Origin of the sequence: Fibrobacter sp. UWH5 (genome assembly GCF_900142505.1) — a bacterium.
GTDB lineage: Bacteria > Fibrobacterota > Fibrobacteria > Fibrobacterales > Fibrobacteraceae > Fibrobacter.
The window spans coordinates 1-57,298 of record NZ_FRBB01000015.1 but is presented as its reverse complement, the minus strand read 5'-3'; the positions used below and the strand labels follow the sequence as shown (position 1 = coordinate 57,298).

Below are 57,298 nucleotides of genomic sequence, written 5' to 3'. Positions count from 1 at the left end.
CCGAACCTTTATTACGGAGTTGGATGTTCTTAATCCATAATTTCGGCTTCGGTCGAATCCAAAACTGGGACATTGTTTAATGCGGGTTGCGCCGGGTGGCGTGACTCGTATCCTTTCACACTAAAAAAGGAAATAAACAATGTCTATTAATTCTGAATACACTATCCGACAGGAACAGCCTGCCGATTTCTCTGCTGTTGAAAACTTGACCCGTGAAGCTTTCTGGAACGTCTATCGTCCCGGATGCTCGGAACATTACGTGCTTCATTGCTACAGGAACCATCCGGACTTTATTCCCGAATTGAGCCTGGTGCTGGAAGGCCCTGGGAACTGCGGGCTTTCCGCAGGTGAAAACTGTCGCGAGGCAGTGGGTCGCGAAATTCTCGCCCATGTCATGTTCGCCTGGAGCGAAATTCTGGTGGACCCGCAGGCCGGTTCCGCTCAGGCTGGGGAGACCGCGCAGGAACCGCAGCGCCTGCGCATGATGACCTTCGGGCCTATCAGCGTCCGACCCGACATGCAGCGTAAGGGTTTAGGCAAGATGCTGCTGGACTATGCCCTGGAACGTGCCCGCCAAATGGGTGCCGGATGTATCGCCATGTGCGGTAACATCCAGTTCTACGGCAAGTGCGGTTTTGCAGTTGCAACGTCCAAGGGTATCCGCTACGCGGACGATCCTGATGGCGACGCGCCCTACTTCCTGATTCGGGAGTTGACGCCTGGTTTTCTGGATGGCATCCGCGGAAGTTATCGCGATCCTTCGCCCTACTTCGTCGACGATAAAGACGTGGAGGAATTCGATAAGCAGTTCCCGCCTAAGGAAAAGAAGGTGTTGCCCGGGCAACTAGGGTAGTATCAAAAAAGCCTCCTCGGTTTTTTCCCGGGGAGGTTTTTATATCCGTTTAATAAATTAAGTATTTGCCACGATCGCTATGAGCTTGCCCGTACTCCTCCATCAGCGCATTCAGTGCCTTGGAGCGTTCTCTACATTCGTCATCAAAATCGCGCTTCTGCGGACGATCCGCTGGTTTTAAGGAGTTTACAAGTTGAAATATTTCCAAGGCTTTGGGAACAGATTCGTCAGGGTTGCCCAAGAATAATTTTCGAACTTTTTTCTGCCCATAATCGTTTAAAGTTAAATACAGATAAGAACCATCAAGGTAATGATTTGCTGAATATTCCTGTTGGTAGCGATCAATGTCTTTTTTCAGCTTTTGGATTTTTGCGGTCTCCTCTCTGTTAATCAGTTTAGGTATGCAAGGTTCCATTTCCGTAGCTTCAATAGAAAATGTCGTATCCTGTTTATTTTCGAGTGCCACGCGCCAGGTAATTCCATCGCATTTACGATAACGGTAACAAAAATAGACGGAATCTCCCTTGGCGTAGTAGCTTGGAAAATAGGCATTGTCGCCGTGGCTATTGAAGTGTTCTTGGGTTGAATCGTCAGAATCAAAAATTACTTCACCTCCAAATTCTTCGTAAATTATTTCATAATCGTAACAGCTCGTTTCTGTTAGAACTTTGTCGTCAATATGGGCGACAGGTTCACGAAAATCAATCCAGTAAATATAAGAGAAGCCGACATACGAGAGTATGGATAACAGCACTACATATAACCATGACCAAATTTTTCTAGGCTTAAAGAAGTAGCTTACAACGCAGGATATAGAAAACGCAACTAGAACAAGGGCGATGATTGCAATGTCCGTGGGTCTGGCATCTACTCTAGAGGGTGATATAAAACTCGTTTGCCTCAAGAGCAGTTCATAAATTATGTAGACAAGATCAATCGCCCACAGAACGAGAAAGGCTTTTCTAAAAAAAGATTTTTTGAATTTCGGTTGCCAATATAAAATTGCAAATGCAAAACCAATGAGAATTGGAATTAAATAAAAGAGTGTTTTTTCTAACTTGAACAACTCATGAAAATCAAGAAGATAATAAGAAAACATTCTAACTACTGTAATTGATTCTACCGAGAATTTCCCGGTAGCTTTATCCATTCATCCAAGAATTCCATTTGCTCGTCGGTGTGGAACCAATGTTCGCCGCCTTCCATGACGGTGAGAGGCGCATTGATTTTATTAGCAAACTTGGTGATGGTTTCTAAGGAGACAAGATTGTCCTTGGAGCCGTAAAGAATCTTGGTGGGAACATTCCACTGGATAGGATGATTGCGGACGTAACTTAGGTATTCCCAGGAAAGGGTTTCGCCGAAGCCCGTGGCGATGGTTTTCTTTTCGCAAAGTTCATCTTCGGAAACGCCAGCCCACATCATCATATCGCAAATCAGCTTTTCCATATCCACCATGGGCGAAATGAAATAAGCTTTTGTGATTCGGGATGAACTAAGGGAAATCATCGAAAAGTATGCACCGATGCTGTTGGCGACAAGATAGACCTGATCATAGCCTGCGGAAACAGATTCAAGGTATTTGATAAATTCGTCCTTGGCGTCCCAGGGATTTTCTGCCTTGTAGTCAAAACCCATGACTTCACAATCAGGAAAAAGAGGCTTGTAATGTTCATCTTCTGCAGCATTGCCGCCTTTCCCGTGAATGTAGATTACGAGAGATTTCATAGCCTTTCCGTTCATAAGGATAAATTTAGCTGTAAACAGTTAAAAAGTCGATATTTTGCTTTTATAAGTGTAATTTATTAGAAGTTCAAGCAATAGTCAAATTAAATAAAGGTCAAATCTTTTTTTTGAAAACGCAATTGTTTGTTCGTCTTTTTGTAATAATGGAGTAGATTGGAAAGCGTGAAATTTTAATAAGTGTTAAACTATTGCTTTTGTATTACTAAAGTATTATATTTATACTGAGGTAAACGATGGAAACGACAGTCATTCAAACGCGTGTAGAAACTTCCTTGAAAAAGGAAGCTGAAGAATTTTTTCAGTCTGTTGGTCTTGATATGACCACTGCGATTAGGCTTTTTTTGAATCAGGTCTTGATCCAGAAAAAAATCCCGTTTGAGATTGAATCCAAGGAGTCGATCTCGAGAGCACAGGCATTGGAAAATTTTTATGCGATGCGTGCTGGTGCAAGGAACTTGCAGGAAATGTCCTTGGATGAAATCAATGCTGAAATTCAGTGCGTCAGGGAAAGAAGCAAGGCCAAGGCGTATAAGTGATTCTTGCGACGTTTGATACAAATGTCCTGGTTTCTGCTTTGATGGCACGTCGTGATGATTCCGCGACAGTTGTCGTTGTACGTATGATGCTTGAAGGCAAGATAGTTCCGCTGTACAACGAAGAAATTCTTGAAGAATATGGCGAGGTTCTAAGGCGCTCAAAGTTCCGTTTTCCAGAGCCACGCATTCAGTTCCTTTTGGAGTCTATCAAGACCTTCGGAATGAATGTGGATCGTCTTGAGACCGGAATGGTGCTGCCCGATATGGATGATCTCGTATTTTACGAAATTACGATGGGCAAGGCTGACGAAGATGCCTATTTGATAACCGGGAACATCAAGCATTTCCCCGAACAGTCAAATATTGTAACTCCGGCAGAAATGGTGGAGATTGTGAATTTAAGCTGAAGTGAAGTCGGCGACCATGGCGGTGACGAGGCCGATGGTGACATGCGGGCGAAATGGTGTGGAATGGCTTGACGGAGCCAAAATATTATTCGTTACCATCGTTCTTTTCGTTGAGATTTGCAAAAATGTCTACGGTTAATGCAAATCTATTTTGTTCATTATCTAAGTCTCTGCCGTAACGAAATTCCAGAGCAAAGCGTTTGATGATGGAAACGTAAAACCCTGCGCCAGCTTCGCGATAGAATTTGGGACTTGGCATTTTTTCAGGGATTGCACCAAATTCGATTTTGTATTCTTCACGTCCGTTTCTTGAGAAATGTTCTGTGAATCCGATTTTTATGTTGTCTCCAATGGGAATTTGCTGAATGATCATGCCTCCAGCAGAACTGGGAATTAAGGAACACCATCCTGTAATTCCTAAATAAGGCGAGATAAATCCTGTTTGAAGAAACTGGGTGAATGTCTGAACTCCTCCGCCGATACTGAAAAAAGAAAAATTTTTGAAAATGGATGCTGCATAGTCAAATACCCATTCTTGATGACGGACATCATCAATGTCGTTGTCTGTTTTACCGCCACGATTCAAGTCGCCACCATATAAAGAAATGTTGGCGTTTGCAGTGACTGTGTTCTTGTCATAGCTTTCCATAAAGGCTACTGCAGAAGGAGGACGCATAACAGTGCTGCATCCCGTTAGCAAAAGCGTAAGAATAAGAATGAGGTATAACGTTCTCTTCATACAACTCTTAAAGAATGAAAATAAAAAAGAATTTGCAAATCTAAAAAGCAATTTATAATTTTCTTGACCTTCGCGAGAAGATTGCAATCTCACTTCCCCGTTTCCTTCCCGAAGGGCTTCGTCAGCATAATCAGCACTGGTGTGATGGTGAAGTCGGCGATCAATGCGGTGACGAGGCCGATGGTTGCCATGAGGCCCACTCTGAAAAAGATGGTGACGGGGCTGACCATGTAGGCGAGGAACATCATGCAGAGAATGATGGTGGTGCTGACCATGCTCTTGCCCACGTCTCTGAAGGTGGCGAGAATGGATTCGCGGTAGTTGCCGCATCGTTCAAAGCAGAGCTTGGAATGGTTCACGAAATGGATGGTATCGTCCACCGCAATGCCGATGGCCATGGGAATCACCATCATGGTCATCATGTCCATGCTGAAGGCGCATGCGCCCATGACGCCGCCAATCACAAGGATGGGTGCCACGTTGGGGATCATGCCGATAAGACCAGTTTTTACGCTCATGAAGGAGGCAATCAAAAGCAGCGCAATTACTACGAAGGAGATGCAGACGGATTTGATTTCACCTTCCACCAGTTTGTTGTTCATGGAGGATTGTTCTACGGCGTAACCTTCTACGCCAACATCTGCCTTGGGGAAATACTTGCGAACCAGAGTTTGTGCGCTATCGATATCGATGTCCAGCTGCTTGGAATTCCATTCCTTCAGTTCCACATGAATGTAGGCCATGCTGAAATCATCGGTGACGCCGCCTATCAGCGTTCGCCCCGACATGCAACACAAGGGTCTTGGCAAGATGCTGCTGGACTACGCCCTGGAACGTGCCCGCCAGATGGGCGCCGGATGTATCGCCATGTGCGGTAACATCCAGTTCTACGGCAAGTGCGGTTTTGTCACTGCAACGTCCAAGGGTATCCGCTACGCCGACGATCCTGACAGCGACGCACCCTATTTCCTGATTCGGGAATTGACGCCTGGCTTTCTGGATGGAGTGAGCGGTTCCTACCGTGACCCAGCGCCTTACTTTGTAAGTGAAGCCGACGTGGAGGAATTCGATAAGCAGTTCCCGCCCAAGGAAAAGAAAGTGCTTCCCGGACAGTTGGGATAGTACTCGCAAAGTCCTTGCCCCGTTGTGTCATCCTCGCGCAGGCGAGGATCTAGCATCGGATGTAAAAAAGCTACCGAGGATTTCTCGGTAGCTTCATTGCATTTTAATATTTCCTAATAAACTTCGCACTTGTCCACGTATTCGTACTTCGGTCTTTCCTTGCGAATGCAGCCATTCACTTCGTCCTGCATACTAAAAGGTCTGTTACGACGACGTGGAGGAACTTCAACATCATTTCCCTCAAAGTCCTTGAAGTGACAAATGGCCTTGCGCACCCCGTCTACCTCGATAACCTGGTAATCGCGAATTGTGATTTCATCTTCGGAATATTCCTTGAAGTAAATCAGTTTGCGCCTGTATCCTTCTAGGTAGTATTCCTTTTGAATCCAAAGTTTACCGCTTTCGTAAAAGTCTGTTTCCTTTACCAGACTATCTTGTTTTTCAGAACTAAAAATTAGGATGCCATTATCGGAATAGATTCTTTTTTTCTGAATGGGTACCGTCGCGTTATCGATTCTTCCTTTTTCAAAGAATTCACTTATGATAGCGCCTTTTGCATTGGTGCATTTGCCTTTGTATTCGTTGTTCAGGGAGTCTTTCCAGGATTCGCATATTTTGGAGGAATCGTTCCAATCCCTGTCTATCCAATGTACAATTCCATTTACGATTTCTTTTTTTAGCGATCCATCCTCGTTATATGAATATTCTCCTGTGGAATCTTTTAGCGATTTTAGGTTTCCGTTTTCATAGAAAAATTTTTCGGTCAAGGAATCCTTGTAGTATTTAAGATTTCCATCTTCGTCAAATAATTTATGGTAGTAGGTATCATAGTGGTTGCCTGATTCCGAAAGGTAAATGACAAAATCATTTCTAAGATTTCCATTGCGATAGTATTCTCGTTGAAACCCTTGTTGGACACTAAAGGCAAAAATCCTTTCGGCATTTATTTTACCATCAGTTGAATAACTGAACTCCTTTCCTACGGAACGTCCTGCAATAAAAATTGCCTTTCGAGCCAGCATCCCATTAGAATGAAATGAGTAGCTTACATGAATATTTGGCCTTGTCTTTTGATTATTCGGATTGCTGCCGTTACTTTCTTTTGACTCAGTTTTTATCTGACCATCTTTGAAAAAAATCTCACGGGAAATTTCGTGGTCATTTTTGTACTTGCATCTGTATTGTAACCTACCATCCGGATAATTGCTGATGAAGTCTCCCTCCACCTTGCCATTTTCTATAAAGTATTCTTGAAGTAGAATGCCTGATTCGTAGAATTGCTTTACATGGCCGTTTTCACTAACAGAAACGTGCAATGCTCCCGATGGGAAATAGCAGAGAAAGTCGCCTTGTTGGATTCCCTTCGCGAAAGAACCCTTGCATTCCATAGAACCATTTTCGTAGTAGGTAGTGATAGTTGAGTTGCTACGGTCTGCCCCATGAAATTCATTGTGCTCCATAAGGGCGCCGGAGGGGTAAAATTTATCAACGCCTTCCACACCATTTTCTTTGAAACCCTGCTGTACTAATTGACCATTCGGGTATTTTCGAATACCTGAATTTGAACAAGCAATCAAGGCTAGTGCAATAAGAAAAAGAATGAATTTCATTTAAGCCTACAGTTTTTTAGGAATATAACAAATTCACTGATTGCGAATACAGTGTGTTCGCAATTGCATCGTTGACTGCATAACGACAGTGTCTTGCAAATGATTCTCGCATAGATTATATTTTGGTTGAATTGCTAATCCCTATACGTAGGGCATCATAAATTCTCTGCTGCAAGTCGTGGGGGCGTGCCGTATTTGGCATCTCCGCAGAACCTGAGAGAGGAGGCAAGCCTCTTGACTGTGCGCGTAGGGCTGGGAACGAAAGGCTCCCTAAATAAATTTCATGGTAATTACAGGGAATGGAATCTCAGGCAATGATTCCGTGTTTTCAATTTGCGCCGATTTTGTGAGTATAAAATATAGATGTCATACCCTTGACAGTGTATCAAAAAGGAGATACATTTGGAAGAGATTGTTGCATACAATGGTTCATCGTACACCATCGAATGGTTTTATGATGAGCAAGGAAAAAGTGATGCTTTAGATTTTTTCAATGGATTGAATGATGTAAGCAAAAGAAAGGTAATGATGCTTTTTAAACGTATGGGTGATTTTGGCCGTATTTCTGATCTTACAAAGTTTAGAAATGAAGGCGATAAGATTTATGCGTTTAAACCTCAGCCGAATAGGTTTCTGTCTTTCTTTTATACAGGCAAGAAAATCATTGTGACGAATGCTTTTTGTAAAAAAGGTCAGAAGCTTCCGGAAGAAGAAAAATCAAAAGCAATCAGCAGAAAAGAAAACTACGAAAAACGAGTAATCGCTGGAGTATATTATGTCAAAGGCTAAATCAACATTTGATAAAATGATGGAAGATCCTAAGCAAAAGGAAGCCTTTGACAAGGAATACGCAAATTTCCTTTTGTCTGAGTTGTTGCTTGAGGCAATGGCTCAGGAAAAAATCAGCGTTCGTAAGTTGTCAAGTCTTTCAGGGATTTCGACTTCAGTCATTCAAAATTTGCGAGCCATGCAGCCTGTTAATGTAACGCTAAAAACATTGACCGCATTACTTGCCCCTTTAGGCTATGAACTTACAGCACGAAAAGGGAAGAAAGTTGTAAAACTTTCAGCTTGATTTAAGTAAACCTCCCCGGAATTCTCTGGGGAGGTTCTTTTGCAAAGGTTTATGGCTTTCCTTTAGACCGCTGTTTTACCCGCAGGCGATTTTCTTGATGATCTTTACCACGGCTTCCATGGCTTCTACGGAAACGTGCTCGAAGGGACCATGGTAGCCGTAGCCGCCTGTTCCAAGGTTGGGGCAGGGCAATCCCATAAAGCTGAGCTTGGAGCCGTCGGTGCCGCCGCGGACAGGTTCGCTTACGGGTTGCAGGCAGTTTTCCGCCTTGCCGAAAATTTCAGGACTTGTGCGGGCCAGTTCATCGCCGATAGCTTCGATGGCGGCACGGGCGCGTTCCAGAACTTCGGGGCATTTCTCGATGACTTCCAGCATGTTGCTGTAGGAATGTTTCAGCTGCAGTTCTACGACGCTGCCGCCGGCACGTTCCTTACTTGCATCCGCAAAAGCGGTACCGCCGAATTTCGCATTGTACTTCGCGGCAACTTGGCGTAAAAATTCCTGGCGTTCCTCGAAGCGCTTCTTGTCATGATCGCGGACGATGTAGCAGAGGGTGGCTTCGCTGACATCGCCTTGCATATCTGTCAGGTGATAGAAACCCTGGTGGCCTTCGGTCATGGCGGGCGTTTCGTCGGCGGGGAGCGCCATGGCGATTTCCGCAGCTATGAGGCTTGCGTTCTTCATGATGTCCTTTGCTTCACCGGGATGAACGCTCTTGCCGTGGACAATGAACTTTGCGCTAGCCGCATTGAAGTTCTCGTAGGCGATGTCCCCTTCGTAGCCGCCGTCAACGGTGTAGCCGTACTTGGCCTTCATGTAATTCAAGTCAACCAGATCCGCACCGCGACCGATTTCTTCGTCGGGCGTAAAGCAAACCCAGATGTCTCCGTGACCAGAGAGATTCTCGTAGCCGCGACTTTCGGCGTGGCGGTCGGTAGCTACCAGCTCTTCCATGGCGGTAACGATTTCTGCAATGCCCGCCTTGTCGTCGGCGCCCAGCAATGTGGTGCCGTCGGTGGTAATCAGGGTGCGGCCCTTCAGAGTTTTAAGGGTGGGGAAGTCGGCCACTTTCAACACGGCGCCGGAACCTTTCAGCACAACATCGCCGCCGTCGTAATTTTCGATAATCTGGGGCTTCACATTTTCGCCGCTAAAGTCCGGCGAGGTATCCATGTGGCTAATGAAGGCGGTGGCGTCGTCATCTTCGTGGCCGGCGGTAGCGGGCAGCAAGCCATACACATAGCCGTGTTCGTCCATCTTTACCTGCTGCAAGCCGATGTCGTTCAGCTCTTGGGCCAAGTACTTGCCCAATGCAAGCTGACGTTCCGAACTAGGACAATTTTCGCAGTTCTCATCGGAAGTGGTATGGAAGCTGACGTACTTTAAAAAACGTTCCTGTACCTTCATAATGAACCCATAAAGTTAGCGCTTGATTTTCTGACTTAAAAACTAGAATGTTTGGTAAATAAAATGGGGGAGTCGGGTCATTAAAAGTTTATCTTTAGGGTATGACAGCAGAAAAGGGAAAGTCTACAGATCAAGTTCCGCTGAAACTGGTTACGGTAAAACGCAGCCGTTTTTCTCACGTGCGCCTGGATGATCCCGAGACCTGGCCGTTAGTGGCCCAGTTCTTTTTTTACCCGAGACCTCTGGGACGTCAGCAGTTTTTCGGATTGCGGGTGGTCCTGCTGGTGGCCATGATCTTTTTTTCGGCGCAGTTGTTCCGGCAGGGGTACGATGCTCCCATCGCCCAATATTTGCATTGCCTGAATTTGCCTGTCCATGAAACGGGGCATATCGTATTCGGCATTTTCGGAAAGCCTGTGGTGACTTCCCTTGGGGGCAGCCTTTTTCAGATTATCATGCCCCTGGTGTTTTGCTTTGCGTTGTGGATCAAGCCCCGCGACTTGATGGGGGCTTCGGTGAGTCTCTGGTGGGCCTTCGAGAATTTTATCGATGTGGCGCCTTATATCGATGACGCCCTGCATATGCGCCTGATGCTGATTAGCGGCGGTACCGGAGCCGAGGCTCCTTATGGATTCCATGACTGGAATTTTATTTTGTCTGAAACAGGGCTGCTGCTGAAACACGACAAGATTGCCGACGTGGTCTATACCATGGGTTATGCAGGGATGGTGCTGTGCTGCCTTTGGGCGGCCTGGTCGCTGTTCTATTACTTCAAGTACCAGCGGGTTTGAAAGTGGTTGGGGCTGTCAAAGAGAACCGCAAACGAAAGGGGCGGCGCAAGTCCAGGATGCCCATGACCCGTTCCCAGATGATGGGGGCGGTCCATTCCGAGGATACCAAGCCCGAGGTGAAGGTGCGTCGTGCACTTTTTCAGGCGGGGTTCCGCTATCGCCTGCACCGTCGCGACTTGCCCGGTACGCCGGATATCTTCGTGCAGAAATACGGGGTGGCCATTTTCGTGAACGGCTGTTTCTGGCATCAGCATGGCTGCAAGCTTACCAGTCGCCCTAAGTCCAATTCCGATTTCTGGAATGAAAAGTTCGACAACAATATGGCCCGTGATATCAAGACCCGCCATCAGCTATCCCTGATGGGGATCCGCGTGGCGGTGGTCTGGGAATGCTCCCTCCGTGACGACTCACACCGCGGCACTTCCCATGATTGCCGCGAAACTTCCCAGGGCAGTGAACCCCAGGACCGTCGCGGTACTTCCCCCGATGACCGTATGGGTGCGGCCCTTACCCTGGAACGGCTTATGACATTCATCAAAAGCGATGAAGAAACCATCGAGCTTTAGGGTCGGACTTAGCTTTTACACGAAAACTTATTATATATTACTTACAGAAAATTAGTGTAAGGTTGGTGTGTGACTGTCCGCTCCTGTAAATATCGAAGTTTTGTTTTGACCTGTGTAATTGCGCTGCTGGGCCTTGTTTTGGGCGTTTCCAGCACTTTTGCAGAGGAATTTGATGCCTCTTCCACAAATCAGGCTAAGGTTGTGACTGTTGGTTACTATTCCAGCAAGCATTTCCAGGAAGGTATGGCCGACAGTTCTATCAAGTCGGGCTATGGCTACGAATATCTGCAGCAGGTTTCCGACTATACCGGTTGGCAGTACAAGTACATTTATGGGGATTGGGGTGCCATTTTCGACATGTTCCTGAAAGGGGAAGTGGACATCATGGCCGGCCTGGCCAAGATGGATGAACGTAAAGGTCAGATGGAATATCCTGACTATTACATGGACGTGGATTACCATTTCATCTTTACGAAACGTGGCGACAATTCCATGTCTGAAGAGGACATCAGTTCTTTTAACGGCAAGCGGATCGGCTGCCTGCGTAACAGCAACTTGACCACAGGACTCAAGAAGTGGGCTGCTGAAAAGGGGGCCCAGCTGGAGTATGTCTATTTCAACGACCTGAACGAATTGCCTAGGGCTCTGGAAAGGGGCGAGGTGGATGGCTTTGCCGGGAGCGACAAGTTTTTGGACCGCGGGATGAATGTAAAGCCCCTGGTGCTCGTCGCTTCCCCGAAATCCTATATCTGTGTGCGAAAGGGGGCGAATCGCCTGCTGCGCGAACTGAACACCGCTCTTGAACATATCAATTCCGATGATGGCGCCTTCATAGAAAGCCTCCGAAACAAGTATTACAGGAGCAAGTCAGTCAGTGCGGAACTTTCTAGCCGCGAACAGGAATGGCTCGAAAAGCACAATGTTTTAAAGGTGGCTTACGCTCCGGACCACTTGCCCTATTGTACGCGAGGCGCCGATGGTCGTGTGAATGGCGTTCTCAAGGACATCATGGATTCCTGGCTCAAGAAGTTGAATCTTGATGGCAAGCTGATGGTTCGCTATGTCCCTTGCGTCAATTTCCGCCAGGCTATTACGGAATTGCAGAGTGGCAGTGTCGATGTGGTTTTCCCCCTGCCCAGTAACAGGTGGTATGCGGAACAGTCCAATGTGATGATTTCGTCGGAGCTGGTGAGCGTTCCCATGTCCGTCGTGTTCAAGGGCGATTACAACAAGTCCATTTTCAAGAAGATTGCGATGATCGCCAAGCCGCAGCAGACCCTGTTCATGCGGGAAATGTTCCCCGGAAGCGAATGGCTGATGCTGGACAATGCCGAAGAGTGTATGAGGGCTGTGCAAGATGGTAAGGCTTCCAGTGCCCTGTTGATTACCTTCAAGGCCAATCCCCTGATGCGCGATGCCGAGTTCTCGCAGCTCAAGTTTATGCCCATAGGCAAGGGTTCTTTCTATTCTGTAGGTGTCCGCAAGGGTAATTTCGCCTTGCTCAGCTTGCTGAACCGTGGCTTTAGCCTCATGGATATGAATGTCATGAATAATGCGGCCTATAAGTACATGGAATACCATAGCCATTACAGCATGTCGGACTTTATACGTGACAATCTGATTTTCTTCGTGCTGCTGATGGCGATGATCACCTTTGTCATCATAACGATTTTGGCGCTCTATGTTTCCGGAATGAAGAAGGCTCACCATGCGACCCAGATTCAGGTCGAGATCAGTGAGGCTTTGAGCCTTGATTATCCCTATGCGATTTTGGTGGACATCGAAAGAGGATTCTCGCTAACCATTAAGAAAGACGGAAAGGTCCTGAAGGAAAAGGACTGGATTTACCAGGAAAGCTATGACGCGGCCTGGAAATTGTTTGCCAACAAGTATGTTTGCGAAGAGGATCGTTCAGAAGTCTTAAGGGCTTCGTCTCTGGATGTGGTTCTTGAAAATCTGAAGGAACAGTCGGAATATATTTGCACCTACCGCGCAGAATGGGGTAACAAGAAGCACTATACCCAATCCTCCTTTACCAAGGTTTACTTCTCGAATTTGAAGAAGAATGTGATCATTCTTGGATGCAAGACCGTTGACGACTTGATGGCAAAGGAAAGGGAACATCGTGAATTGCTGTCCAATGCCTTGGCGGTGGCGGAACGCTCCAATCAGTCCAAGACCATCTTCCTGAACAACATGAGCCACGACATCCGTACGCCCATGAACGCCATCATTGGCTTTACTAACCTGGCGAAGATCCATGTGCGGGATACGGATGCGGTTAGAAGTTACCTGAACAAGATTTCCATCTCTAGTAGTCATCTGCTTTCGCTGATCAACAATGTGCTTGACATGAGCCGAATCGAAAGCGGCAAGGTCAAACTTTCCGAAGACCGAGTCCACTTGCCTTCCATGATCCGCGAAATTCAGGACATGGTGCAGAATACCGCCCAGTCAAAGGGTGTAAGCATCAGCTTCTATGACGCCCTTACCAACGAGGTCGTTCTTGCCGATGACCTGAAGCTGAAACAGGTGATTCTGAATATCGTGGGGAACTCGATCAAGTTTACCCGCCCAGGTGGCCGCGTGGTCGTGTCGGTTGTGGAACGTGGAGTCGCTCCCGAAGGTTTTGCAAACTACCAGTTTATCGTTGCGGATACGGGTATCGGTATGAGTGCCGACTTTAGGAATCATATCTTTGAAACCTTTAGTCGCGAAAGAACATCAACTGTTAGCGGCATTCAGGGAACGGGCCTGGGGATGGCCATTTCCAAGAACATCATTGACATGATGGGCGGTACGATTGTCGTTGACAGCACACCGAACGTTGGAACGAAAATCACGGTGAATGTGATGTTCAAGTTTAGCGACCTGGTGATAAAGAATGCGTCTGCGAAGGAACTTGGAATTGATCCTACCGAAGAACTTTTTAAGTCGAACGCCTTTGACTTTAAGGGCAAGAAAATCTTGCTGGTAGAAGACAATCCGCTGAACCAGGAAATCGCAATGTCCATCCTGGAGGAATTGGGATTCGAGGTGGATCTGGCTGAAGACGGTCTTGCCGCCGTCGAAAAGATTAGGCAGAATCCCGCAGGAACCTATAACGCCGTCTTGATGGATATCCAGATGCCCAATATGGATGGCTATGAGGCAACCCGGACTATCCGCAAGATGACGGACTCTGCAAAGGCCTTGATTCCTGTGGTGGCCGTGACTGCCAATGCTTTTGATGAAGACCGCCAGAAGGCCTTTGACGCTGGCATGAATGGTCATGTGTCCAAGCCCATCTCTGTTCCGGAACTGATGGAAGTTCTTGGAAAGCAGGTGTAAATACTGAGGAATTGATGCCTAGCATTATTTTTGTGTGCCACGGTAATATATGCCGTAGTCCCATGGCGGAATTCGTCATGAAGAAGATGGTCAGGGATTTTTTTGGAAATACAGCCAATGACGCACGAGCTGACGCTCGCGCTACAGGTCTGACTGAGAAAGATTTTCAGATTGCAAGTGCCGCTACAAGCACCGAAGAAATCGGGAATCCGGTTTATCCGCCTGCCCGTCGGTTGTTAAATGCCCGCGGGATTGATTGCAGCGGACATGCCGCGCGACAGTTCAATCAGCGGGATTATGACCGCTACGATTATGTGGTGCTGATGGACCGCAATAACCTCCGCAATTTGCGCTGGAACATTAATGCCGAAAGCTACGAGAAGGAAACGGCCCGTGGTATTGACGGCGCCGCTAATGAAGACCGCAAAGTTTCGCTGCTGATGGATTGGACCAGTCGCCCGGGCGATGTGGCCGACCCCTGGTATACCGGTGATTTCGAGGCGACCTGGCGCGACGTAAACGAAGGTTGCCGCGGATTGCTAGACGAAATTATGGCGAAGGCGTTGGCCGGCGCCTGGAAGTAGGCCGCGCAGATTCAATTAAAATAGTTCCCGTGCAGGCCCAATTAAAATAGTTCCCGCGCAGATTCAATTAAATTACCGCCCCGAATTTTTTGCGGCTCCGCATTTCTGAAACGATGTTTGAAATCGGGAGCAGATACAGGTAGCAGGCAAAAAGGATGCTTGCGGTAGGGGCGCCTATGGTCCCCAGGGGAATCAGGCTTGCTACCGTCCAGGGAACAAGGGGGGCAATCACGACGGCCGTATTCTCGATGGCCATGGCCCGCTCCTTTTTGTCGGGAATGACATTGCCTGAAATTTCGTTGGTCAGCACGATGGCCAGAGTCTGGTTGCAGGAAAGGGCGCTTGAGGCAACCGCCGTAAGGGAGGCGAAACCGCAAGGAGGAAGTCGGTTTGCGATACGGCTTGCGAATCGGTTCATCTTGTCTAGAATTCCCATGCCCTTGAAGAGTCCCGCATAAGTCAGGGAAATGGCGACGACTACAATCATCTTGACCATTCCGAAAACGCCACCGCCATTCATCATGGAAATTTCTGCAGGGGCGTCAAATCCCAGGAAGGCTGTCTTGACAGTCTCGGCCGCGGTCATTTGCTGCTGCCAGATGCAAATTGCGAAGGACATGGCGATGCTTACGGCCATGGTCATCTTTACATTGAACCGCAGGGCCGCAAGGACGAGAATCGCGACGGCTGGCAAGAGGGTGACAATGCCCAGGTCATAATGCTGCTGCAGAAGTTTCGTTATGTTGTCTGCTCCGACCGCGAGACTTGCGTCAGATGGATTTACGTCAGAGGGAACTGTGCCTGTGACGTAGCCCAGGATTCCATAAATTGCCAGGGCGGCCAAGGCGGCTTTCCAACCGGACTTGATCATGCCCCGTATATTTTCATGGAGGTTCGTCCCTGTAATTTCTGCCACCAGCATGGCGCTTGTAGAGACTGGCGAGCAACGGTCACCGAAATAGGCGCCGGCAAGAATGGCCCCGCCGCAAATGGCTTCGTCGACTCCGATAGCGGCCCCTACGCCCATGCAGATGACGCCCATGGTGGCGGCCGTTCCGATGGATGTTCCCGTAAGCACCGAGACGGCGGCGCACAAGACGAAAACCGCCGGCAGGAAAAGTTCTGGCGTAAGCGCTCCCGAGGCGGCATTGACAATGAAGGCTACCGTTCCACAGGCCCGCCACAACGCAGTGAGTGCCCCCACCAGCAGCATGACGATGGCGATGTTCCTTACGGCGGTCATTCCCGACAGTGCCATTTTCCAGAGGGCGCGCCAGCTGAACCTGCGGATTTTTCCGTAGGTCGTCAGCATTACGAATCCTATGGCGAGAGCGATTAACACGACGCCAAATTTATGTAATTTTACCCTATGATATTTTTCTTCGGACTTTTGCTCACTGCCATCGTTGTATTGTACCTGAACATCAGCAGGACCCTTCCCGGCAAAGGGGGGAAACTGCTGGCTCTCGGTTTTTTGCTTGGCATCTTTTTGAGCATGACCTTGCGGGACGGCGTTGTAGGCGCCATCCTCCTGACATTCTTTACCATTTGGATGTGTCAGGCCCTTTGGATGTTCATTTTGCTGGACGTCTTCCTGATGGGCCGTTTTTTCTGGCTCAGCCATAAAATGACCGGGTCGGGTTATCAAAAATCAAGCGCTAACTTTGTTTGTAAAAGTACGAGAGGCGTTCTTATCGCCAGCATCCTGCTGGCCCTCATCCTTATCGGGCTGGGCGTGCCCCATAATGCCGATTACCAGGTGCGTACCCAGGATGTCTCCCTGAAAACGGACTGCGATTCCTGCGGTTCCAAAAAGCCGTTTACCGCGGTCTATTTCAGCGATATACATTTTGCTCCGCTGTTCCGTACCGCAAAGCTTGAACGCCTGGCTGCCCAGGTGGATTCCATCGGGCCGGACTTCGTCCTTTTTGGCGGTGACCTGTCCGATGTAAATACCGCTACCATGGACGAATGGGGTTATGCCCCCCTCATGGCGAAGGTGGCCAAGTCCGCCAAGGTGGCCGCCATAGCCATCAACGGTAATCACGAGGCCATGCAGGAACGTAACGGTTCCAATACGCTGGCATGGCTCCGAAGCAACGGCTGGGTCACTATGGACGATTCTACCGCCTGTTTTAGGAAGGTTGGCGTCCCCGAAGTCTGCTTTACCGGCCGTACTGATTTCCAGGTGGCCCGTACCCGCGGTACCGAACGTAAACCTCTGGCGGATTTGGTGCCGCAGCAGTTCAAGTCTGACTCCTCTGGCGCTTACCGTAAAGTTAGCCCTTGGATCCTGCTGGACCACCAGCCAAAGGGTATTGAACCCGAATATTCGGGAATTTTGCCTGATTTCGCCCTTTCCGGCCATACTCACGATGGGCAGTTCTTCCCCGGAAACCTGATTATTGGCCTGGTTTGGCGCCTGGCATACGGTTTTGGCATGCTGGATGGGGTCCATTGGCTGGTCAGTTCCGGTATCGATTCCTGGGGCCCTCCCGTTCGCGTAGGGTCAGATACGGAGCTCTGGGTACTCCATTTCCTGTACCGCTGACGGGATTAACTATATTTCCCCCCATGGCTTTATGCATCGAATCTAATCATTTGGAAACGGTCCAGCGTATCCTTGCCCTCCATTTTGAAGGTATGGAAGTCTGGGCCCATGGCGCCCGTGTGACAGGAGTAGACCTTACTCCCGATACGGAACTGGAACTGGTGGTGATTTCCGAAAAACCCCTTTCCTTTGAAACCATGACCACCATTGAAAAGGCTTTTGTCGACAGCGGCTTGCCTTTCCGCGTGGATATTATGGATTGGGCCAAGCTGCCCGAATCCCTCCAGAAACAAATCAAGAAAGAGCACGACGTGGTTCAGTCCGTCGAAGAATCCTAGTATGAAACGTCTTCTTCCCCTTGTTCTGGTTGCATCCCTCGCAACCTCCCTGTTCGCCCAGGATGAAATTTCCCAGGCAAAGTCCCTGATTCAGAACGGCCAGTGCGCCGAGGCTATCGCCCCCCTCCAGAAGCTTTACAAGTCCAGCTTCCGCAAGTCTTCCGGTGAAAAGGCGACCGTCATGCTCACCGAATGCTACCTGCGCGAACATAACCGCGACGAGGCCGAAAAGGTTTCTTCCCGATTCCTGGAATACTATGTGAACACGGTCTACCGTGAACGCATGGAACTGGCCCACGCCATTGTCATGGTAGAAAAGGGCAACGTTTACGAAGGTGTCGAAGCCATGCTCCGCATCCTGGCCTACTCCAAGAATCCTGCCGCCCGTGCCCGTACCAAGGACGTGGTAGTACAGACTCTGGCCGCTTCCCTTTTGAACGCTGACCAGCTCCAGGCTCTCCTGGAAAAGTATCCGGTGGATAAGGATGTTATCGGCTGGATGCAGCTGCAGATTGGCCGTGAATGCCAGAACGTCAAGCGTTACCGCGCCGCCCGCTACTGGTACAAGAAGGTGGCCGCTTCTTCCGATATTTCCGAAAAGCTTCTGAGCACCGCCCAGCGTGGCATCGAGTCCCTGGAAGGCTACGGTGCCGGCATGCCCACCGTCCTGGTGCTGGCTCCCTTGTCCGGTGACTTCGCCGAATTCGGTGCCGCTGCCATTCAGGGTGTGATTCTCGCCCACGAACAGGCTGGCCTGGCTGGTAAGGTGAATATCCGTACCGCCGATACCCGCGCCGATGCCTCTCAGGCTCTCCTCCGTACCCAGCAGGCTATCAACCAGGATAGCGTGATCGCCGTGATCGGCCCCATCATGAGCGCTCCGGCTGCAACCGTCGGCGCCTGGCTGGGCAGCAACTTCCAGAACATCCCCATGCTGACTCCCACTGCAACGGATGACGGCATCGCCAAGATGGGTCCCAATATCTTCCAGGTGAACATCACCATGGATAACCTGGCCCACAAGATTGCAGACTTCGCTACCAACTGCCTGAACATCAAGGAATTCGCCGTTCTTAGCCCCCTGGGTGATTACGGTGCTTCCATGAGCCAGAGCTTTACCCAGGCTGTTGAACGCCGCGGTGGTAACGTGGTCGCCTTCCGCAACTACGAAGAAGGCCGCCCCGACTACAAGACTGAATTTGACCTGCTCCGCGATGTCCGCTTCAAGCAGCTGAACCGCCGCCGCAACCTGGCCCGTGGCGCTTCCGACCTGGATGCCATCAACGCCAAGGAACGCAAGGCTTACATGGCTGACTCCACTTTCGATATCCCGGGTATCTTTATCCCCGCAACCAACCCCGGCGATGCAGGCCTCATGGCAGGTCAGGTGGCATTCAACAAGATTTCCGGTCGCCTGCTTGGCGCTTCCGGCTGGTATGGTCGCGAACTGCTGATCCAGGGCAAGCGTCTGGTGGACAGCTCCTACTTCAGCGTGCCGGCCCTGGACATGGGCGGCGACAACTCCGACCTCAAGAAGTTCGTGTCTGACTTCAAGGAACGCTGGGGCGATGAACCGGGCGAAGACAAGGTCAGCGGCCTCAGCTACGACGCTGCAAACATCGTGTTCAGCACCATCGCAAAGAAGCCCAACAGCCTGACCAACTCCATCAACAACACCGCCGTCTTCAAGGGCGTGTATGGAGACATCAAGTTCAAGCGTGGCGCCAACACCAACACCAAGATCGTTACGGTGAACAAGGGCAAGTTCGAAACTGTCGAAGGCTGCCCCGCCAGAAAGTAATTGCGGCTGCCGCCGGACGGTTCCGACGATGTTGGGTCGCGACGACATCTAGCTGATTGCATTTAAAAAAAGAGTCCCCGCGGTTTAAAACTGCGGGGCTCTTGTTTCTAGGAGGAGAGAAATAAACTTTCTAGTCGTCGATGCCTGCGGGGCAGAGGGCTGCGGCTACGAATGCGGGGGATTCCCCACGGCGGTAGAAGGCGCGCAGCTCTTCGTCATCGATGATGTCGTCCAGGTTCACGGTGCCGGTGGCGTCCAGCTCTTCCTTGATCCTTGCCTTGAATGCCTGGAAGCCGGACTTGAGCAAGTAGAAGGACAGTGCCGATGTTTTGCGGAATATCTTCATGGGACCTCCACCAAGTATATCGCCTGGAACGAAAAAAAATGTTTCTACATGTTGATTAGTTTGTGAATTGTTGAAAAGTTGTTGAATGTTTGTACTATTTATAGATTTTTTTTAGAGCTTTGACAACAGATTTTTTTATTCGTAAATAATAAGTAAGTTTAACCGTTTGCGTTTTTTGCCCGATTTTATATATGAAAATGCCGGTTTTTAAAAGTCTAACTTGTTGATTTTCATTAAATTACGGCATTTTAACCCTGTTTTTGACCGTATGCGGTTCCGTCGAGACGAATATTCCTGTCTGGAATAAGAACCTGCGACAATGTTTTCGAAAATGGGGGTGAAATAGCGAAAATCGGGGTCTTCTTTTTCTGTTGATAAAGTGTTTGTAATCTGTCGCAAATCACAACTTATCAACATCCCCCATAAACACCGGTGGTGCAATTTTCTAGATTTACCCTGATGTTTTCCAGATTCCTTTTGATATTCTGTCTTGCCCTGGCTTCTGTTGTCGCCTTTGCGGCCGACGAACACGATTTGACTCTTGCCCTGGATGCAAGGCAGGCCGCTTTGTGGGAAAAGGCCACCGAGGCCACCATGGCCCTGCGCTATAATGACGCCCTGAAGTATGCCAAGGAACTGCGCGCCGAGAACAAGGGCCTGGGCTGTATTCTGGAAGGGGTTGTCCGTATTAGTATTTATGACGACAAGGGGGATACCGCATCCCTCCATCATGCCGGCCGTAGCCTCGAGAAGTGTGAAGCCTCGGGACTGTGGGACGCCTTGCGCCGTTTCGAGATCGGCTATGTGCAGGGGGAGACCGGTCATTCTGTAAAAGGCGCCATGACTACCCGCTCCGCCGCCAAGGCCTTCGAGGATTCCAAGGAACTGGAGGCCCGCGCGTTCTTTGCCATTTACGCCTACTATATCGACAAGAGTTTCAGTTGGGTTCCCTTCAAGTCCGACAACCGTGCCGAATACCTTTCCGTTTTGGATAGCGCCTCCAAGGTGTCGGGCCGCTTCTGGCCCCTGTTCCTTACGCCCCTGGTCTGGATGCACTACGACAAGGAAGATTACGCCACCGGCCTGAAGCTTGCCGAACGTGGCCTGGCCCGCGCCCCGGGAAATCCCGTGATGCTCCAGATCAAGGCCGACATGCTTTACCGCCTGAAGCGTTATGATGAAGCTGCCCGGATTTACGAAGAGAGTGCTGCCGCCTATCTGGAACGTACTGGCGCCTCCATTCGATACTGGTGTTCCGTGCTGAACCTGATCCGCATTCATAACGATGCCGGCCGAAAAGAGAAGGCGGCGGAATGGCGTGCCAAGCTGGATAATCCCAAGTACAGGGCCCTTGAAAAATGGATGCCCGGATCCTTGATGGATGACTTAAATAAACGCGACCTGATTTAAAAAATTTTGATGTAAAAAATGCTGATTTTGAATAAATTTCGGCATTTTCTATTTTGTTAACAATTTTTAACGAAAACTCCCGGATTTTCCTGCGTGTTAATAGGAAAGAACCATTAACCGTCAGGAGGCATTATGACTGGGAATTGTTTGCGGGTGGGCTTCTTTCTCGATGGCTACACCCTGAAAAAGGTGAACGAGTACTATAGGGTCCACCACCGCTACCACGCAAGTCTGGATTTGCGGGGGCTCAAGTTCTGGGTGCAGTTGCAGATCCAGCGCTACTTCAACAGGGCCAATCGGGTTGTCGCCCTGGAGTCCCATTATTATCACCCCCAGAGGAACCCCCACATTTACGCCAGGGGGGTCAAGGGTGTGTTCAAGTTCGAGTTCGAACTTATGAATGCGGGGTATCAGGTCCATTACAGCGACCTTCCTGTAGACGATGGCCACATGGGACCGAACCTGGGGCTGATCAAGGACGCCGAGATGTTTGCCGCATACTGCGATATGGATGCGGTGGTACTGCTCAGCACCCAGGGGCAATATGTTCCCCTTGTAGATAGGCTCAAGAAAATGGGGGTGCCTGTGCTTCTGCTGGGCTGGAGTTTTAGCTACCCCAAGAACAGCCGCTATGTGCACTGGAGGACCGATACGGGGCTCAGGTTACGCTGTGCGCACTACGTTGCCATGGAGCGGATTCTGGACCACGATCCTGCAAACGATATTCCGCCTACGGGATTCTTCTTTCGCCCCCGGGTTGGGACCGCCCCGGATGTTGCAGTCGGCGGTGGCGGTTTGACCTGCGTGACGGATGACGGGCTGGCTGTGGGCCGTTTTGCAGATGACGGATTGGCGGGCATGAAAAAAGCCCAGGGGCCAAATGACCTCTGGGCGAAATGCGAAACTCCGGAGAGTATTAAAGCTTGTTTTCCTGCTTTGTCTGCCAGTCGCTGTGGAAGATCCATGTGAGGCGCAGACCCAGGAAGAAGGTGTCGCCGTTGTTGTCGGTGTCGTCGCCGATATATTCGGTGTTGACCAGTTCCTTGCCTTCGACGCTGAGTTCATTGTAGCGTACGAAGCGGTAACCGACATAGACGCCCAATGCCAGGTGGTCGAATTCCAGGCGGCCTTCCAGTTCGCTGTTGACTGTGGTGGCCATGGCGCTGTAGTAGCGGTTACGGAAGTTGTAGGTTTCGCCACCGTTCAAGTCAGTGACTTCGAAGTTAGAGGCGAAGTGGATGTTGATCAGGTTGAAACCGAAACCGACGGCGGGGATCAAGTTGATGAAGGTGTTTTCGCCGAAGAGCTTCCAGCCGAACATCCAGTCGGCGCCGTAGCTGTACCACTTGACGTCGTACAGGGGGAACTTCATGGAGCTTCCGTCTTCGGCGTATGCCTTGTAGGTATTGCTGGGACGTTCAGAAATCTGGGTGGGCATGAAGTTCATGTCGATCCAGGTTTGGAACTGCTTGTACTGGGCGCCGAAGATGGCGTGGAGACCCAGGTAGTAGTCGTCAAAGGTCTTGTACTTCATCTTGCCACCGCTGTAGAAGACGTCGCCTTCATCGGTGGACACGGTATGACCGCCCTTTACGAAGGCCAGGTGGTTCACGTAGCTCTGGAAGTCATCGTGCATGATGCGGAAATCGGTGCCGAAGGATACGAATCCGCGGATATGGTCCTTGTCGTAGAAACCGGATTCGGCTTCAGCGAAGGAAGAGTTTGCCAGAGCGAGTACGCTAAGGACAGCTGCAGTCAAAAAAGAGGTTATCTTTGTCTTCATAAAAGATCCCATTTATAAATTCCGAACATATAAGATACATTATGTTGAGGATTTTTGCAGTGGAAAATTTGTTAAAGCGTTAAAAATCAACGATTTACGATGAATTTGAGGATTAAAGATGTTGACTTTTGGTGGAAAAGTCGGGGCATTGGGGATTTTAATCGCCTTGATAATGGTGGGCTGCGGGTCCGAGCCTGCTAAAAAAGAGAAGAACGTTGAAGCCGTTCAGCAGGACTGCGGCAGTTCCATTCAGAAAAATTGGCAGGTTGTGGCGGGGGATGACCGCGCCCGGACCAACCTTCTGTGGGTGGATTCCGCCTGCGGGGAACAGGTGGCCGCTATCCGCTCCATCGTGGGGGCCGACACCTTGGAGAAAATCTTTGTGCTTCGGGATTCTGCCGCCTTTACCGCGGGGGGCGCCTTGCCCGGGGAACTGTCTAGCGCCATGGTGCTGCGGACGCCTCTCCAGAGGGTGGCGGTACTTTCGTCGGCCCAGATTGGCTACATGCTTCGCCTCGGTGTGGAAGACCGCATTATAGCGGTAGGTGCCGGGAAGTACATTGCGGATTCTACTTTGTACGCAAAGGCCGCCGCAGGGCAGGTCGCAGAAGTAAGCCCCGACGGCATGAATGTGGATTACGAGAAGCTCATCGCCTTAAAGCCGGACCTGGTCATGACCTTTGTCACAGGCGGTTCCCAGGACGATTACGACCGTATGGAAAAGCTGGGCATACCCGTAATGCTTACCTCCGAATGGCAGGAGAATTCCCTTGAGGCCAAGGCGGCGTGGATCAAGCTTTATAGTTCCCTGTTTAACGTAGAAATGCCCGACGAAAAAAAAGATTCGGAGTCTTTCTCTGATTCCCTTGTTTATGGAGATCCGGCAGGAAGCGCCGACCCCTGTGTAGAACAGAAGGTGGTGCGTTCCGGGCAAAATGAAAAGCGTGGTTTTAAGGTTGTGGCAAGGGGCCCCCGGGTTCTTGCGGGCATGAGCTATGGCGGCGTGTGGTACGCCCCCGGTGGACGTAGCTATACTGCCGACCTGATCAGAAAAGCAGGCGGCTGCTACTTGTGGGCGTCCGACACTACCCGCGAACTGAAGCTCACCATTGAAGATGTGATGGCCCTGGCAGACTCCGTCGATATTTGGATTAACCCCGGTATGTTCGGCACTCCCGAAGAAATCCTGGCTGCGGAGCCCCGCGCCGCCTACATCAAGGCTTTCAAGGAGAAGAAGGTCTTGCAGAATGATGGGCGCAAGGGCCCCGGTGGCGGAAACGATTTCTTTGAAGGTGCGGTGGCAAGGCCCGACGAATTGGTGGAGAATCTCTCCAGCCTGATTTCCACGACCGCCAAAAAGCCCGTTTCCGGGAATCCGGCATTTGAATGGTACCGCAATATTTTCTAATATTTACAATATGATGAAACCTCATACAGGTATAGGTGACTGGATTTCGGCCAATTATGAGCTGGGTACCCCGTTTTTGCAGCAGGTACCTCGCGATTGTGCTGACTATTTGCTTTTGAATGCCCAGATTCGTGAATACGATACGGGCGAGATTATCATTAACGGTGGCGTTATCGGTGATTCGTTCTGCGTGTTGCAGAGTGGTCGCGCCATGATTTGCGGTCAGATTCTTGCTGACGGTCATTACAATATGCTGGCTTCCCTGGAAGCAGGTGCATGCTTCGGTGAAATGTCCATCATTTGTAACGAACCTACCAGCAATACGGTGATCGCCGCCGAAGATGGCTGCACCGTGCTCCACATTCCCCGCGAAGAGTTTGTGAAGTTCCTGGACAAGAACCCCAGCATCATGGTGTACTTGTACAAGGTGGTGGCAGACCGACTCCGCGCCAAGAACAAGGCATTCGATGAATTTGAACGTCTTTCCTTGTTGGCTTCCGGTAAGGTTCTTCCCTTTATCGACTTTGCCCAGACCATGGAAAAGAGCCGCGTCACTGGCACCGTGATTTTCGAGTGCAATGGCGAAAAGGGCTTTATTGCCTTTAGAGATGGTCGAATTTGCTGTGCCAAGTGCGGTAAACTGGCAGGCCCAGACGCCTTTGAAAAAATGCTTTCATGGGGCGACGAAACCTTGTATAAGTTGGATACCCACTTGATGCCGGAAGTTGTAAACATCAACCAGATGACTGATACAACTAGCCTCATCCTGGATGCTCTCAGAAATATTGATGAAAAACAAAACGGTGGTCAGTAAGTTGACCCCAAAACACGCCCCGGCATGGGGCGAAGGATAAAAAGATGAATTACGCAGACGCTGGTGTATCTCTGGCCCGTGCAGACGAAGCAATGGTCGGAGTCAAGAAGTCCGTCCGTACCACCTTTAACGAAGGCGTTCTCGGTGACGTTGGCAACTTCGGTGGCCTCTTTACCTTGAACCACCTTGGCATGAAGGACCCCGTTCTCGTCAGCTCCGTTGACGGTGTGGGTACCAAGCTCAAGGTCGATATCGAAATGGGCACTCATACTCTGCCCGGTCAGGATATCGTGAACCACTGCTGCGACGATATTCTCGTCCAGGGCGCACGTCCGCTGTTCTTCCTCGACTACGTTGCTACCGGTCGTCTCGAACCGGGTGTCATGGACCAGCTGGTCGCAGGTATGGCTAAGGCTTGCCGCGAAAACGGTCTCGTGCTCATCGGTGGCGAAACTGCAGAAATGCCGGGCTTCTACGGTCCGGGTGACTACGATATCTCCGGTACCATCGTGGGTGTCGTAGAACGCGAAAACATCATCGACGGCAAGAAGATCAAGCCGGGTACCATCATCCTCGGTCTCCCGTCCACCGGTCTTCATACCAACGGCTACTCTCTGGCCCGTAAGGTTCTCTTCGACGTTGCCGGCTACAAGGTCGACACTCCGCTGGAAGGCACCGACATGACCATCGGCGAAGCTCTCACCATGCCGCACCGCAGCTACTACCCGAGCCTCATCGATCTCTGCAACAAGAAGATCATCCAGGGTCTCGCTCACATCACTGGTTCCGGCTACCAGGGTAACATTCCCCGTATCCTCCCGGATGACGTGGACGTTGTCATTGACCGTACCTCTTGGGATCCGTCCCCGATCTTCAAGCTCATCCAGAAGGAAGGCTCTGTGGAGAAGGACGAAATGTACTCTACCTTCAACATGGGCATGGGTATGTTGATCTTCATCGATTCGGCTGACAAGGCTGAAGTTGTTGCTCATCTCGAAGCCAAGGGCGAAAAGTGGGTGCAGGTCGGCGAAGTTGTTGCCGGCTCCAAGCAGGTCAAGTTCAAGGACTAAAATGCTTCTTGCCCTTAATGAAGGGTGAGTTACAAGAAAAAGGCAGTGGAAAACGGAGAAATCCGTGAAATCCACTGCCTTTTTATTATGTTGTATGAAATCTCGGTGGTTTTTGGGCGAAATCGGACTGTTTTTTTTGAAAAAAACGTCCATTTGGACGGATTTTACCCTAATTGAAGTGCGTTTGGGACTATTTATTTTAGATAAAGTAAATAAAAGGCGGTGGAAAACGGAGAAATTCGCGAAATCCACTGCCTTTTTTGAATCACTGCCTTTTTTGAATTACACCAATATTGGATTTGAATTCATTTTGAGTACATTTCGGGAACATTTTCAGCTTTCAAAAAGGTTTCAACTGTTTGAAAATGTGCTTTGTGAATATATTTTTACCCCCGAGTGTAAAATTGTGTCGTGTTTGGGTTTGGCACATATGAGAGAGGTATTATGAAACATCCCTTTTATAAAAGTTTAGTGGCTGCTGGTGCCTTGACGGTTGCTGGCGCCTTTGTGGCTTGTAGCAGTGACAGCAGTTCCGATGGACCGGGTACAGGTCCCGTTAACGATCTTTGCTCCGGTATCGTCGCTACGGAACAGGTTTCTGTAGTAGACCTGGGTTCTGTCAAGCTCCTGGTTTATCCCCGTGGAATTGACGGTGTCGGCAAGGTGACCTTGGCTAACGGCTATGCCTATGGTACCTACGATGGTATCAACATCTACGATAACGAAGGCAATGTGGTCATGGAAGCCGGCTATGCTGACTTGGTAAACAAGTGCGAAGCAACCTCTACGCCGGACCCGTCTGATCCCAACTCCTCTGAATCAACTCCCATTGTCGGCCCCGGTGGCACCCAGGAAATTACCAGCTCTGAATCAACTCCCATTGTTGGCCCTGGTGGTACCCAGGAAATCACCAGCTCCGAATCTACCCCCATTGTCGGCCCCGGTGGAACTCAGGAAGAAATTTCCAGCAGCGAAACTGTAAAGCCCTCCCTGGAAAATGGCTTCCCCTCTATTGAATCTTATGGCGCTCCTCCGGCAGAATACACCAAGGACATCTTGAGCAACGGCCAGACCGGTTGGAACTCCCGTTACTGGGACGCCTGTAAGCCTCACTGCTCCTGGATCAGCAATGGTGAAGAAGGCAAGACCGATACCACCACCCAGGCAAGCTACGAAGCCGGTATGACTACCGCCCGTAACTGCAACATCCACGACGTGGAAGTTCCCACCTTTACTTTGGGCCACGCCGTTCAGCAGTACTGGATGGGTTACGAAGGAACCAACAGCGCCTGTGGCGAAGCCAAGGATAAGGGTGTGTTCACTTGCACCGACATGGCTCCCATCGCTGTTAACGATACTCTTTCCTATGCATACGTGGCAGGTCCCGGCTCCGCAACTTCTTGCGGTAAGTGCTTCCACTTGCAGTACAACGGCTCCTTCAAGGATGCTAGCGCCAACAATGCTGCCAAGGCTACCCACAAGGCTCTTAAGGGCAAGCACATGGTGGTCATGACTTCCAACATTGGTCACGATGTGGAAGTGGGCCAGTTCGACTTGATGGTTCCGGGTGGTGGCGTGGGCGCCTTTGACGCACTCTCTGTCCAGGTGAACGGTGCAGACGTGAACTGGGGCGCAGGCTTCGGCGGCTTCCTCACTGAATGCCAGAGCAAGCTTGGCTACGACAACACTCTCGAATCTTACCAGACCTGCGTGAAGGAAATGTGCGATGCCGCCTTCGGTAATGCTGGCCTTCCCAACCTGCTCCGCGGTTGCCACTGGTTTGCTGACTGGTTCATGGCTGCCGACAATCCCACCTACAACTGGGAAGAAGTGGAATGCCCGCAGTACCTGATCGACCATTACATGACTACCATCAATAAGGAAAAGTCCAACAACTACGCATGGCACACCGACTGGTCTACCTACAAGGCTGGCGATCCGCTGGAAACTTTGGAATGCACCGATAAGGGCTGCGAATGCCCCGACGAAATGGCAGCCAAGGGCGCCTGCAAGAAGTAATCGATTCGATTCCTTAGCGTTTAAAGGGTCTCCTCCGGGAGGCCCTTTTTGCGTTGGTGATGTTCCTTGTTGCGTCTGTTCCAACGGATCTATAAGGTATGCGGTTTATTATTTTGCGAACCCCCATTATGGGGATTATTTTTAGACCGCGGTGCAGAATGGGTTTGGGCCGCTTATGGAGTGTTTATGAAAATGTTTGGTGTTGGCGCCGTTGCGGCGTGTGTTTTGGGTCTTTCGGTAAGTGCATCTGCCATTAAGGCCAATGTTAATTTGAGCATCGGCAAGAATCTTTATGTAGATGGCGCCCTCAATTCCAACTGGAAACCTGATGTCTATACTGATGGTCATCTGGATTTTAATCAGGTGGCCTCGGCGAAGGAACTGGCCCTGAATGTGGGGGAAGGACCGTCCAGAATTTTTATTACCTGGGAGACTCGCGGCGATGAAGCCTGGGTAGGCGACGAATATGTTCATGCGGCGAGCTGTCAGCACTTTCCTACGGAAGGATCCAGCCTGCAGAACTTCAAGATTCTGACCTCCGGAAATTCCACCGACGGTGTTGACGGTGACTGGGAAGTTGTGGCCCAGGTTGGCGAAAGTGGCGCCATGAGCCGCGGCATCGCGGTAGATTTTGCAGGCAAGTCCTGGTTCAAGATCGTGGCCGACGAAGCCGTCAAGAACCTGGAAGAAATTGGCGCCTACGACTTGAGCGATGGCGGAAACGACACCTGGTTCTTTATGGGCACCAGCATCAGCCAGATGGGCCTGAAGCAGACAGAAGTGGACTCCAACTTTTCTCAGTTGATTCACGCCCGCTATCCCGATTACTACCCTGCAATGCTCCGCGGCGGCATCGGTTGCGTGAACACCACGGGCGTGGTCGAAGGCCTCAAGTATTATGGCGAGTATGCCGGCAATGTCAAGTTCTGGGCCATCGAAATGGGAACCAACGACGCCTGGGGCGATAAAACTGGCTGGAACCTGGCGAAGTTCAAGAAGAACATGCAGGAAATCATTGACACGGCGAAAGCTCACGGGGTAACGCCCATTATCGCCCGCATGATCGCCACCAATCCCGACATCGCCGAGTGGCAAGTGTACCAGGGTTACCTCGATGCCATCGACGAGCTGACCGAAACAAACAACCTGCCTAAGGGCCCGGATTTTTACGATTACTTCTCCAAGCGCCCCGAAGAACTCTCTGCCAGCGATGGCGTGCATCCCGCCGAAAAGGGTGCGCAGAGCATGCACCGTCTGTGGGCTGAAGCCGTTGCGACTTTGTACGAAAATGGATTTGGGGACGCAGACAACGAGAACGCTAACCAGGAAAAGGACGATAAAGAGGGAATCGTTTCGTCCAAGGTGAACTTCAAGGTGCCGCAGGTAAGTGTCGTCGGAAGGACCGTCTCTGTGTCGGGCGTCCAGGAATCTGCCCAGGTGGTAATCATGGATGCCATGGGACATATGGTTGTAAATCGCAATCTTCCTACAGGAAATTACTTTGTCATAATCCGCGGTAAGAAACTTTCCTACAGCGCCAAGGTTACGGTTAGGTAATAAAAATTTGCGTATTTAAATCCCGCACATTTTATAAAAAATGGGATGCCCCGCAGGTAAGCGGGGCTTTTCTGTTTGTTGTGATTATGCATCAGTATAAACTACACATCTTGACAATGTAGTTTACGTAGTTTATATTGTAGTATATGAATGAAATGGAAAGTATAGAAAGTCGGATTGCACTCTTGCCCAAGGGTTCCATCACCAAGAAGGTCATCCAGGGCAAGGACCGTTATTACCTGCAGTGGCGCGAGGGCGATAAGGTCAGGAACCGCTATGTCAAGGAGGCGGAGCTGCCGGAGCTTTCTGCCCAGATTGCCGAGCGCAAGGGGTTGCAGCAAAGGCTGGTGGAACTTCAGGTTGCGTTGGTGCAGCGCTCCCTTATGGTGTCCGAGGGGGCGCAGTCGTCTGCGGAATTTCTCATGGGCAGTTTCGCTGCCGAAAGGCGGGCGTCCTACAGTGTGGCGCCTTACGAGTCTCAGGACCGCATGGTGAATTTCTTTCTTTCACTTGGTCTGGGCTTTTGCCTGGAGGCCAGGGCAAGGCAGCTTCCCGTGAACGGCACCGACCTGAGTGTGGACTGGGTATTCTATAACCGTATGCTCCATTGCCATGTGCTGGTGAACCTGAAGGATGGCAAATTCCGGAAGACCGATTTAGATCAGCTGGGAACCTGTGTCAGGCATTACCGGGACAAGGTCATGCAGCCTGGCGACAACCCTCCCGTGGGAATCCTGCTCACTACAAGCCGCGGGCCCAAAATGGTGGAGTTTGCCACCAGTGTCGCCAAGAGCGATTTCGCCTCTGTCTATAAGCCCAAATTGCCGACCAGGCACCAGCTGCTGGACTTCATGGAAAAAAGCGACTTGCTGAAAGGCGAGAGAGTGTAGTTGAGTTACTTTAAAGTCCGTAAAACAAACACGAATCTATTGACTTGAATGTGAATTTTGTTCTATATTCAAGTCATTAGCATTTCTCTTATTCACAGCTAGAAACTTCGACATTTCAAGACACGGTGAGTAAGACGAAACGAACGCGTCTGCCGCCAGGTTAACCTTGGCGCCATCGCTTGGCGTAATGCATCTTCAATTTCTTGAATGTGCATTTGCTGGGTGACCAGAATATGGGGCGCGGGTCGTTCGTGTTTGTTTGTGTCGGGCTGTCGAAGGCCTCTAGCTGACAAATGCCTGCGATTCCGCGCCTTTTTTCTATGGCTTTTTTGTGGGAAATTGTTGTTTCGCCTAGAAAAATGTACGCAGTGTTTAAATTACGCCTAGAAAAATGTAAATAGCGCTCAAAATTCGTCAAGAAAAATGTATATATAGAGCATGAAGCGTTTTCTTTATGAAGATCTACTGAAATGGAAAAACGGCGCGCTCCGTAAACCCCTCATTTTGGAGGGGGCAAGGCAGGTCGGCAAAACATGGCTGCTCAAGGAATTCGGAAAGAACGAATTCGAGAATGTCGCCTACATAAACTGCGATACGGACGATTCCTCTAGGTTCCTGTTCGCGGACTTCAACATCGAAAGGATTTTGCGAGCTGTTTCCGCCATTACATCCCAGGTCGTGGAACCAGGCAAAACGCTTATCATCTTTGACGAAATCCAGCAGCAGCCCCAGGGACTGACTGCATTAAAGTATTTTTGCGAGAATGCGCCCGAATACCATGTCGTTGTCGCAGGTTCCCTGCTCGGGCTTCAGGTCCATTCCGGCTCAGGATTCCCAGTAGGAAAAGTGGATAGGCTCAAGCTGAGCCCGTTATCATTTAGCGAATTTCTAGATGCCCTTGGCGAAAAAAATCTGCTGATGCACCTAAACGCGTTCAGGTTCGACGAATATGCCGTCCTGAAGACCAAATTGATAGAACTTTTAAGACAGTATTATTATGTGGGGGGAATGCCCGAGGCGGTACTCGCTTATGTGGATCGCAAGAACATCCTTGAAGTCCGTGAAATCCAGAAACGGATTCTCGACGATTATCGGGATGATTTCTCCAAGCACATTCCCTCCAACGAACTTGCGAAAGTTTCCGCCGTATGGAACTCGATCCCAAGCCAACTGGCTAAAGAGAACAAGAAATTTATATGGGGTGCGCTCCGCAAGGGCGGCAGGGCGAAGGAGTACGAAAACGCAGTCCAGTGGCTCATCAACGCGGGGCTCGTCCATAAGGTTTGCCGAATCAACAAGGTCGAAATGCCCGTCAAGTTTTACGAAGACATGGGCTGCTTCAAGCTCTTTGTAAACGATCTCGGGCTTCTCGGCGCCATGTCAGACATTCCCGCCAAGGAAATTCTGGCCGAGTCCAAGATGATAACGGAATACAAGGGGGCGTTTACCGAGCAATATGTCGCCCAGCAATACATCGCGACCATGAGGCAGCCCCTGTATTACTACACGAACGAAAATTCAACTTCGGAAATTGATTTTGTCTTTCAGCATGGAGCCGTTTATCCCACCGAAGTCAAGGCCGAAGAAAACCTCAAGGCGAAATCCCTTTCTACGGTGCTGAAAACAAACGCGCAGCTAAAGGGCATCCGATTTTCCATGTCGGATTACCGCGAGCAGGAGCAGATGGTCAACGTGCCGCTCTACCTGGTGGAATTCTATTTGAAGTGGATAGCCTCGGAAGGACTTTGAAACTTGGGTGTTCCCCCGTACGGTCAAAACGGGTCAAAACGGGTCAAATAAATATGGCCTTGGTTGACCATAAAAGTGATTTTATTCTATATTCATCTCCATAAGAGTTCTCTTATTCACAGCTAGAAACTTCGACATTTCAAGACACGGTGAGTAAGACGAAACGACGTGCTTGCCGCCCGGTTTACCGGACGGCCATGTTTTGCGTTGTGTGCATTCTGGATGAATGTACGCTAGATTGTGCAATTGGGCGCGGATCGTCGTATTTATTTGTGTCAGGTTGTCGAAGGCCTCTAGCTGATAAATGCGTTCGGTCTGGCGCCTTTTTTCGTTTGGTCCGAGCCGTATAAGGGCGCTCGGTGAGTTTTGTAGAAACTCTTGATGCTCGGTCATGAATAAACCTTGTAAGCAAGTTTTTCTATGACTCTCGCAATGTGAGTTTTGCTCTCGTTCTCGGCTAGGAACTTCGACACTCTTTTCGCACAAGGAACAGGACAAATCTCGGATGCCCATGAGTGCCATGGGCGCATTGTACCCTGGGGGTCGTGTACCCAGTGGTCTCGACCTCGCTTTTGTGCAATTGCGCCAAGGCGTTTTGGCGTATGGCGAAATCTGGCTTGGCGCCTATGGTGTGCCGCCGGAGTCGTCCGCGAGTTTTGTTTTTGAATTGTAGAATGTCGCAACTTTCGGCGAGAAGCAGCAATGCTCCTCGCCTTTTTGTTTTGTGCAGGTGCCGCATCAAATGCTGGAAAGTGCTGCCGTAAAATCAGGCTAGGAACATCGCTCCGAACGAAGGGCTGAACTCAGGTTCAACCCTTTTTGATTGGAGCGAGTAGATGGCTACGGTAGGAAATAGCGATCTTGTAAAGCAATTAAGAACATGTTTGGGAGATGTTCATTTTGATGAGGATTTAGCTGTAATCAGCCATTACCTGTCTCTGCAGGGATCGCCTCAAGCTTTACACTACGAGTCTATTCTGAGAAAAAATGGAGTTGATTTAAATAAGCTTCCAAGTAAGGCTGAATATCTGAAAAATTTTGCGCAGTATCCTCCAAAGAGAAATCCAAAATTTTCTTTTATCGATTTGTTTGCTGGTATAGGTGGTTTTAGACTTGCGATGCAAGAGAACGGCGGAGAATGCGTTTTTACGAGTGAATGGGATTCTTCTGCGAAGCAAACATATTCTGTGAATTATGCAGACGTTCCTTTCGGTGATATAACGAAAGTTGATCCTAAAACAATTCCTGATTTTGATGTGCTAACAGGAGGCTTTCCTTGTCAGCCTTTTAGCTCTATAGGAAAACGCGAAGGGTTTGAACATAAGACTCAGGGGACTTTGTTCTTCTATATCGCGAATATCGTGAAGGTTAAACAACCCAAGGCATTCCTGTTGGAAAATGTTCCTGGACTTGTAAATCATAATGACGGAAAAACACTTGAAATCATTATGGAAACCTTAAAGAAGGAATTGAATTATGAGGTCTTTATTAAGGTTTTAAATAGTGCTGATTACAAGGTCCCCCAAGAACGAAAGCGCCTTTACATTGTTGGTTTTAGAAAGGATTTGAAAATTACTGATTTTGAATTTCCCAAACCTTGCGATAAGAAAATCGGTATTGGTCAGTTTGTTGAGGTTGATGCGGAAGGACCTTCAATTTCAGAACATTTGCAGAAGTCGTACATCTACAAAAAGGATGATGGTCATCCAGAAATTATTGATGCAACATCAGACTTTCCTGTAAAGACCCTTTGTGCGTCGTATCATAAGATTCAGCGAATTACAGGAACCTTTGTAAGAGGAGGAAAAACAGGGCTTCGTCTTCTTACAGAAAAAGAGTGTAAAGCCATTATGGGGTATCCACAGGAATTCAAGATTCCTGTTTCGAGGACTCAAATGTACCACCAGTTTGGAAATTCTGTTGCTGTTCCTGTTGTGAAGGCTATTTCCAAAAAGATTGCAGAAAAACTGGAGGGCTAATATGGCAAGTGTAAAAGATATCATTTCCAGTATTTTTAGAAAATTTGAGAATGAAGAGTTGTCGCCCGAATTTATTCGTGATGAAGCAAATGAAGTTTGTGACATTCTAGGAATTTCAAGGGTTGGAGATCCGGGAAGAACTGCACGCGAATTTGCAGAAAGGGGATTTGTATCAAAATATAATGGGACGTGCAAATACTCTCCAGATGCAATAAATTTAACGTTGAGAAATGAATTCGAGTCTTACGAGTATGTTTATGCTTATGCAGATTATGAAAGTAAGATGCAAATACATAGTCAAAAGAAGTTTAAAGATTTACTTGTTCAAATAAAAAAAATTATTGAAGAGGATTCTGATAAAAAGCGTCAAGCAGAACAAGAATTACATTTAAACGAAGCATTGAAAACATCAAGTTTAGTTTTCCCTTTAGTTGATGAAAATGAGTTTGCTGCAGGTTTAAATGTTGAACAACTTTTAGATAAACTTGCTGAATGTTTGAAAGAAATACATGACAGATATAAGGTTAAGGGTTATCCTATTTTTGGTTTCAGATATGGACATATTATCGCTAAGAAAAATTTGAGCATTAATAAAATTGTTCAAAAGGCAAGCCTTTTATCAAGTGATATAAAAACTTCATTACATACCCTTATTCGCAACGGAGTTGCTGCATTTGAATTTGCTTCACATGAAGGTTGTATTGGTGATGCAAATGTTTTAAAAGTTGATTTAGATGATGTTGATTATTGTTCATTAGAATTAGAGGATTCTCCGAAAAAAAACAATCCCTCTTTCACCCCCTCCCAAATCATCTACTATGGTGTTCCGGGCTGTGGCAAGTCCAATACGATTAAGGAAAAGTTGAAGAGTGTCCCTGACTTTAACAAGGTCTGCGTTGTCTTCCATCCGGATTATACAAATTCAGAATTCATTGGCCAGATTCGTCCAAAGATAAGGAACCATTCCGTAACTTATGAATTTGTGGCAGGCCCTTTTGCAAAAATTTTGCGCCGTGCCTACTTGAATCCGAACCAAGAGTTTTATTTGGTCATTGATGAAATCAATCGCGGGAAAGCTTCGGCAATTCTTGGCGAAGTTTTCCAGCTGTGTGACCGCATAAAGCCTAATGATGAAAAGGACGAGTTTGGCTACGGTCCCAGTTGGAGTGTATATGGCATTGATCATGAAGATTTGAACGACTACATTCGCGATATCAGGAGCTTTGCAAATGAATCTCACGACGGTTGTGACACTCCGGTAGAATTTTCTGAAGAAGACGGAAGGGGCGAAGTTTCTGCCTATAAATCGATAGACATTAACTGGCTGGGTTTTGGTGAAAATGGAAAACTTCATTTCACCGAGAATACGGCAATCCGTTTGCCGCCCAACCTTTCCATTTTTGCAACCATGAATACTAGCGACCAGAATGTATTCACTTTGGATAATGCGTTCCAGCGTCGCTTTGATATGGAACTGGTCTGCAATGAATTTGCAAAAGGTGACATTGACGGTTTTAAAACCGAAGCTATCCGCAATCAGCACAATGCTAAAATTGCTGGAACAGAAACTACCTGGGGCAAATTCTGGGAATGGGCCAACAATAAGATTACGCAGGTGCTCAAGGGACTTTCTAGTACCGAAGACAAGCGTCTTGGCGTTTGGTTTGTTTGCAACGTGAGTGGTGAAATTCCAGAAAAGATCTTTGCAGAAAAGGTCCTAAAATATTTGTGGGATGATGCGTTCAAGTTCAAGCGCACGCAGATTTTTGCCGAAGGTTGTGATACGCTAGAAACCCTGATTTCAAAATTCCATGAACTCAAATTTGGGGTGTTTAAGAGTTTTGGGGCGTGATAGCTACAAAAATTAAAAATACTCTGCGTTTTTGCCGTTATTTCGATATAAAATACTTTGCGTTTTTAACATTAATAAGCAGTAGAATACCTTGCGTTTTTTATGTTTATTAAGTATATTATGAGCATTCGGGACTGATCTCATGATTACTTTTAGACGCAAGATTTATCAAGAACTTCTGAATTGGAAGGAAGAATCCAAAGGTCGAGAAGCCCTTCTTATAGAGGGCGCGCGTCGTATTGGAAAAAGTACCATCGTAGAAGAATTCGCGAAAAACGAATACCGTTCCTACATTCTGATTGATTTTAATGACTGCGAAAAGGCTGTACTAGATGCCTTTGATAAAATGAATGATCTTTCGGCATTTTTCAATATCCTTTCATATACTTATGGGGTGAATCTCTACCCGAGGGAATCCCTGATTATTTTTGATGATGTGCAAAGATTTCCGAAGGCAAGGCAATCCATCAAAAAGTTGGTGAAAGACGGCAGGTTCGATTATATTGAAACAGGCTCTCTTATTTCCATTTACGAAAATGTCAAGGATATTACCATCCCCTCGGAAGAAACATCCATCCAGATGTTCCCCATGGATTTTGAGGAATTTTGCTGGGCGATGGATAAGCCGAATATATGTGACTTTATCCGCGATGCGTTTTCAAGGAAGAAGGCGTTGGATGAACCACTCCATAAGGAGTGCATGCGTCTATTCAAACAGTATATTCTGATAGGGGGCATGCCACAATCCATTGTCGCGTTCTTGGAAAACACCTACAGCTTTGACTATAGCGACAAGGCAAAGCGCAAGATTATTGAACTCTACAAAAAGGATGTTCAAAAAATCAAGGGTTCGTATAAGGGGAAAGTCCTTTCGACATTTGAACAGATTCCTGCATTTTTGTCTAAGCACGAAAAGCGAGTTGTATTTTCAAAGATCGCTGGGGGACTCGGTAGTGAAAATAGCTATGAGAATACCTTCCTGTGGCTTTCCAATTCCATGATTGCAAACAACTGTTTCAAGTGCTCCGATCCAAATATTGGCTTTGGCTTGAACGCGGACGATTCCGCAGTCAAGTGCTATATGGGCGATACAGGCCTTTTGTTCTCTATGGCTTTTGGCGAAAACCAGATTTCAAAGGAATCCTTGTACAAGGAAATCATGAACGAAAAGCTTGCGATCAATAAGGGTATGCTCTTTGAAAATGTCATTGCGCAGATGCTTGTATCTCAAGGACATAAGCTTTATTTTTATACCCATTTCAATCAGGAAAAACATCGCAACGATATTGAAATTGATTTTATGATTAGCGAATCTGATTCGGTAGGTTCAAGAATCATTCCAATCGAAGTCAAGTCTTCAAAAAATTACACCACCACATCGCTTGAATCGTTTAAGAAGAAATTCAAAAAGCGTATTAAGACTTCTTATATAATCCATCCGAAGAATTTTGCCATTCGGGACGATGATACTGTTTGCATTCCGCCTTATATGGCAATCTGCTTGTGAGATCACAAATGCAAAAGCTAAACGATTACTGCACTTGCGAAGCGAAATTGCGTGGCGATGAATTTGTCGGCATCCGTAATGACGGTCGTCTTGAAATTTGTTTTCCTGCTGGATACTTTAAGAATGATGACGCTATTGCGGAACTTGACGAAGATGAGCTTCGCCAGGATATTATGCAGTTGTTTGATGTGCTTTCTGATTCGGAGCTGATCGAGGTTCACGAAAATTCAAACATTATCGGAAGGGATGTTGAAAAATCGTCTTCAGATTTTCCTATGCTAGCTTATGTCAACCTACTCCGGAATTTTATGGAGTATGGCTATTACTCCGAGCAGGAGGTGGTCTTTAAGCAGGGTGGAAACGGCAAAGTTGATTGGAATCGAACAATAAAAACTTTGAGGCCGGATGTTGTTAATGATAGTGTGGTCTATCTTGATCCAGTTACACGACAAACGGACAATAATGAACGTGAACTGATTTCGCTTATCCATAAATTCTGCGTGTGGGATGCTGCAAAAAGAATCGGTTTTGTTTTTGGCGTTGATATCCAGGAACCTCCCGCCTTTGATTTTGACTACGAGATGTTTTCTTCTGTCTTGATGACGAAAGCCTCCAAAACATTCCATGATCGCACACTTACACTTTTCCAGGATATGCAGCGGATTGTGGAATATCTCGGAAAAAACGTGTCTGACGAAAATGTGATTCCCGATGAATTTTATTTTGGGGTAAATTCTTTTGCTCCTGTTTGGGAAGCCATGGTGGAGCGTATTTTTGGTACGGAACGTCGAGAAGATTATTATCCAAATTGCGGCTGGGTTATTGATGGTAAAAATGCGGGTCGTGTTGAAATGCGTCCTGATACCATCATGAAAGTGGATGACAAAATCTTTGTTCTGGATTCCAAGTATTATACTTACGGCATTGATGGCAGAACGTTGCCGCAATCAGAATCCATCACCAAGCAGCTTGCCTATGCTGAATTTGCTGAACAAAAAATTGGCAAAACGGTTTATAACGTTTTCCTGATGCCTTACTGTGCGGGTGCGGTAACTGCAGAGAATTTTTTGTACCCATTTAAAATGAAATATCTAGGCTACGCCTATAGTGATTGGAAAAATACGGATGTGGCAAAAGGTCTTGTAAAACCTTACCACAAAATTCACGGCGTCCTGCTTGATATAAAAAATGTGATGCAAAATTATAGCAAGAGCAATGCTGCACAGAAGCAGTTTGCGGATGTGATTACGACCGCAAATAAAAAAGGCCCGTAACATCGTTGGTTCCCCTATGGTGGGACAACTTCGTTACAGGCCTGTTTATGTTCAAAGTATACATAAATGAAATAAATGCGTCAAGAACAACTGTTTGCATGAGAGTCGCGACGGCCAAGCTTGCTTGAGCCGGCACCTGTCCTCGCTTGACGGGAATGACTGAAGAGGATTTTATAAAGTTCCTTGGTAGTCGTGGCATTTCCATATTCCATTTTGATGATGCAAATGAATTTATGGAAGAAATGAAACATGCATAGAGCAAAAAGTTTATAGTGTAAATAAACATCTTGCTTTATAGCCATTTTTTGGCTATATTGTTTATATGTACGTTGTAATCGCAAAACGTTCGGTTGAAAAAAGTGTTCAGAAAATAAGGAAAAGGGCCCTGAGCAGCCGACTCTTATGAATTATTCAAAACTTGGACCCGACAAGTATCATTGCCATTTATCTCGTAAATGGGTGGCCTGTTGGACTTGTAAAAACGGAACGCTAACCATTGAGGTGTATTATGTTGGCAGTCGTGAAAGCGCCCCCTATGCCCGGCACTAAGGAACCTGTTGTATTCCAGATTAAAGGTAACATTCCTGATTGCGTCATTGGAATCATGCGCAGCCTTTTCCCTTCTGTGGACGTTAGCGATGATGATGAATTTATTGATCTGGATAATTCAGAAGTGCTTAAGGGAATTGCCGAGAAAATGTCTCCTGGCGATGCTGTCAAGGCTGACCGTGAACTTCGCGGCTGGACTCAGAAAGTTCTATCCGAAAAATTGGGAATCTCTGTCCAAAATCTTTCTGAAATCGAAAGGGGGCGTCGTGTAGTTTCACGAAAAATGGCTACCAAGTTGGCTGCCGTTTTCGATGTGACTCCTGAGTCGTATTTTGACTTTGGAATGAGTCTTGTTGATAAGCCGGCGAAGTACGATGCGAAGAAAAAGTGATTTCATATGATTTTTTCTTCCGCAACTTGGGACAGTTTAAAACTGATTTTCTTATCCATCGTTGACTTAATTGGACATTTTGTCCATGGTGTTTCTGAAAAAATCCATTTCAATTACTTTGGATGAAGCTACTTTGGAGATTACTCCACACATCCAAAAAAGGCGTCTTCTCTTATGAGGAGGCGTCTTTTTTTAGTCACTTTTTATAGGGAGATTTTTTCCAGTCGGCGCGACTTGGCATTTTTCGGGGAATCAGGAGTTCCTTGTTTTCTGCAGGGCGGGCCCAATCTGTATTTGTCTTGATGGGTGGCATAAAGAAGTGCATGTGTGCCACGGGGTCAATTTGTACGGTGGCGCTGGTGCTGGTACAGGGGCGGTCCTCATCCCGATTGTCAAAAAGCGCCTTGGCTAAAAATGGTCGCTGTTCCCATTGGTAGTCGTCACCAAATTCTGTGATTCCGTAAATGCGTTCCCCCTTTTTGGCAATGAACTCGATTTTGCATTTTCCGCTTGAGTTCGTGTAGTGGCATCGCGTTCCCGAACAGAGGAATTTCCCGTTCCCGTAAAAATCGTATGCTTTCCCGTCGTCTGCGGACACATAGATTTCTTGCCAACCAGAGAAAATCCCTGCATGGGCGTAAGCCGCAAGGAACATCATGGCGATTATGTGGGCGAGCCTAGTCATCAGTAACCTATGATTGTTTCGAGGCCGATTCCCTGGAGCTTGTGGCCGTTGGTGTAGTAGTTGTTCCTGAAGTATTTGAGGCCGAAGCGGACTGTCCAGGTTCCGTAGCGGTTGAACTGATAGCCTGCGCCCAGCGAGAAAGTTGCGCCCTGGTCGTTCTTGTCTTGTTCTTCGTTGCGGTAGTTAGTTGTCGTGTATTTGGTTCCGGATAATCCGGCGCCAGCTATTACGTAGGGCGTGTTGTTTTCGTGGATGAAGATTGGAGCGGCAAGATTTAGGCCCAGGTGGATCATGTTCGTGTCTTTGGAAATGATTCCCTTGAAGTCTATTTCAGCGCCGACCATAAAATAGGTGAAGTCGTGCCAGGCGGAGAATCCGATATTGCCTGCGGCATGCTGACTCTTGATCAGATAATCTACGCCGAAGGAGAATGCCACGCGGGTGGTCCTTGAAGTGTTCAGCTTGTTTTCGAAATTGCTGGGAAGGTTGGATTCGCCGCTTTCGTGGGTGGCGGCAACAGGCTGGAAGTTAGATTCACTGATGTAGATGGGATATTCGGAATCGTAGAAGCTTTTGGGGTTGCTTCCTTTTTTGCCGGTGCCCATGGAGTTTGCCACGCGGAACAAGATGGGAGCGATGTCTTCGGGGATAATGGCCTGGTATTCGTCGTGCCACACCAGGTTATCGTTTTCGGTGTCTTTCATGGCGAAGGTGAGGAGCATGCCGCTGCCTTGTTCCTTGACGGTGATGTACAGGATGTAAGGGCAGCCCTTGCGCTTGGCGAGGTTACTGACTATGGCCATGGAGGCGGACTTGACATAGGGTGATTCCTTGTCGGCGGCCACGAGCTTGTAACGGCCCACTTCCTTGACGTACTGGCCGAAGGTCTGGACGATATAATTTTTGTAGTCGGGATGGATACCGCTAACTTTTATGTAGGGAATAAAGACTGATTCTTCGGAATAATCCACTCGGCCTTCGCCGTCAAATAGGCTTGCGAAATATTCCTCCAGCATCATCCCGGGAATAAACAGGAGGATTTTGGCTGCGCCCTTGGTTAAATCGGATGCGGCACTTCCTGCATGGGCGTTCCCTGCAGAACAAAGAACCACTAACAAAAAAATTAGACTTTTAATAAAACGCATAAAAACCCCCATGTCTATGCGAAAATACAAAAAAGAGTTCTGGAGAAAAAGCTGAAACTATTACAGGGTGGAATGACCTTTTATTTTTTCAGGTGGAGCTTGCGGAGGACCTTTCCCAGCAATTCGTTAAGGATATCTCCGGCGTCCTTGCTGCCAAGGATCTTCTGGATAAAGAGGGTGGCGAACAGCAGGATAACGCCGGCGGCACAGCTGTAGATAACCAGCACGATCAGGTTAGTGCTGCGGACGAATTCACCCGTCACATGGTCAAGTCCAAGGGCGGCAAAGATCATGATGCCGAAGGCGACCAGGGCGCGGAACATGTTCAGAAGTGCGGTCCTCATGCCGTCGGTTCCGTTCTTGCGGGCCCACATAAAGATCATGGAAATCACCTGCAGGATGGCGCCGGTGGCACCGATAATAGGTACGCTCTTGATACCCAGAGGTTCGCTCAATAGCATGTAGGCGGGAATGGTGGCGGCAAAGATTCCGGTGTTCAGCAGGGTGGGCAGCCACATGCGTTCTGCGGCGTAGAAGCTGCGCACCAGAACTGCCTGGAGGCAAAGTCCCAAGCTTACGGGCAAGTACCAGCGGAGAATTTCGGTAATGGCTTCGGTGGTTTCGCGATGGAAGGCGCCGCGTTCAAAGAGGATTCGCACGGCAGGGAAGGAGAGTGCCCACACGGCAACCACGGCGGGAATCAAAATGCAGAACATGCGAGAAAGGCTCTTCCAGATTTTCTCGTTCAGCTGCTTGATCTGACCTTCCTTTACAAGGCGTGCCATGTCGGGGTAGCTGGTAACGGAAACGGAGAAACCGAAGACTGCCACCAGGGTGTACATGACGCGGTAGGCGTAGTTCAGGCTAGAAATACCGCTGCCCCCAAAGCTACTTCCAAAACTACGAATAATGAATTCCAGGCCGAACATGGAGCCTACGCCAAGAGACATGGGCAACATCATCTTGAAATAGCGAACGATATCGGGATGGGTGGGCTGCATGATCAGTTCGTACTTGACGCCGCCACGCTTGGCTCCAAAAATCTGCAATGCGAAGAATCCGATGAAGGCTCCCACGGGAACGCCCCAGGCGAAACCTTCCAGACCGTAGCTGACGCCATTCATGCGGCCCATCAGAATTCCGGCAAGGCCTCCGCCCACAATGGCCACGTTGTAGATGAGGCCGGTAAGGGAAGGAATCAGGAACTGCTTACGGGTGTGCTGCACGGCAACCAGAATACTTCCCACGAAGATGAAGATCTGGCCCGGCAAAATGATGCGGCCGTAGTAAGTGGCGCGCTCGATCAGTTCTGCGCTTGCGCCGCTGGTGGTGAGCAGCTGCAAAAGTTCCGGCATAAAGATGAATGCAGGAATCACCAGCACCAGCAAGATGGCGCCGAAGGTGTTCAGCACGTTGCTAAAGAACTTCCAGCTTTTCTCTTCGTCGCCGGCCACCTTGTAGCCTGTAAAAATCGGGATGAAGATAATGCTCAAGAATCCGGTACTTACCACGTGATTCAGGATGTCGGGAATCATGAAGGCCAGATCCAGGGCGTTCTTTTCGAGGGAGACGCCGGCGGCGTGGGCCAAAAGCATTTCACGGAAGATTCCCAGCACGCGGCTGAGCAACATACTTACAGCAACAATAATGGCAGCTTTATTCATGGAGGTTAATTTAGAAACTTTGTATATTTGAATGCATGAAAAAGATTTTTGGAATTATCGCTTTCGCCCTTGCAGGTATCGCTTTCGCCCAGGATGGCGCATCCGACGAAAATGTGACCAAGGGACCCTATGAACCTGTCGCTACCGAAGTGACTCAGGCCAAGAATTCCGACGACGATCCGTTGCCGGCTCCCAAGCGCCCGACCTACAATTTCGCAAGTTTCGGTCTTGGCTTTAGCGTGTGGCACAACTGGGAAGATTCCAGGAAGAATCCCAAGCGTGACTGGGACCAGGGCGTGGTATTCCATTACGGACGTATTTGGGAAATGACAACTCATGGTGCCATTACGTTCATGAACAACGCTAACGGTTCTTATGAAACTCATTGGCAGTGGCACGAGACTGCCTTGATTGGCGGCCGCTATTTCTTTGCCGACCAGGTGTTCTCCCCTTATGTGGGCATGGGCCTAGGTGTGGGTGTCGAAATGGACTTCCACTTTGACAAGTTCTCTGAAGCCTTTTCCATTGGCCCTGCCGGTGGTCTTGAAGCGGGCTTGATCATCTTCCGTACTTCTACGACCCAGCTTGAAGTGGGTGCCGCCTACGACATGCTCCTGGACGGTTTTGACTTTGGCCGCCATTTCGGAAGCTTCAGTTTCTACCTGGCCATTAACTATTAATCGTTTGGCTGTTTAGGCGACGGGCGCGCTTCGCGCGGCATGTTGCCGGCGGGTGCGTTAAACTGCGACTTTATAGCTGTTTAGCAATGTTCTGCTAGACAGCTTTTTTTGTTGCTGCAGGCGGTCTACGATAATGCTTGGGCGCACATGAAAGAGTCCTGCGAAATAGTCGATGCAACGCTTTTCGGCAAAGTGGCCGCAGCAGATGATTTCGCATTCTTCGGCTTCGGTCAGCATATGGCGTTCCGCAAACTGTTCGGCGGCGCTGCATTTTAGGGCGTCGCCCGAGATGCTGTTTGCAGAACCGCCCGCGGTTCCCGCAATTCCTGCAGAAGGTTGCTGGCTTAGTTGCAGGCCCAGCTGTAGGCACAGGCTGCGCTTGCCGTACATAATGTGGTACAGCTGATGGAACAGCCCCTGCAGAAGTCGTACGTCGGTCATGGGGCCCGCGGGAATCTGGATGACGGGGCGCTTGCCGACCCAGTAGCTTGCGGAAAGGGGTGCGGGGGCCGTCAAAAATGCCGGCACCTGAACAACCTGAACATCGCAATCCGAAATGCTACTGATGGCGGCCTTGCGCAGGGCGTTTCGCAGACCTAGGGCGTTACGGCGCAAAAATTTCATGTTCTCGAGAATGGCTTCCTTCTCGATGGCGATTTCGGCGGCGGGGCGGCTGACCTGCAGTTCACCCAGGCGCAACCAGGCGGAATAGGCCTGAGGGTTCACGGAATCCTGGATGTTGGCGTAATAGGTTTTCCAGCCCTCGATGGTTGCCACGTTGAAAAATTTCAGCAGGGCTTTTACAAGGCTTCCGTCCTTGTTGCTGCATTGGGCGGGAATGCGATTTAGTCTGCGGAGTTCTGCCACGGGGAATTTCTGTGCCCAGGCCTTTGCCTCGGCGCTGCAAAATCCCGCTTCCATCTTGCTTCGGGCTTTTGACATTTCACTTTCGCTGACATGGATGTCGATGCCTGCAAAAAGATCGTCGCCCAGCATGAATTCCAGTTTGCATGCGGTATCTGCGCTGATCCCATCGACAATGGCATCGCGGGAACACCCTACACGTCTGCAGAGTTCCTCTTGGGTGATTCGTTGTGCGGCGATTGCCTTGCGAATTCTGTTGATGTACATTTCCGCCTCCAAGAGATTAAACTTTATCTGCAACAAGATAGAATTTTATTTATGTCACGAAATAAAAAAAGTCAGAATTTATTTTTCTGACTTCAAAAAAAATTAGAACTTGTGTTTCCAGCTTAACGCCACTCTATAAAAACTCCATTCGCCGCCGGTCACGTGAAGCAGGGGTTCCTGGTCCTCGTCGTCGTGCAACTGGGAGTAGCTTCGTTCACGTTCAAAAGTGTAGAGCACCGTCAAACTGTTCTTGTCGCTTAGCTTGAACGAGGTTAGTGCGCTAATGGCCGTGGTGGTAAAGTCTCCGTCGAAACTCTGGGCCACGGGGCCGTAGTCATCCTTGTCCAGGTGGCCTCCCATTTCAAGCATCAGGCCCACCATATTCAGGGTCATGGGCATCTGGTAGCCAAGCACTCCGGTAAAGCTGTACTGCAAACCGTTGGCCTTGCGGGCGGATTCCTGCCACTGCCAAATTTCTCCATCGTCGACGCCGGTCATGGCTTCATAGAAAAGCTTGTAGCTAGCCACCATCACCACATGGGACCAGTCTCCTTCAATGAGCGCGCCCGTGTCAAACTGGAACGTGGCCGATGCCCACAAGTCGTAAAAGTAATGGGTAAACGGAGTCAGGTTCTCGTAGTCCTGAGTTTCAAAATCGTACTTGGTCAGACCTTCAAAACCAAGAACATTCCAGCCGCTACCGATAGAAGCGCCCGCACCGAAAACCAGGAAGGGAACAGGCGTAAAGTCCACCTCGACCATGGGGCGCAACGTCACCGGTGACAGTTCAAGAGATCCCCACAGTTCAACGTCTGCGCCGCTCAGGAGCCAGTGATCCCCGAGAGGTGTGGGAATGGTGTACTTGGCATCCAGGCGAGTCAAGGCTTCAAGTCCGTCGTATGGGCCCGAAGGTGCGGAGAAGTGTTCGTCTCCGGTCTTGACTTCGTGTTCGACATAGTAGGCCCCATTGGTGACCAGGGAATATTCCCAACCGGCAAAAGCCGAGGCCACGGCGAAAGGCAGGACTGCTAAAAATTTAAGACTACGCATGTCTTTAAATATAATATGAAGTCTGGTAGGGAATGCTAACTAGAAAAAACAATTTGTACAAGAAAAGGATGCCCATAAGGCATCCTTCTCGTCTTTAACGTCTTTATAAAAAGCGTCGGATTCGTGAACTTACACATCCAGGTTGTAGGAATGCAGGTACTTTTCCTGTTCGGCGGTGAGAACGTCGATTTCCTTGCCAAGGAACTTGAGCTTCTTGCGGGCCACTTCCTGGTCCACTTCGCGAGGAACGTCGATGATCTTTTCCGTGAGTTCGCCGGCGTGTTCCACCAGGTACTTTGCAGACAGTGCCTGAATAGCAAAGCTCATGTCCATGATTTCTGCCGGATGGCCGTCGCCGCAGGCAAGGTTCACCAGGCGGCCTTCGCCCAGCACGAATACCCATTGGCCGGTGGGCAGCTTGTAGCCCATGATGTTCTTGCGCTGTTCGCGGATTTCCACGGCGTTCTTCTTCAGCCATGCTACGTCAATTTCGCAGTCGAAGTGACCTGCGTTGGCGAGGATGGCGCCGTCCTTCATTACAGAAAGATCTTCTGCATCGATAACGCCGTCGCAACCGGTAACGGTCACGAAGAAGTCGCCGATCTTTGCAGCTTCGCGCATGGGCATTACGTCAAAGCCGTCCATGACAGCTTCGATAGCCTTCACCGGATCCACTTCGGTCACGATGACGCGGGCACCCAGGCCCTTGGCGCGCATGGCGGTACCCTTACCGCACCAGCCGTAACCGGCAACGACAACCTGCTTGCCAGCCACGATCAGGTTGGTAGTACGGTTGATGCCGTCCCATACGGACTGACCGGTACCGTAGCGGTTATCAAAGAGATGCTTACAGTCGGCGTTGTTCACGCGGACCATGGGGAACATCAGCTTGCCAGCCTTGTTCATGGCTTCCAGGCGGATGATACCGGTGGTGGTTTCTTCGCAGCCGCCGATAATGTTAGGAATCAGTTCCGGCATTTCGTTGTGGACCATGTTCACCAAGTCGCCACCGTCATCGATAATGATGTTGGGTCCGCACTGCAGAGTGTGACGGATATGGCTTTCATATTCTTCGTTGGTAGCATCGTACCAGGCGTGCACTTCCATGCCTTCCTTCACGAGGGCTGCAGCCACGTCATCCTGGGTAGAAAGTGGATTGGAACCGGTAACGTACATTTCCGCACCGCCAGCCTTCAGCACCTGGCACAGATAACCAGTCTTTGCTTCCAGATGGACGGAGAGGGCGATCTTCTTTCCGGCGAAGGGCTTGGTCTTTTCGAATTCAGCCTTCAGCATAGAAAGAAGGCTGCAGTTGCGGTGAACCCATTCCAGCTTGCGTTCGCCAGATTCGGCCAGACTGATATCTCTGATTTCACTTGCCATATCTTTTCCTTTTGGATATGCCCCGCGGGGCCTCATTTGGTTTGTGTTTTTCGCCCCGGCACTCGTCGAGGGTCCAGCCGAATTTTTAGGGATGGTCGTCTGTCCTATCATCCGTTTTTTGCAAAAATAAAAATTGCGCCAGTTTCCGCGACGGAACCCTTAAACGTAATCCTTATTTTCCAGGCCCATGCGCTTGATGATTTCGTTCACCTTCTGGTAAACCAGCTTTTCATCGAGAGTCAGAACCTTGCGGCCTTCCATGGTGATCTTGCCGTCGATAATGACGGTGTCCACTTCGGAGCCGTTGGCGGAATAGGAGAGGCCCGCGATCAAGTTGTTCTTTGGCATCAGGGAAGGATTGTTCAAGTCCAGAATGGCGATGTCTGCCTTCTTGCCCACTTCCAGGGAGCCGATCTGGTTTTCGAGGCAAAGTGCCTTGGCGCCATTGAGGGTGGCCATGCGGAACACTTCGCGGGCGCTGACGCATTGGGGGCTCTTGTGGGTTCCCTTGTGGATCAATGCCAGCAGGCTCATTTCGTGGAACATGTTCAGGCTGTTGTTACTTGCGGCGCCGTCGGTACCCAGGCACACGTTGATGCCCTTGGCCATCATCTCGGGAACGGGAGCAAAACCGTTACCCAGCTTCATGTTGCTTGCGGGATTCGTCACCACGGAAACTCCCTTGCGGGCCATGATGTCCATATCGGCGTCATCCACCTGCACACAGTGGGCGGCAATGCAGGGAACATCGAAGAGTCCGTTCTTGTCGGCCATGACGATGGGGGAGTAGCCGTACTTTTCCTGGGTGCCCTGGATTTCAGCAACACTTTCGGAAAGATGCACATGAATGCCGATGCCCGCCTTCTTGGCTTCGTCGGACACGCGACGGAAATAATCCTCGGTGCAGGTGTAGGGAGCGTGGGGGCCGAACTTGAAAGTGATGCGGTCGCAGTCCTTGCAGAATTCCATTTCGTCGTAGGTCTGCTGGATGCGTCCGCCGTCATCTTCGGCAGAGCCGACCAGGCCGCGGCACATGACCGCACGCATACCGGATTCCTTGATGGCCTTGGTAGTCTGCTTGATATTCATCATCATGTCGTTAAAGCAGGTGGTGCCGCTCTTCATCATTTCGATGATGGCAAGGCAAGCGCCCCAGTAAGTGTCCTCGTCGGTCATCTTCTGTTCGATGGGGTCGATGGTTCCGAACAGCCAATCCATAAAGGAAAGGTCGTCGGCCACGTTGCGCATAAAGCTCATGTAGGAATGGGTGTGGCAATTTACCAGGCCGGGAATGGCCAGCTTGTCAGTTCCGTCAATGACCTTGTCTGTCTTGAAGCCGGCGGGTTCCGCGCCCATGCCAACAATCTTGTCGCCTTCAATATAGATGGAAGTTTCCTTCACTTCGTCCTTGCTTCCGGCAGGAACGATGGCCTGGATGTTCTTCAAGACAATGCCCATGATGAATCCTTTTTTAAGCGGGTCCTAAAAATCTTTTTTATAGGTAGCAGGTCTAAATTGCAGACCCATATAAAAAATAGAAATTAAGAAACCTGGGCCAAAGCGCAGACAGGGTATATTCCAACCTGGAATAAGTTTTGTAAAATAAATCTTAGATTTCCTGGTCTGGAAAAAGCCAACTTTGTACTTTGTTGGGTGAGGGACGGCTGGGTCGCTGCTCTCGAACAGGCTCTAGGGCCGCAAAGGAGGCTTATCATGAAGACGCTGAAAATTACACTGCTCGTTGCCTTTGCCCTGATGGTTTCATCATCCTTCGCATCCAAGATGGTAAAGTCCAGATTGGGTGACCTGGATTTGATGGCGACCAAGGGTGGCGACAAAATTCTCTGCACCATGGGTTTCAATGCTGAGCTGGCGCTACTCCGCGAGGCAGAAACTGAAGCCCTGGTCAAGGGAGATTGCACCGGTTGGGTTCCGAAGTCCAAAATCGAGTATGTGGCGCAAGCTGCAGGTGACAAGACCATTGGATTTGGCGATGTCAATATCGAAGCCTGGATTGACAATCCTACCTCAGTATTCGTTCTTGAAAACGACGATGTGGACTTTGACGGAGTTTCCATCGACCGTGACTTCAAGGAATATCTGACGTACACCATTGACCGTGAACAGACCGAAATGCGCAACGGCGAAAACTAGTTTGCGCGGGTCAAGAAATTCATACTCTCCTTAAAGAACAAAGGGCGGTTCGCAAATGCGGACCGTCCTTTTTTGCTCCCCGGAATCTTGCTGCCGTTGCAGATTAACGCTTGCTGCGCTTCTGATGATCCTGTTCCATTTCCTTTTTCCAGTGACCGCGTTCCTCGTGGCAGATGTTGTTTCGGATATCGCTGATGATGGCGCTCTGGGCGCAGCACATGATCTCGATGCCTCTCTTGTCATTGACGTAGTTGGCGGCCCGTTCCTCGCTGATTCCGTAAGTGCGGGCGGTTTCCACGGCGTCGATGTTGGCTCCCAGGAAAATGAATTCCCAACCGTACTTTTCCTTCTGGCGATTTACCATGTGGCGTACTTGCTCGGCGGAATACTTGCGGCTGGAATTCTCGTAGCCGTCGGTGGTAATGATGAAGATGGTCTTTTCGGGGCGGTCTTCATCCCGGGCGTACTTGTGTACGTTTCCCATGTGATGGATGGCGTCGCCTAGGGCGTCTATGAGGGCGGTGCCTCCGCCAACGCAGTACTGCTCGCTGGTCATGGGCGGAATCTTGTCCAAGGAAACGCGGTCGTGAAGAACCTCGGAAACATTGTCAAAGAGGATGGTGGAAACCAGTGCTTCCCCTTCTTCTTTTTTCTGCTTTTCGATGGTGCCGTTGAAGCCGCCGATGGTATCTGTCTCAAGGCCGCTCATGGATCCGCTGCGGTCCATGATAAAAACGATTTCTGTAAGTCCCTGCTTCATATTGAACCTCTCTTTTTTTTGCGACTGCCGGATTGCATCGCTCTGTTGATACGTTCAATATAGGTGGTTGCGGGAACAGAAAGGTCGCCTGCCAGGCGACATCGTTTTTAGAGGCTCCGGCTGGCTCCAAGGGAATTTTCTCCATGGGTTGAAAGGATCGTGTTGAGGGTGTTCACCTTGTATTGATTCCTGTCGGGATTTTCCCTGTAAAACAGTTCCTTGTTTTCCATGAAGAATTGGACAATCAGGTCGCTCTTGCTGGAGGGTGACAGGGCCCGCCCGGCGTAAGACAGGAATTCCACCGCCTCGATATAGTTCAGCTTGAGGCCGATGGCGATAGCGATGGCCGTTTCCTTGGAGGGGGTGTAGCTATCGCTGTTGTTGATTTTCGAAAGTACCTTGCGGTCTACGTCGGAATCCCTGGCCAGCATGGAATTGGTGATGCTTCTGTCGGTCATGATTTCGTTCATCTTCTTGCGGAAGGACTTGAACCTTTTCGGGTCCTTCAGCAGTTCGTTGATGCTCTTGTCGAAATCCGACTTGCTGCTGATCTTGGAAAGAATGGGAGCTGCGTCGCAAATTTCTGCGACGACTTCGCTTTCGCCGATTATTTGACTGTCGTCGGCCATTTGACCGTCGCCGAGCGGTTCTTCACTGAAGGAACAGCACTTGAGTGCTTCGAAATTTTCCTGGGGATTTTCCGGGACGTAGTTGGCGTAGATGTATTCCTGGATCTTGCCGAACAGCGCTTCGGAAATTTTGACCGCTTCGTCGTCGTAGAGTACGATGGTGGCGGTAATGTCGCAGTCCTTTCCGTCGCCTTGCAGGAACTCCTCGATGGATTCTTTGGCGATGTCCAGGGCCAAATCCTTAGGGAATCTGTAAATGCCGCTAGACAGCAGGGGGAACGCGATGGAATGGCAGCCCAGTTCCCGGGCCTTGCGCATGGCGTTCTGGTAGCAGAATTTCAGGGAGGTCTTTTCGCCGGAACGTCCATCGTTCCAGCGGGGGGCCGAAACGTGGATGATGTATTTGGCGTTCAGGTCAAAGGCATCGGTGTGGGCCACATCGCAAACGTCCAGGTAGCCGATCTTTTCGCGGGCTTCCAGGAGCTGGTCGTGTCCGGCTGCATCGAAGATCAGGGCTTCGGTACTTCCACCGCAGATAGGGAAGGGGTTGGCGGAATTGACGATGGCGTCTGCCGTGACTCGGGTGATGTCGTCGTGAATAATCTTGAGCTGGTTCATAACGGCCTCCTTATTTTCTTTATAAAATTAGCATTGCTTGTCTGACAAAAAATGTCAAAAAACAGACGTTTTCTTTATTCGCTTGTATAGACAGCCCAGTTTGATATTCCAAAAAAGACGGCTTATTCTGTTTTTATTTGAAAATTTGAGCTTTTTAAGGTACTTTAAGAACTATATTTCTTTGAGGTTATGAGATTTACTGTTTTTACATCTGCGTTGATGGGGGGCCTTGTTTCTATGGCCTTTGCCCAGGCCGTGGTGGACCCGTTTCTGGGCGAGCCGTTCACGGCCGAATTCTACGATGCTGGAGACAACAACCAGTATCACGCAACGCTTGTAAGCTATCCATTCGGAGCGTCCGGCAAGTCTGCGCCCCAGGATTCCGCAGTTGTACAGGATTCCACTGCAGCTCCCCAGGATTCTCTGAACGGAACTGTCAATAAGCCCAAGGCGGCCGTGCTCTATATTCACGGCTTTAACGACTATTACTTCCAGACTTTAACGGCCGAAAAGCTGGATTCCGCAGGCTATGCCTTCTTCGCTATCGACCTGCACAATTACGGTCGTTCCTACCGCCAGGGCGAAGTGCTGGGTGAGCTCAGGGACGTAACCAGCTATTTCCCGGAAATCGATTCCGCCTGGAAGAAAATCGAGGCGGCAGTCGGCAAGGATGTGCCCAAGGTTTTATTGGGACACAGTACCGGCGGCCTGATTTCTCTGGTGTACGCCGACGTCCGCGAAAAGGGCAAGGACTTCGATGCTATCGTGCTGAACAGCCCCTTCATGGAGATGAATTACTCCTGGCTCATGCGCGATGTGATCATTCCCGTTCTTGCGCCTATCGGACATTACTTCCCGAACATCCCGATTCCCCGCAGCAGCAGCGACGCCTACAGCGAAAGCCTGCTCAAGAGCATGAAGGGCGAATGGGAATACAATACGACCTTGAAGGTGCCGGGCAGCATCCCCGTGGATTTCGGCTGGTCTGCCGCCATCTGTGACGCCCAGGATATCGTAAAGGCCGGGATGGATCTTGTCTCGCCGATCCTCGTGATGCACAGCGGCTGTAGCGTCAACGAAGACGAATGGAGCGATGAGTACACCCGTTGCGATGGCGTCTTGAACGTAGACGATATCCGCAATTACGGTGCCCACCTGGGACCGGATGTGCGCCTGGTGCAGATTCCAGGGGCCTTGCACGACCTTTACCTTTCCCGCAAGGAAGTCCGCGATCACGCCTATAGCGTGACTATCGAATTCCTGGACAATATTGTCAAGAAGTAATTTCGGATGGGCGGGCCGCTCTTTTTGGGTGGACGTCTGGCAGGTTCCGCAAACTATAAAAAGAAAAAGCCCCGACATTCGTCGGGGCCTTTAAGTTCTTGCAGCTTAGCGCCAGATTACCATCTTGCGGAAAGTTCAGACGGGCATTCGATTTCCTGGTACTTCAGGGTCGGATTGTCTGCGCCGTTCATCCAAGTTGCCATGAACATGCAGCCTTCGTAAGCCTGGGTGTTGTTGCCGTATTCAGTCTTGCAGCTAGACTTCAAGCAATCCAGGAGCTTGTCGGTGCTGTTGTTGTACTTGTCCTGGCAGGTGCCCAGGAGACCACCGTACTGCTTACCGTTGCAGGAAAGTCCCATGACGCGGCAGCCGGAGAATGCACCGACGCCACCACCCGGGATCATCAAGTCGAACTGGCCGCCGGCAACGTCGTAACCGATGTTGCTGGACATGACCACCAGCTTCTTGTTGGCGAGAGCCTTGTTACGTGCGGGGTTCTGGTCGTGACCATTGCCGTCGAAAGTCAGGAGGTAGCAACGGCCGCAGTCGCCTTCGCCACCCGGAGTTGCTGCGAATGCGTATGCCAGGTTATCGTTAATGATCTGGGGGATCTGGCTCAGGCAGGTACCTGCAGTACCGCCATCGCATGCGGACTTTTCATCGGTGCCAGCCAGGGAGCCGTCAGCGTGGCAGGTGCGGGTCGGGGTGCTTGCCGGACCGGCCTTGCCCTTCCATGCGCAGTGAGGCTTGCAGCTATCCCAGTAACGGGTTGCGTAGCCGGAACCGCTCTTACCGCCGCTAACAATCTTGAAGTTGGGAGTTGTACCATTGTTGGTGTTGGAAGCGCTGGATGCAGGCTGCTGGCTAGCAGAAGACTTTGCCTGCTGGCTAGCGGAGGACTTTGCCTGCTGCTGGCTGTTAGAAGACTGAGGCTGCTGCTGGTTGTTATTGTTGTTGTTATTGTTGGAGCCGTTGCCAGAACCGATGTTTGCGCAGTTGTTGTTGCTGCCGTCCCACCAGCAATCGATGGAGCAGTCGTTCTTGTAGGCGTACTTTTCGCCGTTCTTGCCTACCAGTTCGGTGTAGGGCTTCACATACTTATTAGAGAGCTTGTCGAAGCAGGTACCGTCGGAACCCTGCTGCGGCTGGTCGTTCTGCTGAGCGGCGCTAGAAGTAGCAGTCTGGTTCTGGTTGTTGTTCTGCTGAGCGGCGCTGGAAGTAGCAGTCTGGTTCTGGTTGTTCTGCTGAGTAGCGCTAGAAGTAGCAGTCTGGTTCTGGTTGTTGTCCTGCAGAGAAGCGCTGGAAGTGGGAGCGGTTTCGTTAGGAAGGCTAGAAGCAGAGGAAGCGGGAGCGATAACGGTGGGGATAACTTCGCCAACGTCCTTGTATTCCAAGGCGCTGATGTCCACGCTTTCGAACATGGTGACGCCGGCCAGATTCTTGATGGTCATGGTAGCGCCGTCATAAGAACCGACAATTTCGCCGGCGGCGGTCTTCACTTCGAGATTACCGTTGATGAGGTAAGTCTGGTTGTCGGTATTGAACACGAAGCAGGGCTCGGTTGCAGTAAGGACGTTGGGTGCAGATGCGTCTGCACTAGAAGTGACAAGAGACTGGTCGGGAATATTGTTTGCGATTGCGTCGACGGCTTCTTCGGAACAGCTCATGAGTGCTGCCACGGAGCTGATGAGCAGAACGGACTTCAAGAATTGACGTTTCATTTCGACCTCAGTAGGGGTTGTATGCTAGGTGTACGAGAAAACTTGACTTTACACCAATAAAAGTCTTCCAATTCCATCCGTGCGGAAAGATAGTATCTGTAAAGGGTTTACGTGTGTAAATTTTTGTAAGATATGAAGTTACGAAAAAAGCCCCGGCCTGCGGGCCGAGACTTCTAATTTACTGAATGGCGTCGAACGCGGTATTAATAGCGGTCAGCCAATTCCTTGGGGCATTCCACTTCCTTGTAGGTGTGGGTCGGGTTGCCTGCAGCTTCCATGAAGTTGGCCAGGAACAGGCAGCCTTCCTTGGCGGCTTCGTCCTTGGCGAAGATGCTGTTGCACTTGCCGACCAGACATTCCTTGCGCTTGGTGTAGATCTGACTATCGTTGCCGGAGTAACCCACCTGGTTTTCGCAATCGCTCAACAGGCCGCCGTAGCGTTCGGAATTTCTCATGTCGCCCCAGTCCATCTTGCCGGAACAACCGTCGAATGCACCGTAGCCGCCACCGGGGATCATGATGTCGAACTGTCCGTTAGACACGTCGCCACCGACATTGGAGGCCATGACGATGAGCTTCTTGCCCTGGAGCTTTTGGTGGTTCATCTTGGTTTCGTACTTGCCCTGACCGGTGAACGTCAGCTCGAAGCACCTGCCGCAGGCGCTCTTGAAGGCGGGCACGGCAGCGAAGGCGAAACCGATATTGTCGCAGCCTTCGATGGTAAATGCGGTCTGGCTGGTGCAGGTCATTGCGTTACCGCCGTCGCAGACGCTCTGGGAGCTGGGGTCGGTAATCAGGGTGGTGCTGTTCACGCTGCACTGTTTTGCGCGGTGGTCGCCTGCGTTTTCCTTCCAGGAGCAGCTGGGCTTGCAGCAGTCCCAGTATCTGGTGGCGTGGCCGCTACCGCTTTCGCCGCCGGAAACGTACTTGATTTCGGGGCAGCCCCTTGCAGCGGAGCTGGTGGGCTGGCTGTCAGAAGACTTAGGCTGGCTAGCGGAAGACTTGGGCTGCTGGGCGCTAGATGCCGGCTGCTGATTGTTGGAAGACAGGGCCTGCTGGCTGTCGGAACTGGTAAGAATGACCGTTTCGCTAGACAGGGTGGGAACCGGAGTTTCCTGCTGGCTTGCAGAAGAAGCGGCCGTCGGGTTGTAGTCCGGATACTGGTTCAGGTCGATGTCCTGGAGGGCGACGGTCATATCCAGGGTAGTGATGTAACCATAGCTGTCAGTGATGTAGACGAAATAGCCGGTCTGTACACCGCTTGCGTCAGTGACGGTGCCCAGGGCGTGGCCCTCGGCGTCGAAGGCGTTGTCGACGGCAGGAGAAATGACGTAGTCCTGACCGGCGGCGTTAAGGACCTTGGAGGGCTTGGTGCCGCTTGCTGCCGGAATGAGGGGAAGGGCGTTAAAGTCTACGCCGGTAGCCAGGGTGGCGCCTTCCATAGTCATGATCGATCCGGAATCCTTGTCTGTAAAGCCGACCTGCAGGCCGTTGGCATCAAGGACTCTGCCGTCTTCAGTGATGTAGACGTCCAGGCCGTTGTCGTTGTAATGCCTGGTGGGCTCGCTCAGTGCAACGGGAGTGTTGACATTGCCGTTGTTGTCGTTGTTTGCAGAAGTGGAATCATCACCGCAGTTGCATACCGCGATGGCCATGCCGGCGATCAGGATCGCCTTGATCATCGTCTTGAAAAAAGGATTCTTCATATTCTCTTTACCTAAGGATGCCCATAAACCAAGTCAAAGATAGATATATACTTACGTCTATGGTGTAAAATATTTTTTCGGTGTGATTGAAAACGTTCCCAAGGTGTTTCCGGAATGTAAACTAATGTAAATTCTTAATATGTAAAATTCTTTTTACAATTATAGAAACAATGGCTTCTGGTACGTTTTATTTGTTGATTGAATGTTGCTATTGTGTTGATAAACTGAATTTAGTGGGTTCTGTTGTTTGATGACCCTCAAAAATTTGTAAAAAAATGGCGTTTTTGGATGGGTACGCGGTAGGAAACGCAGACCGAAAAAGGATCGTCGGGAAAGGGGTGTTGATAAGCCAAAATTGCCGTTTTCTGCAAAAAAACAAAGAAAAATCCTTGAAATTTTTTGTGGATTTGCTAAATTTACGCGACAAAATCCGCAGAGTACCGCTTCCTATGCTCTGTCGGAATAACAGGAATCTCACGCAAACCCGCGTCGTTCCTAGGTTTCGAAGCGATAAACCTTCTGCTGAAGAAGAGGAAAAAATGGCAAAAGAACATTTTGACAGAAGTAAGCCGCACTGCAACATCGGCACCATCGGCCACGTTGACCACGGTAAGACCACTCTGACCGCTGCTAT

At 49.5% G+C, this 57,298-nt stretch carries 52 protein-coding genes; 32 read left to right on the top strand and 20 right to left on the bottom strand.

Annotated features, from left to right (window positions below; genetic code table 11):
- The first annotated feature begins 139 nt into the window (after positions 1–139).
- The gene (locus BUB38_RS11770; RefSeq protein WP_073160772.1) at positions 140–853 is read left to right on the top strand and encodes a GNAT family N-acetyltransferase; all 714 of its coding nucleotides are present in this window, start codon (positions 140–142) and stop codon (positions 851–853) included.
- 49 nt (positions 854–902) lie between these two features.
- Here BUB38_RS11770 and BUB38_RS11765 read toward each other — a convergent pair whose 3' ends face one another.
- Together BUB38_RS11765 and BUB38_RS11760 are read right to left on the bottom strand one after the other, a co-directional pair.
- Positions 903–2,003 (bottom strand): hypothetical protein, encoded by a 1,101-nt coding sequence (locus BUB38_RS11765; RefSeq protein WP_139258427.1) that lies wholly within the window; start codon positions 2,001–2,003, stop codon positions 903–905.
- Positions 1,973–2,581: an alpha/beta hydrolase gene (locus BUB38_RS11760; RefSeq protein WP_073160768.1), complete on the bottom strand. Its 609-nt coding sequence runs from the start codon at positions 2,579–2,581 to the stop codon at positions 1,973–1,975. Before BUB38_RS11760 ends, BUB38_RS11765 begins: the two co-directional genes overlap by 31 nt.
- Before the next feature lie 251 nt (positions 2,582–2,832).
- On the opposite strand from BUB38_RS11760, the gene BUB38_RS11755 reads away from it, so the two are divergent.
- Positions 2,833–3,135: a type II toxin-antitoxin system RelB/DinJ family antitoxin gene (locus tag BUB38_RS11755; RefSeq protein WP_073160766.1), complete on the top strand. Its 303-nt coding sequence runs from the start codon at positions 2,833–2,835 to the stop codon at positions 3,133–3,135.
- On the top strand, positions 3,132–3,542 hold the full coding sequence (locus BUB38_RS11750) for a PIN domain-containing protein (protein WP_073160764.1): 411 nt from the start codon (positions 3,132–3,134) through the stop codon (positions 3,540–3,542). The genes BUB38_RS11755 and BUB38_RS11750 overlap by 4 nt, the downstream gene beginning before the upstream one ends.
- 85 nt (positions 3,543–3,627) lie before the next feature.
- Here the strand turns inward: BUB38_RS11750 and BUB38_RS11745 are convergent, their stop codons facing one another.
- Together BUB38_RS11745 and BUB38_RS11740 are read right to left on the bottom strand one after the other, a co-directional pair.
- Positions 3,628–4,191, bottom strand: coding sequence for a hypothetical protein (locus BUB38_RS11745; RefSeq protein WP_175547683.1), 564 nt, complete (start codon positions 4,189–4,191; stop codon positions 3,628–3,630).
- 179 nt (positions 4,192–4,370) lie between these two features.
- A complete protein-coding gene (locus BUB38_RS11740) occupies positions 4,371–5,024 on the bottom strand; it encodes an efflux RND transporter permease subunit (protein ID WP_175547682.1) in 654 nt (217 codons plus the stop codon).
- Between BUB38_RS11740 and BUB38_RS11735 the strand changes: the two genes are divergently transcribed.
- Positions 5,023–5,403, top strand: a complete 381-nt coding sequence (locus BUB38_RS11735) for a GNAT family N-acetyltransferase (RefSeq protein WP_073160851.1) — start codon at positions 5,023–5,025, stop codon at positions 5,401–5,403. The two genes, BUB38_RS11740 and BUB38_RS11735, sit on opposite strands and share 2 nt — an antisense overlap.
- A gap of 113 nt (positions 5,404–5,516) precedes the next feature.
- Here BUB38_RS11735 and BUB38_RS11730 read toward each other — a convergent pair whose 3' ends face one another.
- Entirely contained in the window at positions 5,517–7,013 is a 1,497-nt protein-coding gene (locus tag BUB38_RS11730) for a toxin-antitoxin system YwqK family antitoxin (RefSeq protein WP_073160758.1), read from the bottom strand.
- 402 nt (positions 7,014–7,415) lie between these two features.
- Here BUB38_RS11730 and BUB38_RS11725 point away from each other — a divergent pair, with 402 nt between their 5' ends.
- Together BUB38_RS11725 and BUB38_RS11720 are read left to right on the top strand one after the other, a co-directional pair.
- Complete coding sequence (locus BUB38_RS11725) at positions 7,416–7,802, top strand: type II toxin-antitoxin system RelE/ParE family toxin (RefSeq protein WP_073160756.1); 387 nt, start codon at positions 7,416–7,418, stop codon at positions 7,800–7,802.
- Positions 7,789–8,088, top strand: a complete 300-nt coding sequence (locus BUB38_RS11720) for a helix-turn-helix domain-containing protein (protein ID WP_073160754.1) — start codon at positions 7,789–7,791, stop codon at positions 8,086–8,088. The genes BUB38_RS11725 and BUB38_RS11720 overlap by 14 nt, the downstream gene beginning before the upstream one ends.
- A 75-nt stretch (positions 8,089–8,163) precedes the next feature.
- On the opposite strand, the gene pepT is transcribed toward BUB38_RS11720, so the two are convergent.
- Entirely contained in the window at positions 8,164–9,495 is a 1,332-nt protein-coding gene (gene pepT, locus BUB38_RS11715; RefSeq protein ID WP_073160752.1) for a peptidase T, read from the bottom strand.
- A gap of 101 nt (positions 9,496–9,596) precedes the next feature.
- On the opposite strand from pepT, the gene BUB38_RS11710 reads away from it, so the two are divergent.
- The 4 genes from BUB38_RS11710 (at position 9,597) to BUB38_RS11695 (ending at position 14,766) form a co-directional block, all read left to right on the top strand.
- Entirely contained in the window at positions 9,597–10,286 is a 690-nt protein-coding gene (locus BUB38_RS11710; RefSeq protein ID WP_254794949.1) for a hypothetical protein, read from the top strand.
- A gap of 2 nt (positions 10,287–10,288) precedes the next feature.
- On the top strand, positions 10,289–10,852 hold the full coding sequence (locus BUB38_RS11705; RefSeq protein ID WP_254794952.1) for a very short patch repair endonuclease: 564 nt from the start codon (positions 10,289–10,291) through the stop codon (positions 10,850–10,852).
- Between the two features lie 105 nt (positions 10,853–10,957).
- Positions 10,958–14,182: a response regulator gene (locus BUB38_RS11700; RefSeq protein ID WP_073160748.1), complete on the top strand. Its 3,225-nt coding sequence runs from the start codon at positions 10,958–10,960 to the stop codon at positions 14,180–14,182.
- Positions 14,183–14,196: 14 nt separating this feature from the next.
- Complete coding sequence (locus BUB38_RS11695) at positions 14,197–14,766, top strand: low molecular weight protein-tyrosine-phosphatase (RefSeq protein WP_073160746.1); 570 nt, start codon at positions 14,197–14,199, stop codon at positions 14,764–14,766.
- Positions 14,767–14,833: 67 nt separating this feature from the next.
- Here BUB38_RS11695 and BUB38_RS11690 read toward each other — a convergent pair whose 3' ends face one another.
- The gene (locus BUB38_RS11690) at positions 14,834–16,108 is read right to left on the bottom strand and encodes a Na+/H+ antiporter NhaC family protein (protein ID WP_175547681.1); all 1,275 of its coding nucleotides are present in this window, start codon (positions 16,106–16,108) and stop codon (positions 14,834–14,836) included.
- 27 nt (positions 16,109–16,135) lie between these two features.
- Between BUB38_RS11690 and BUB38_RS11685 the strand changes: the two genes are divergently transcribed.
- From BUB38_RS11685 to BUB38_RS11675, 3 genes are read left to right on the top strand one after another with little or no spacing between them, the layout of a single operon-like run.
- A complete protein-coding gene (locus BUB38_RS11685; protein WP_073160742.1) occupies positions 16,136–17,317 on the top strand; it encodes a metallophosphoesterase in 1,182 nt (393 codons plus the stop codon).
- 23 nt (positions 17,318–17,340) lie between these two features.
- Complete coding sequence (locus BUB38_RS11680) at positions 17,341–17,655, top strand: DNA polymerase III subunit beta (protein WP_073160741.1); 315 nt, start codon at positions 17,341–17,343, stop codon at positions 17,653–17,655.
- A 1-nt stretch (position 17,656) separates the two neighbouring features.
- Positions 17,657–19,456, top strand: a complete 1,800-nt coding sequence (locus BUB38_RS11675; RefSeq protein ID WP_073160740.1) for a penicillin-binding protein activator — start codon at positions 17,657–17,659, stop codon at positions 19,454–19,456.
- A gap of 130 nt (positions 19,457–19,586) precedes the next feature.
- Here the strand turns inward: BUB38_RS11675 and BUB38_RS11670 are convergent, their stop codons facing one another.
- The gene (locus BUB38_RS11670) at positions 19,587–19,802 is read right to left on the bottom strand and encodes a hypothetical protein (protein ID WP_073160739.1); all 216 of its coding nucleotides are present in this window, start codon (positions 19,800–19,802) and stop codon (positions 19,587–19,589) included.
- Between the two features lie 459 nt (positions 19,803–20,261).
- Here BUB38_RS11670 and BUB38_RS11665 point away from each other — a divergent pair, with 459 nt between their 5' ends.
- Both BUB38_RS11665 and BUB38_RS11660 read left to right on the top strand, forming a co-directional pair.
- Positions 20,262–21,212 (top strand): tetratricopeptide repeat protein, encoded by a 951-nt coding sequence (locus BUB38_RS11665; protein ID WP_249269410.1) that lies wholly within the window; start codon positions 20,262–20,264, stop codon positions 21,210–21,212.
- A 132-nt stretch (positions 21,213–21,344) separates the two neighbouring features.
- A complete protein-coding gene (locus tag BUB38_RS11660) occupies positions 21,345–22,181 on the top strand; it encodes a PIN domain-containing protein (RefSeq protein ID WP_073160738.1) in 837 nt (278 codons plus the stop codon).
- On the opposite strand, the gene BUB38_RS11655 is transcribed toward BUB38_RS11660, so the two are convergent.
- Positions 22,129–22,995 carry a hypothetical protein gene (locus BUB38_RS11655; protein ID WP_073160845.1) on the bottom strand — a complete coding sequence of 289 codons (867 nt, stop codon included), beginning with the start codon at positions 22,993–22,995 and terminating at the stop codon, positions 22,129–22,131. The two genes, BUB38_RS11660 and BUB38_RS11655, sit on opposite strands and share 53 nt — an antisense overlap.
- 118 nt (positions 22,996–23,113) lie before the next feature.
- On the opposite strand from BUB38_RS11655, the gene BUB38_RS11650 reads away from it, so the two are divergent.
- From BUB38_RS11650 to BUB38_RS11575, 13 genes are all read left to right on the top strand, one after another.
- Complete coding sequence (locus BUB38_RS11650) at positions 23,114–24,403, top strand: ABC transporter substrate-binding protein (RefSeq protein WP_083542131.1); 1,290 nt, start codon at positions 23,114–23,116, stop codon at positions 24,401–24,403.
- A 10-nt stretch (positions 24,404–24,413) separates the two neighbouring features.
- The gene (locus tag BUB38_RS11645) at positions 24,414–25,217 is read left to right on the top strand and encodes a cyclic nucleotide-binding domain-containing protein (protein WP_249269411.1); all 804 of its coding nucleotides are present in this window, start codon (positions 24,414–24,416) and stop codon (positions 25,215–25,217) included.
- A gap of 44 nt (positions 25,218–25,261) precedes the next feature.
- Entirely contained in the window at positions 25,262–26,287 is a 1,026-nt protein-coding gene (gene purM / locus BUB38_RS11640; protein WP_073160736.1) for a phosphoribosylformylglycinamidine cyclo-ligase, read from the top strand.
- 444 nt (positions 26,288–26,731) lie between these two features.
- Positions 26,732–28,306: a hypothetical protein gene (locus tag BUB38_RS11630; protein WP_073160734.1), complete on the top strand. Its 1,575-nt coding sequence runs from the start codon at positions 26,732–26,734 to the stop codon at positions 28,304–28,306.
- A gap of 186 nt (positions 28,307–28,492) precedes the next feature.
- Entirely contained in the window at positions 28,493–29,863 is a 1,371-nt protein-coding gene (locus BUB38_RS11625) for an SGNH/GDSL hydrolase family protein (RefSeq protein ID WP_254794948.1), read from the top strand.
- Positions 29,864–30,009: 146 nt separating this feature from the next.
- Positions 30,010–30,753, top strand: a complete 744-nt coding sequence (locus BUB38_RS11620; protein WP_083542130.1) for a PDDEXK nuclease domain-containing protein — start codon at positions 30,010–30,012, stop codon at positions 30,751–30,753.
- A gap of 438 nt (positions 30,754–31,191) precedes the next feature.
- Positions 31,192–32,502 carry an ATP-binding protein gene (locus tag BUB38_RS11615; protein WP_073160732.1) on the top strand — a complete coding sequence of 437 codons (1,311 nt, stop codon included), beginning with the start codon at positions 31,192–31,194 and terminating at the stop codon, positions 32,500–32,502.
- Between the two features lie 836 nt (positions 32,503–33,338).
- Entirely contained in the window at positions 33,339–34,481 is a 1,143-nt protein-coding gene (locus BUB38_RS11605) for a DNA cytosine methyltransferase (protein WP_083539783.1), read from the top strand.
- Between the two features lies 1 nt (position 34,482).
- Positions 34,483–36,333, top strand: a complete 1,851-nt coding sequence (locus BUB38_RS11600) for an AAA family ATPase (RefSeq protein WP_073160729.1) — start codon at positions 34,483–34,485, stop codon at positions 36,331–36,333.
- 145 nt (positions 36,334–36,478) lie between these two features.
- Positions 36,479–37,840, top strand: a complete 1,362-nt coding sequence (locus BUB38_RS11595) for an ATP-binding protein (protein WP_139258430.1) — start codon at positions 36,479–36,481, stop codon at positions 37,838–37,840.
- Between the two features lie 8 nt (positions 37,841–37,848).
- On the top strand, positions 37,849–39,114 hold the full coding sequence (locus BUB38_RS11590) for an LlaJI family restriction endonuclease (RefSeq protein WP_073160724.1): 1,266 nt from the start codon (positions 37,849–37,851) through the stop codon (positions 39,112–39,114).
- 146 nt (positions 39,115–39,260) lie between these two features.
- Complete coding sequence (locus BUB38_RS17045; RefSeq protein ID WP_346348717.1) at positions 39,261–39,371, top strand: hypothetical protein; 111 nt, start codon at positions 39,261–39,263, stop codon at positions 39,369–39,371.
- 278 nt (positions 39,372–39,649) lie between these two features.
- Positions 39,650–40,054 carry a helix-turn-helix domain-containing protein gene (locus BUB38_RS11575; RefSeq protein WP_254794947.1) on the top strand — a complete coding sequence of 135 codons (405 nt, stop codon included), beginning with the start codon at positions 39,650–39,652 and terminating at the stop codon, positions 40,052–40,054.
- Between the two features lie 196 nt (positions 40,055–40,250).
- Here BUB38_RS11575 and BUB38_RS11570 read toward each other — a convergent pair whose 3' ends face one another.
- The 3 genes from BUB38_RS11570 to murJ form a co-directional block, all read right to left on the bottom strand.
- Positions 40,251–40,739: a hypothetical protein gene (locus tag BUB38_RS11570; protein ID WP_073160720.1), complete on the bottom strand. Its 489-nt coding sequence runs from the start codon at positions 40,737–40,739 to the stop codon at positions 40,251–40,253.
- Entirely contained in the window at positions 40,739–41,884 is a 1,146-nt protein-coding gene (locus BUB38_RS11565) for an outer membrane protein (protein ID WP_139258426.1), read from the bottom strand. Before BUB38_RS11565 ends, BUB38_RS11570 begins: the two co-directional genes overlap by 1 nt.
- 80 nt (positions 41,885–41,964) lie before the next feature.
- The gene (gene murJ, locus BUB38_RS11560) at positions 41,965–43,548 is read right to left on the bottom strand and encodes a murein biosynthesis integral membrane protein MurJ (protein WP_073160716.1); all 1,584 of its coding nucleotides are present in this window, start codon (positions 43,546–43,548) and stop codon (positions 41,965–41,967) included.
- A 35-nt stretch (positions 43,549–43,583) separates the two neighbouring features.
- On the opposite strand from murJ, the gene BUB38_RS11555 reads away from it, so the two are divergent.
- A complete protein-coding gene (locus tag BUB38_RS11555) occupies positions 43,584–44,228 on the top strand; it encodes a hypothetical protein (protein ID WP_073160714.1) in 645 nt (214 codons plus the stop codon).
- A 57-nt stretch (positions 44,229–44,285) separates the two neighbouring features.
- Here the strand turns inward: BUB38_RS11555 and BUB38_RS11550 are convergent, their stop codons facing one another.
- From BUB38_RS11550 to BUB38_RS11535, 4 genes are all read right to left on the bottom strand, one after another.
- The gene (locus tag BUB38_RS11550) at positions 44,286–45,359 is read right to left on the bottom strand and encodes a helix-turn-helix domain-containing protein (protein WP_073160712.1); all 1,074 of its coding nucleotides are present in this window, start codon (positions 45,357–45,359) and stop codon (positions 44,286–44,288) included.
- A 102-nt stretch (positions 45,360–45,461) separates the two neighbouring features.
- Positions 45,462–46,409, bottom strand: coding sequence for a hypothetical protein (locus BUB38_RS11545; protein WP_073160710.1), 948 nt, complete (start codon positions 46,407–46,409; stop codon positions 45,462–45,464).
- A 129-nt stretch (positions 46,410–46,538) separates the two neighbouring features.
- A complete protein-coding gene (locus BUB38_RS11540) occupies positions 46,539–47,792 on the bottom strand; it encodes an adenosylhomocysteinase (RefSeq protein WP_073160708.1) in 1,254 nt (417 codons plus the stop codon).
- A gap of 159 nt (positions 47,793–47,951) precedes the next feature.
- The gene (locus BUB38_RS11535) at positions 47,952–49,250 is read right to left on the bottom strand and encodes an amidohydrolase (RefSeq protein ID WP_073160706.1); all 1,299 of its coding nucleotides are present in this window, start codon (positions 49,248–49,250) and stop codon (positions 47,952–47,954) included.
- Positions 49,251–49,505: 255 nt separating this feature from the next.
- On the opposite strand from BUB38_RS11535, the gene BUB38_RS11530 reads away from it, so the two are divergent.
- On the top strand, positions 49,506–49,946 hold the full coding sequence (locus BUB38_RS11530) for a hypothetical protein (RefSeq protein WP_073160704.1): 441 nt from the start codon (positions 49,506–49,508) through the stop codon (positions 49,944–49,946).
- A 103-nt stretch (positions 49,947–50,049) separates the two neighbouring features.
- Here the strand turns inward: BUB38_RS11530 and BUB38_RS11525 are convergent, their stop codons facing one another.
- Positions 50,050–50,706 (bottom strand): vWA domain-containing protein, encoded by a 657-nt coding sequence (locus BUB38_RS11525; RefSeq protein ID WP_073160702.1) that lies wholly within the window; start codon positions 50,704–50,706, stop codon positions 50,050–50,052.
- A 107-nt stretch (positions 50,707–50,813) separates the two neighbouring features.
- A complete protein-coding gene (locus BUB38_RS11520) occupies positions 50,814–51,953 on the bottom strand; it encodes a macro domain-containing protein (RefSeq protein ID WP_073160700.1) in 1,140 nt (379 codons plus the stop codon).
- A gap of 189 nt (positions 51,954–52,142) precedes the next feature.
- On the opposite strand from BUB38_RS11520, the gene BUB38_RS11515 reads away from it, so the two are divergent.
- On the top strand, positions 52,143–53,237 hold the full coding sequence (locus BUB38_RS11515) for an alpha/beta hydrolase (RefSeq protein ID WP_083542129.1): 1,095 nt from the start codon (positions 52,143–52,145) through the stop codon (positions 53,235–53,237).
- Positions 53,238–53,353: 116 nt separating this feature from the next.
- Here BUB38_RS11515 and BUB38_RS15850 read toward each other — a convergent pair whose 3' ends face one another.
- Both BUB38_RS15850 and BUB38_RS11505 read right to left on the bottom strand, forming a co-directional pair.
- Positions 53,354–54,958, bottom strand: coding sequence for a hypothetical protein (locus BUB38_RS15850; RefSeq protein WP_083542128.1), 1,605 nt, complete (start codon positions 54,956–54,958; stop codon positions 53,354–53,356).
- Between the two features lie 203 nt (positions 54,959–55,161).
- On the bottom strand, positions 55,162–56,664 hold the full coding sequence (locus tag BUB38_RS11505; protein ID WP_073160698.1) for a hypothetical protein: 1,503 nt from the start codon (positions 56,662–56,664) through the stop codon (positions 55,162–55,164).
- Positions 56,665–57,203: 539 nt separating this feature from the next.
- Between BUB38_RS11505 and BUB38_RS11500 the strand changes: the two genes are divergently transcribed.
- Positions 57,204–57,298: GTP-binding protein (locus BUB38_RS11500; RefSeq protein ID WP_139258098.1), on the top strand; the 95-nt coding region annotated here is incomplete at its 3' end.

Excerpts from the sequence above, each read along its gene's own strand:
- BUB38_RS11570 (WP_073160720.1), bottom strand. The coding sequence starts at position 40,739 with ATGACTAGGCTCGCCCACATAATCGCCATGATGTTCCTTGCGGCTTAC.
- BUB38_RS11730 (WP_073160758.1), bottom strand. The coding sequence starts at position 7,013 with ATGAAATTCATTCTTTTTCTTATTGCACTAGCCTTGATTGCTTGTTCA.
- BUB38_RS11590 (WP_073160724.1), top strand. The coding sequence starts at position 37,849 with ATGCAAAAGCTAAACGATTACTGCACTTGCGAAGCGAAATTGCGTGGC.
- BUB38_RS11550 (WP_073160712.1), bottom strand. The coding sequence starts at position 45,359 with ATGTACATCAACAGAATTCGCAAGGCAATCGCCGCACAACGAATCACC.
- BUB38_RS11720 (WP_073160754.1), top strand. The coding sequence starts at position 7,789 with ATGTCAAAGGCTAAATCAACATTTGATAAAATGATGGAAGATCCTAAG.
- BUB38_RS11695 (WP_073160746.1), top strand. The coding sequence starts at position 14,197 with ATGCCTAGCATTATTTTTGTGTGCCACGGTAATATATGCCGTAGTCCC.
- BUB38_RS11545 (WP_073160710.1), bottom strand. The coding sequence starts at position 46,409 with ATGCGTAGTCTTAAATTTTTAGCAGTCCTGCCTTTCGCCGTGGCCTCG.
- BUB38_RS11620 (WP_083542130.1), top strand. The coding sequence starts at position 30,010 with ATGAATGAAATGGAAAGTATAGAAAGTCGGATTGCACTCTTGCCCAAG.
- BUB38_RS11600 (WP_073160729.1), top strand. The coding sequence starts at position 34,483 with ATGGCAAGTGTAAAAGATATCATTTCCAGTATTTTTAGAAAATTTGAG.
- BUB38_RS11565 (WP_139258426.1), bottom strand. The coding sequence starts at position 41,884 with ATGCGTTTTATTAAAAGTCTAATTTTTTTGTTAGTGGTTCTTTGTTCT.
- BUB38_RS11735 (WP_073160851.1), top strand. The coding sequence starts at position 5,023 with ATGCTGAAATCATCGGTGACGCCGCCTATCAGCGTTCGCCCCGACATG.
- BUB38_RS11530 (WP_073160704.1), top strand. The coding sequence starts at position 49,506 with ATGAAGACGCTGAAAATTACACTGCTCGTTGCCTTTGCCCTGATGGTT.
- BUB38_RS11680 (WP_073160741.1), top strand. The coding sequence starts at position 17,341 with ATGGCTTTATGCATCGAATCTAATCATTTGGAAACGGTCCAGCGTATC.
- BUB38_RS11520 (WP_073160700.1), bottom strand. The coding sequence starts at position 51,953 with ATGAACCAGCTCAAGATTATTCACGACGACATCACCCGAGTCACGGCA.
- BUB38_RS11665 (WP_249269410.1), top strand. The coding sequence starts at position 20,262 with ATGTTTTCCAGATTCCTTTTGATATTCTGTCTTGCCCTGGCTTCTGTT.
- BUB38_RS11535 (WP_073160706.1), bottom strand. The coding sequence starts at position 49,250 with ATGGGCATTGTCTTGAAGAACATCCAGGCCATCGTTCCTGCCGGAAGC.
- BUB38_RS11660 (WP_073160738.1), top strand. The coding sequence starts at position 21,345 with ATGACTGGGAATTGTTTGCGGGTGGGCTTCTTTCTCGATGGCTACACC.
- BUB38_RS11505 (WP_073160698.1), bottom strand. The coding sequence starts at position 56,664 with ATGAAGAATCCTTTTTTCAAGACGATGATCAAGGCGATCCTGATCGCC.
- BUB38_RS11710 (WP_254794949.1), top strand. The coding sequence starts at position 9,597 with ATGACAGCAGAAAAGGGAAAGTCTACAGATCAAGTTCCGCTGAAACTG.
- BUB38_RS11630 (WP_073160734.1), top strand. The coding sequence starts at position 26,732 with ATGAAACATCCCTTTTATAAAAGTTTAGTGGCTGCTGGTGCCTTGACG.
- BUB38_RS11615 (WP_073160732.1), top strand. The coding sequence starts at position 31,192 with ATGAAGCGTTTTCTTTATGAAGATCTACTGAAATGGAAAAACGGCGCG.
- BUB38_RS11740 (WP_175547682.1), bottom strand. The coding sequence starts at position 5,024 with ATGGCCTACATTCATGTGGAACTGAAGGAATGGAATTCCAAGCAGCTG.
- murJ (WP_073160716.1), bottom strand. The coding sequence starts at position 43,548 with ATGAATAAAGCTGCCATTATTGTTGCTGTAAGTATGTTGCTCAGCCGC.
- BUB38_RS15850 (WP_083542128.1), bottom strand. The coding sequence starts at position 54,958 with ATGAAACGTCAATTCTTGAAGTCCGTTCTGCTCATCAGCTCCGTGGCA.
- BUB38_RS11675 (WP_073160740.1), top strand. The coding sequence starts at position 17,657 with ATGAAACGTCTTCTTCCCCTTGTTCTGGTTGCATCCCTCGCAACCTCC.
- BUB38_RS11685 (WP_073160742.1), top strand. The coding sequence starts at position 16,136 with ATGATATTTTTCTTCGGACTTTTGCTCACTGCCATCGTTGTATTGTAC.
- purM (WP_073160736.1), top strand. The coding sequence starts at position 25,262 with ATGAATTACGCAGACGCTGGTGTATCTCTGGCCCGTGCAGACGAAGCA.
- BUB38_RS11645 (WP_249269411.1), top strand. The coding sequence starts at position 24,414 with ATGATGAAACCTCATACAGGTATAGGTGACTGGATTTCGGCCAATTAT.
- BUB38_RS11605 (WP_083539783.1), top strand. The coding sequence starts at position 33,339 with ATGGCTACGGTAGGAAATAGCGATCTTGTAAAGCAATTAAGAACATGT.
- BUB38_RS11540 (WP_073160708.1), bottom strand. The coding sequence starts at position 47,792 with ATGGCAAGTGAAATCAGAGATATCAGTCTGGCCGAATCTGGCGAACGC.
- BUB38_RS11525 (WP_073160702.1), bottom strand. The coding sequence starts at position 50,706 with ATGAAGCAGGGACTTACAGAAATCGTTTTTATCATGGACCGCAGCGGA.
- BUB38_RS11745 (WP_175547683.1), bottom strand. The coding sequence starts at position 4,191 with ATGGAAAGCTATGACAAGAACACAGTCACTGCAAACGCCAACATTTCT.
- BUB38_RS11555 (WP_073160714.1), top strand. The coding sequence starts at position 43,584 with ATGAAAAAGATTTTTGGAATTATCGCTTTCGCCCTTGCAGGTATCGCT.
- BUB38_RS11515 (WP_083542129.1), top strand. The coding sequence starts at position 52,143 with ATGAGATTTACTGTTTTTACATCTGCGTTGATGGGGGGCCTTGTTTCT.
- BUB38_RS11575 (WP_254794947.1), top strand. The coding sequence starts at position 39,650 with ATGCCCGGCACTAAGGAACCTGTTGTATTCCAGATTAAAGGTAACATT.
- BUB38_RS11670 (WP_073160739.1), bottom strand. The coding sequence starts at position 19,802 with ATGAAGATATTCCGCAAAACATCGGCACTGTCCTTCTACTTGCTCAAG.
- BUB38_RS11625 (WP_254794948.1), top strand. The coding sequence starts at position 28,493 with ATGAAAATGTTTGGTGTTGGCGCCGTTGCGGCGTGTGTTTTGGGTCTT.
- BUB38_RS11650 (WP_083542131.1), top strand. The coding sequence starts at position 23,114 with ATGTTGACTTTTGGTGGAAAAGTCGGGGCATTGGGGATTTTAATCGCC.
- BUB38_RS11770 (WP_073160772.1), top strand. The coding sequence starts at position 140 with ATGTCTATTAATTCTGAATACACTATCCGACAGGAACAGCCTGCCGAT.
- BUB38_RS11765 (WP_139258427.1), bottom strand. The coding sequence starts at position 2,003 with ATGGATAAAGCTACCGGGAAATTCTCGGTAGAATCAATTACAGTAGTT.
- BUB38_RS11760 (WP_073160768.1), bottom strand. The coding sequence starts at position 2,581 with ATGAAATCTCTCGTAATCTACATTCACGGGAAAGGCGGCAATGCTGCA.
- BUB38_RS11755 (WP_073160766.1), top strand. The coding sequence starts at position 2,833 with ATGGAAACGACAGTCATTCAAACGCGTGTAGAAACTTCCTTGAAAAAG.
- pepT (WP_073160752.1), bottom strand. The coding sequence starts at position 9,495 with ATGAAGGTACAGGAACGTTTTTTAAAGTACGTCAGCTTCCATACCACT.
- BUB38_RS11655 (WP_073160845.1), bottom strand. The coding sequence starts at position 22,995 with ATGAAGACAAAGATAACCTCTTTTTTGACTGCAGCTGTCCTTAGCGTA.